This is a genomic window from Lonsdalea britannica, assembly GCF_002111595.1.
In the GTDB taxonomy this organism is placed as follows: domain Bacteria; phylum Pseudomonadota; class Gammaproteobacteria; order Enterobacterales; family Enterobacteriaceae; genus Lonsdalea; species Lonsdalea britannica.
The window spans coordinates 54,697-112,367 of record NZ_LUTN01000014.1; the positions used below are offsets into that span (position 1 = coordinate 54,697).

A 57,671-nucleotide genomic window follows, 5' to 3' on the forward strand; every position below is an offset into this window, starting at 1 on the left:
CCGGTATCAATGCTCGGGAAAATGTTCAGGATTTTACGTTTGCCCGCGTAGTGGCTCAGCGGAATATCAGAAAGGTCTTTTGCCACCAGTGAGAAAGCCTTGGCCTTGCTGCCTACAGCGGGGAATTCGCCGGAAACCGGTAGCGGCTGACCTTGGAAGTGTACATTCTTTGACATCATTGCGTCCTTTATTACAGGTGGTTAACAAGGCGTTCAGTGTAGGGCAACATTATCAACATTGGTATAAAAAAATAAGGCGACTTAATTCGACATAAGTCTCGGTTAAGTCACGCTTTAGCCTCCTTCCCGGTGGAATCACCGACTGACATTACGGCATACGCCTTCGCACGCAGTCCACGCACGATGCGGGCTGGCGCCGCATCGAAGAATGTCTGTTTTTGGCGTCATTCCGATAGGCAAAATTTGATTTCAGGCTATGATAATGCATCGCCCGGAAGGGGGTTTTATGTTGCTTTTTCAGAGGCATCCGTACAGAAAATACCGTCATAGAAGAAAGATTAACCTCAGTGCTTAATGACGGAGGTTTTCAGGATCGTTGGGCCGGTATTTTTTTGCGGCTCGCGCAGCAGCTATTTTAAGGAACGAACACATGATGCCATTTCGCTATTCCGCCCTTTGCGTCGGACTGCTGGCTGCGCTGACAGGCGCCGTCAATGCAGCCCAGGTTCCCGCCGGAACCGTGCTGGACGCCAAACAGGACGTTGTCCGCCATATCAAAGATGAACCCGCCTCTCTGGACCCCATCAAAGCCGTCGGCCTGCCGGAAATCCCGGTCATTCGCGATCTGTTTGAAGGTCTGGTGAATCAGGATGAACACGGTAATCCGGTCCCCGGTGTGGCAGAACGCTGGCAGACCAGCGACAACCGCACGTTCACGTTTATCCTGCGCGAGGACGCACGCTGGTCGAACGGCGACCCGGTGACCGCAAAAGATTTCGTTTACAGCTGGCGTCGTCTGGTAACGCCTGCCAACACCTCATCCTTCAGCTGGTTCGCCAGTCTCGCCGGGATCGTCAACGCAGACGACATTCTGGCAGGTAAATTGCCGCCGGACCAACTGGGCGTCGTCGCAATGGACGACCACACGCTGAAGGTGATGCTGAGTCGACCTGTGCCGTACTTCGTCAACCTGATGGCGAACTTCAGCCTGTTTCCGGTTCATCAGGCTACGGTCGAAAAGTACGGTGCTGACTGGACACGCCCCGGCAATCTGGTGGGCAACGGCGCGTTCAAGCTGGATGAGCGCGTGGTCAATGAAAAGCTGGTGCTGACGCCAAATGCGCACTATTGGGATCATGCTCACACGGTCCTGCGTAAAGTCACCTATCTGCCGATTAGCCAGGAGTCGAACGCGACCAAACGCTATCTGGCCGGCGATATCGATATCACCGAATCGTTTCCTAAAAATCAGTATCAAAAACTGTTGAAGACGCTGCCGGGCGAGGTGTATACGCCCGCTCAGCTGGGCACCTATTACTATGCATTCAACACGCAAAGCGCGCCGACCAGCGATCAACGAGTACGCAAGGCGTTGTCGTATGCGATTGACCGGCAGGTGATTGCTCAGAAGGTCTTGGGGACGGGAGAGAAACCGGCCTACCGTTTGACGCCGGACGTGACCAGCGGATTCACGCCGGAGCAAAGCGAGCTGGAGCAGTATTCGCAGGCTGAACTGGATGCGCAGGCCAAAGCGCTGATGGGCGCGGCAGGTTATGGGCCGGGTAAACCGCTGAAACTGTCTCTGCTGTATAACACGCAGGAAACTAACAAACAGGTGGCTATCGCCGTCGCCTCCATGTGGAAAAAAACGCTGGGAGTTGAGGTCAAGCTGGTCAATCAGGAGTGGAAAACCTACATCGACAATCGCAACAGCGGTCATTTTGACGTTGTCCGCGCCTCCTGGGTGGGTGACTACAACGAAGCGTCGACGTTTTTATCGCTGCTGACCTCGTCGCACAGCGGTAATATCTCGCGCTTCCACAATGCGGAGTACGATCGGCTGATGAAGGACACCGGCGGTCAGACGGACAGTCAGCGGTTGAATCAGGAATACAACCAGGCCGAACGAATACTCACCAATGAAGCGCCCATCGCACCGATTTATCAGTACACCAACGCCCGCTTGATTAAACCCTGGGTGAAGGGCTATCCCATCAATAATCCGGAAGACATGGCTTACAGCCGCATGCTCTATATCACCAAACACTGATCTCATGCACCAGCCGCGGCACCTGTGCGCCGTGGCTGACCGCCACGCTGGCGTTGCCGTTATGGTCAGAAACGCTAAGATAGTGCTCAAAGGGGAGTCAATGGGAGAAACCCGTGGAAACAGACGTGATTAATGGAAACGCATTACAGCGTACAGGCGCCGTATTTTCCTATCAGTTGGATGGGAAAGGCGGCGTCGTTCCCATCAATGATGATGAAATCGTCAACAATACTCAGCCTTGCTGGCTGCATCTGGATTCGACTCATCCTGAAAGCAGCCGCTGGCTGCAAGAAACCCGGCTGTTGCCGGATACGGTGCGCGACGCGCTGTCAGGAGAAAGCGCGCGGCCCCGCGTGAGCCGGCTGGGCGAAGGTACTCTGATTACGCTGCGCAGCATTAATTACAACGGAGACGCGCGGCCGGATGAGCTGGTGGCGCTGCGCATTTACATCACCGATAAACTGATTGTCTCAACACGCCGCCGCAAAGTGGCGGCCATTGATGCCGTCATGAGCGACCTGAAAGAGGGCAATGGCCCCACGGACAGCAGCAGCTGGCTGGTTTCCATCGCTGAGGCGCTGACCGACGATACCAGCGAGTTCATCGACCAGCTCCACGAACGGATCATCGATCTGGAAGATGCGTTGCTGGAGCAGGAGATGCCGGCGCGCGGCGAGCTTTCGCTGATCCGCAAACAGCTGATCGTTCTGCGCCGCTATATGACGCCGCAGCGCGACATTTTCTCTCGTCTGTCGGGAGAAAAGCTGTTCTGGCTACAGGATGATGACCGTCGCCGGATGCTGGAAATCGCCGAACGGTTGGGGAGAGGGTTGGAAGACCTGGACGGCAGCATAGCCCGTACCGCGGTCATCGCGGATGAGATCAACACCCTGATGGCGGAGTCGATGAATCGGCGGACGTACAACATGTCGGTGCTGGCGATGTTGTTTCTGCCGACAACCTTCCTCACCGGCCTGTTTGGCGTCAACCTTGGGGGGATCCCCGGTTCAGGCAGTTCGATTGGATTTATCTCTTTCTGCATGATGCTGGTCTTTATGGTGCTGATGGTTGCCTGGTGGTTAAAGCGAAGTAAATGGATGTGAGGACCGCCGATTTTTCAAGTAGGGAAGCGCGATTTTGCCGTCCGTTGATAAAAAAAACCGCCCAACTTTGAGCAACATCAACATTCCCAAACGGTGTATACAGCAAAATTCCGTTCGCAGGTGAATGCAACGTCAAGCGATGGGCGTTGCGCTCCATATTGTCTTACTTCCTATTTTGAATTACTGCATAGCACACTTAATTCACACCAAGCCGGCAAAGTTATGCCGGCTTTTTTTTCGTCCGTACCACCGCCTTCCGAGCGACAAATAAAAAACGACCGGTACTTAGACCGGCCGTTTCAGATATCTTCTCGCCTTTATTTGACTTCGACGACGTCCAATCGCTGATCGGCGGGAGGCGCTATCTCGTCGTCCTCAGGCTGCCAGCCCAGCGGCTGTAGCGGGATCGTTTCTCGATCAAACGCCAAATCGCCGCCGTCCACCACTTCACTGTTGTGGGTGATGGATTTGAAATCGAACAGCTTTTCGTCGGCTAGATGGGACGGTACGACGTTCTGAATGGCGGTAAACATGGTTTCGATGCGTCCCGGATAGCGTTTATCCCAGTCGCGCAGCAGATCTTTAATCACCTGACGCTGCAAGTTAGGCTGTGAACCGCACAGGTTGCAGGGGATGATGGGGAAGTTTTTCGCCTCGGCGAAACGCTCGATATCCTTTTCCCGACAGTAGGCCAACGGACGGATCACCACGTGTTTGCCGTCGTCGCTCATCAGCTTGGGCGGCATACCTTTGAGCTTGCCGCCGTAGAACATGTTCAGGAACAGGGTCTGCAAAATATCGTCGCGATGGTGTCCGAGCGCAATTTTGGTCGCGCCGAGTTCGGTGGCGGTGCGATACAAAATGCCGCGGCGCAGGCGTGAGCACAGCGAACAGGTTGTTTTACCCTCAGGGATCTTCTCTTTGACGATACCGTAGGTATTCTCTTCCACAATTTTGTACTCGACGCCCAGGGTGTCGAGATACTCCGGCAGCACATGCTCCGGGAATCCCGGCTGTTTCTGGTCCAGATTGACGGCGACCAGCGAAAACTGAATCGGCGCGCTCTGCTGCAGGTTGCGCAATATTTCCAGCATGGTGTAGCTGTCTTTGCCGCCGGAGAGGCACACCATGATGCGGTCGCCGTCTTCGATCATGTTGAACGCGGCGATGGCCTCGCCGACGTTACGGCGCAAGCGCTTCTGGAGTTTATTCAGGTTGTACTGCTGTTTGGGCGTCACCGATTGAATTTCTGACATTTCACTGTGGCTCACGTTCAAGTTTGGGCAGGGTTAGGGCATAAAGCTTATGGCGGGCAAGTTTATCATCAAGCGTCGCCACAATCGCTATCTCATTGCTGTCACCCTGATGGCCTTCACGCCGGTCGGCGATTTTCCCAGCATGTTAACGCGGAGAACGGCCGGTTCTATGTGTTTTTCTCGCCGTTTTTCTCATTTCGAAAAAAACTTTCACGGCTAACGGCTTGCTGGTCTGCTATCACGCAATAAACTGTGGTAAATAGGATTGGGACTAATTGGGTGATGAGGGCGGGACATGAAACTGCGGCAGGGGATGTTGGCGGGATGGGTACTGGTGCTGGTCGGATGCGGCAGCAGCAGTGAAAAAGCGGCGGAAGAGAATACGGTTGTGCCAGCGGAAGCCGTCAGGTTGTCCGCTCAGGAAATGACGGCCTGGCAGGGTAAGGATTCGGCCGCCGCTTCCTGTACGCTGGCTGGGGGTAAAATAGGGCTGGCCCGCCAACTGAACGGCGCCAGCGTGGGCACCTGTCTGCTGACCAACGGACGTCGCTGCGACGCCCAGTCGCTCGAAGATGGCTCCTGCCTGGCCGGTGGATTCCGCTAGCGGATCGGCAGCGACGTTATGTCAGCGCGAACGGGCAGTCTTCGCCCAGGCTAATTTGACGCAGGCTTTGCAGCGTCGTGCCCGCAATGCTGGTCAGCGCTTCCTCCGTCAGGAACGCCTGATGGCCGGTGAACAGCACGTTGTGGCAGGCGGACAGCCGACGGAAAATATCGTCCTGAATGACGTCGTTCGAGTTGTCGCTAAAGAACAGCGCGCGTTCGTTCTCGTACACATCCAGCCCCAGCGCCCCCACTTTTTGCTGTTTGAGGGCTTCAATCGCGGCCTGTGAATCAATCAGCCCGCCCCGGCTGGTATTGATGACCATCACGCCATCCTTCATCTGCGCAAAAGCGGCCTCGTTGAGCAAGTGATGATTTTCCGGCGTAATGGGGCAGTGCAGGGAAATCACGTCCGATTCCGCGTACAGCGTTTTCAGATCGACGTACTCCGCTCCTAGTTCTCTTGCCTGCGGGTTGGGATAAGGATCGAACGCCAGCAGGCGCATACCAAATCCTTTCAGAATGCGTAGCGTCGCCACCCCGATTTTCCCTGTGCCGATAATCCCCGCCGTTCGCCGATGCATATTGAAGCCGATCAGCCTTCCAGTGAGAAATTGGCATCGCGGGTGCGCTGATAAGCGCGGTGAATTCGTCGATTCAGACTCATCATCATGCCGACGGTATGTTCCGCCACGGCTTCGGGCGAGTAGGCGGGTACATAAACTACCGAGATCCCCAGCGCTTTGGCGGCGTCAAGATCGACGTTATTGAAACCGGCGCAGCGCAGAGCCACGATCTTGATGCCAAACCCGGCCAATTCGGTCAGCACTTCGCGCCCACCGTCGTCGTTGACGAAAATACATACGGCATCGAATCCTTCAGCGGTTTTCACCGTTTGCGGACTCAGCATGAAGTCGTAGTACTCCATCTGGTAGCCGTAGTCCTGATTGACCCGATCCAAATATTTACGGTCGTACTGTTTGGTACTGTAGACAGCCAGTTTCATTATCGTTTACCCCGCTATTTCTAGGTTAGGCTAGCATAAAATAGTGAGCGTGCCGGAAAGCCACCGCCTGACGTCTGTTTTGCGTGGTGATAGCGCCCATCGGCATCAGGGGTGTTTTCGAGGAGTGGAGAGACAGCATACCTTTATCCTACGGTCGGCGTGAAGGGTGGTATCTGTCACGTGAGGGGACTATTATGCAGGCCGATGAATGTTCGCTGTTTTTCTCAGCGTGAGTCGTTGAATAGCGGAATGCTGCTACTGTTACAGGTGCGCTCACCCCTGCATGGCGAGGAAGGTATCGCCGTGCTCACCAAGACTGATATGCATAATGATGGCGAATGATTAAACACTTTTTACCTCGTGTCGGCATTGGGCTGGGCGCTATCGCGCTGGTAATACTGCTAGGCGGGTTAACGTTGCCGCTGTGGCTGCCTCGTCTGCTGACCTTCCTGGCGCCGCCGGGCGTCACGGTGACGTTGGATGAACCTCCTGCCTGGCAGCAAGGCGGACTCACCGTGCCGGGCGTTTCCATACACTTACCCCAATGCCAACTGCTGAACGTCGATCATGGCCGCCTGACGAGACAAGACGGCGGCTGGCGCGTTCATATTGCGAACGTGGCGCTGGACGGAAGCTGCCTCGCGCAGTGGCCGCAAAGCGCGGATTCGGCCTCAGAGACGTCAACCAGCCTGTCCGAATGGCAGCGGCGTCTGCCCGCAGGTGAGGTGATCATCGATCGCATCACGCTGACGCCGTGGCTGGATGACGTCAGCGCGCTGCATCTCACTTCCCGAGACGGGAAACAATCACTGAACATCAACAATAGCCGCCTGCAACTGCAGGCCGATCTCGACGGTCGGGCGTTAACGCTGCGCCGCGCGGAACTGACCGCGCTGCCCGATCGGCCGCCACTGTGGATACAAGGCGAGGTGCAGCTGTCAGATTCGCTGACGAGCCTTCCGGAAACGGGACGTTTGCAGATCGGCCGACTGCCGTTTGATTTACCGGAGCCGGTGATAGCGACGCTAAACTGGCAGGATTCGCAGGGCGTGATGAGGCTGGCGAAAGACGCGGACGCCCAACCGCTGCTGAACCTGCCGTGGCGCGTCAGCGCGGACGCCATCACCGTCAGCGAAGGTCGCTGGTCATGGCCATACGGCGCGCAGCCGGTTTCGGGCGGATTATCGTTGACGCTGCACGACTGGCGTCAGATTCACGGGCAGCCCCAGCTCGAAGCGCGGGTAAATATGTTAACGCAGGGCCATAACGGCCGTGCCAATGCGGTGTTGACGTTAGGGCCTGGTTCGCTCGGGCTTAGCGACAGCAATCTGCGTATTCAACTGGCCGGACAGGCCAATCTGGCTAATCTGTCGTTTTCCGCCACGCTGCCGGGCATGTTGCGCGGCGCATTGTTGAACCCCGATCTGGTCTTGCTGCCCGGCTCGCTGCTGCGCGCCTGGGGACAGCCCCAGTCCGGCCTGACGCTGGAGGATGCCCGTTGGCCGCTGGCAGGGATTGTCGTGAATGCGCAGGGCGTGAGCGGACGTTTGCAGGCGATTGTCAAAGCCAACGACGCCTACTGGGGACGTTTCAGTTTGCATATGGACGGCAAGGCGGAACGCTTCTGGCCGGATAACGGCCTCTGGCACTGGCGCTACTGGGGTAAAGGTCAGCTGCCGCCATTGCAGGGTCGGTGGGATATTGCTGGTCGCGGGCGTGGGAAGACGCGCTGCTGGAAGTCAGCACGTTATCCAGCGGGCTGAATCAGCTGCGCTACGGCGCGATGACGGTCGCTAAACCCCGTCTGACGTTAGTGAAACCGCTACGCTGGCAGCGGGATCAGACGCAGGATGCGTTTGACGGCGCGTTTCGGCTAGTCGCCGACCGGGTGGCATTCACCGGTGCCGGCGCGTTACCGCCCGCTGAGCTGAATGTTCAGGTGCAGGGCGAACATCCCAACCATTTCGTATGGCGCGGCGCTTTGCAGGCCAAAGAGATCGGCCCGGTGAAACTGGTCGGTCGCTGGGACGGCGAACGCCTGCGCGGCAGCGGCTGGTGGCCGCCGCAAACGCTGCGCGTATTCCAGTCGCTATTGCCGCCGGATTGGAAAATCAAGCTGCGCCGCGGGCAATTTTATGGACAGGGCGCGTTTTCAGCGGCACGCGGACAGGGCTTTCAGGTGGGCGGACACTGGGTCGTGAAAAACGGCAGCGCCTGGCTCAACGACGGCGAGGTTAGCGGCGTGGACTTTGTTCTACCGTATCGTTACGCCGAGCCGCGTTGGCAGCTGGGTATTTCGCGACCGGTCTCGTTGCGCATCGCCGAACTGAACAGCGGATTTCGGATACAAAATATCCGGGCGGATGTGTTCGGCGCATATCCTTACAGCGATCGACACCCGATGACGCTGGCTGGGGTAGAGATGGAGCTGCTGCGCGGTAAAGTGTCTCTGACGCCGCTGCGTTTCCCACAGCGCGACGCGGCGTTGTTGAGGATGGAAGGGATTGAGACCAGTGAACTCATGACCGCGATCAAAGTGAACAAGGTGGCGTTATCCGGTCGCGTCAGCGGCGTATTGCCGATCAATTTCAATCATCCCACGATGCTGGTGCAGAACGGCCGCGTGACCAACGACGGCGCGTTAACGTTGAGACTGGATAAGGATCTGGCGGATGAAGTGGCGCAGAGCAATATGGTCAGCGCGGCGCTGGTACGCTGGCTGCGCTATCTGGAAGTCGACCACTCTACGGCGACACTACAACTGAACAATCAGGGGGACCTGTTGATGGAGTCCTTTATCAGCGGTCATAATTCGCCGCGAGATGCCCGACAGCAGGTCGATCTGAACTATCGTCATCAGGAGAATCTGTTCCAGCTATGGCGCAGCCTGCGCTGGGGCGACACGATACAGAACGCGCTGGAGCAGCGGTCAACCCAATAAGGAACCACACGATGTATGACAGACGAGCCGTTTTATGGCTGACCGCCATGGTGCTGACAGGCTGTACGCCGCGCATTGAAGTGACCGCTCCGGAAACGCCGATCACCATCAACATGAATGTGACGATCGATCACGATATTCACATCAAAGCCGACAAAGAAGCCACGCAACTGCTGGAAAAGTCGGATACCGACGTCGCGGAACAGATAAAAAAAAGCGCGCCTAACGGCGCGCAGCAAGAGTAAGTACAGCCAAAGAACTAACACGTACGAGGGTAGAGTGCGCTTACGCGTTGGCGAGCTGAGTGAGCTGGGCTTTCGCGTCCTGCAAGGCTTTTTGAGCGACTTCCGGGCCGTAGCCAATGCCTTCGGCAAACACGAATTCGACGTCGGTGATGCCGATAAAGCCCAACATCAGCGTCAGATAAGGCGCGACCAGATCGCTCGGGGTATCTTTATGGATGCCGCCACGGCTGGTCAGCACCAGCGCGCGTTTTCCTTTCACCAGACCTTCCGGACCTTGCTCGGTATAACGGAACGTCACGCCTGCGCGGGCGATGAAATCGAAATAGTTTTTCAGCTGCGTCGAAATGTTGAAGTTGTACATCGGGGCGTTAATCACAACGATGTCGTGAGACTGCAGTTCGTCGACCAGCGTATCGGATAACGTCAGCGCTTCCTGTTGGCGCGGCGTCAGCGGCGTTTCTGAAGGACGAAAAGCCCCGACCAGTTCACCGTCCAGAACGGGGATCGGCTGTGCGGCCAAGTCACGAACGGTGATGGCGTCGCCGGGGTGCGCCGCCTGCCACTCCGCAACAAAATGGTCAGCCATTTGGTTAGACTGGGAGTAGTTCGCCAGAATGCTTGATTTCAGCACTAATACTTTGCTCATTGCCTGTTCCTTGTCTCGGAGAGTCAGTTTGTGGAGTCACCGCGGCGTCAATCGCCGATGAATTTCATCATAAGCAGCCTAATAGAGACGCGATAGCGTAATATTTCGAGAACCTTGTTCGATTTAATTGAACAACGTGACGGGGAGGCAGGTTATAGCCTGCGGCGTCAATGTGATACCATGCCCGCCGCCAAATCCAAGCGTGGCGGCCAGTCTCTTCGCCACGTCTGCCAGACGTATTTAAGGAACCAACCGTGAAATCACAGCTCACCGCATTTTATCCCCACATCAATGCGTTAATGCTGCGCGACCAGCAGCGGCTGCGTCGCCGGGTTCAGGGCGCCCTGAAGGTGAAAAATCCTGAAGCGCAGGCGGCCATCGTCAGCGAAATCGAAGCCGACGTGGCGACGGCCCGCCAGCGGGTGGAGAACCGTCGCGCTTCGCTGCCCGCCATTCGCTATCCCGAAGCCCTGCCGGTCAGCCAGAAAAAAGACGCCATCATGAAGGCGATTCGCGACCATCAGGTGGTGATTGTGGCCGGGGAGACCGGTTCGGGTAAAACGACGCAGCTGCCGAAAATGTGTCTGGAGCTGGGTCGTGGCGTGACGGGCTTGATCGGGCATACCCAGCCGCGTCGCCTGGCGGCGCGTACGGTCGCGGATCGTATCGCCGCCGAACTGGAAATCCCGGTTGGCGGCACGGTGGGTTACAAGGTTCGTTTTAACGATCAGGTCGGCGACAACACGCTGGTCAAGTTGATGACGGATGGGATCCTGCTGGCGGAAATTCAGCAAGATCGGCTGCTGATGCAGTACGACACCATCATTATCGATGAGGCGCATGAACGCAGCCTCAATATCGACTTTATCCTCGGCTATCTGCGCCAGCTGCTGCCTAAACGGCCCGATCTGAAAGTCATCATCACCTCGGCGACGATCGACCCGCAGCGCTTTTCTCGTCACTTTAATCATGCGCCAATCATTGAAGTCTCCGGCCGCACCTTTCCGGTGGATGTGCGTTATCGGCCGGTGGTGGAAGAGGCGGAAGACAGCGACCGCGATCAGCTACAGGCCATTTTTGACGCGGTGGACGAACTGAGTCACGAAGGTCCGGGCGATATCCTGATCTTCCTCAGCGGCGAGCGCGAAATTCGCGATACGGCGGATGCGCTGACGCGACGCGATTTGCCGAATACCGAAATATTGCCGCTGTATGCGCGGCTGTCCCATCAAGAGCAAAACCGCGTCTTTCAGTCGCATCACAGCAGACGTATCGTGCTGTCCACCAACGTGGCCGAAACCTCGCTGACAGTGCCGGGTATTCGTTATGTGATCGATCCCGGCACGGCGCGTATCAGCCGTTATAGCTACCGCACCAAGGTGCAGCGCCTGCCGATTGAGGCGATTTCTCAAGCATCCGCCAACCAGCGTAAAGGGCGCTGCGGACGCGTTGCGGCAGGGGTGTGTATCCGCCTTTATTCGGAGCAGGACTTCCTGTCGCGCCCGGAGTTTACCGATCCGGAAATTCTGCGCACCAACCTGGCTTCCGTGATTTTGCAGATGACCTCGCTCGGTCTGGGCGACATTGCCGCATTTCCATTCGTGGAAGCCCCGGACAGCCGCCATATTCAGGACGGCGTGCGGCTGCTGGAAGAGCTGGGCGCGATACAGACGGCGGACAACGGCCACTATCGCCTTTCTCCGCTGGGTCGACAGCTGGCCCAGCTGCCTATCGATCCCCGATTGGCGCGCATGGTGCTGGAAGCGCAGAAGACGCGCTGCGTACGTGAAGTGATGATCGTGACCGCCGCACTGTCGATTCAGGATCCGCGCGAACGGCCGTTAGACAAAAAGCAGGCATCCGACGAAAAACATCGTCGTTTCGCGGACAAAGACTCCGATTTCATGGCTTTCGTCAACCTGTGGAACTACCTGCAGGAGCAGCAGAAAGCGCTGTCGTCGAGCCAGTTCCGTCGTCAGTGCCGCACCGACTTCCTCAACTATTTGCGCGTGCGCGAATGGCAGGACATCTACACCCAACTGCGTCAGGCGGTGAAAACGCTGGGGCTGCCGGTCAATAGCGAGCCTGCGGACTACCTCAGCCTGCACTGCGCGCTGTTGACCGGACTGCTGTCTCATATCGGTCAAAAAGACGTGGAGAAGACAGAGTTCAGCGGCGCGCGCAATATGCGTTTCTCCATTTTCCCGGCGTCCGGCCTGTTTAAAAAGCCGCCCAAGTGGACGATGGTCGCCGAGTTGGTGGAAACCAGCCGCCTGTGGGGACGCATCGCCGCCCGCATCGAGCCGGAGTGGGTCGAGCCGCTGGCGCAGCATCTGATCAAACGCAGCTACAGCGATCCGCATTGGGAAAAAGCCCAGGGTGCGGTGATCGCGCAGGAAAAAGTGACGTTGTATGGCCTGCCTATCGTTGCCGCGCGTAAGGTCAACTACGGGTCGATCGATCCCGTGGTCTCGCGGGAGTTATTCATCCGCCACGCGCTGGTCGAGGGCGACTGGCGCACCCGCCATGCGTTTTTCCGCGCCAATCTGAAACTGATGGCCGAGGTTGAGGATCTGGAAAACAAATCCCGCCGCCGCGACATTCTGGTGGACGATGAAACGCTGTTCGCTTTCTACGACCAGCGGCTGCCGCACGATGTGGTGTCTTCCCGGCATTTCGACGTGTGGTGGAAAAAAGCGGAGAAGGAAAACCCCGATCTGCTTAACTTCGAAAAAGCCATGCTCATCAAGGAGGGCGCAGGCAGCATCAGCGCACTGGACTATCCGAACTTCTGGCAGCAGGGCAACCTCAAACTGAAGCTGAGCTATCAGTTCGAGCCGGGGGCCGACGCCGACGGCGTGACCGTGCATATTCCGCTGCCGATCCTCAATCAGGTTCAGGATGAAGGCTTCGAATGGCAGATCCCAGGCGTGCGTCGCGATCTGGTGATCGCGCTCATTAAATCGCTGCCGAAGCCGATTCGCCGCAGCTTCGTGCCTGCGCCTAACTACGCCGAAGCCTTCCTGGCTCGGGCTAAACCGCTGGAGCGCGGGCTATTGGAAGCGTTGGAGCGTGAACTGCGTCTGATGACCGGCGTCACCATCCCCCGCGAAGAGTGGCACTGGGAACAGGTGCCTGAGCATCTGCAAATGACGTTCCGCGTGGTGGATGAAAAGAATCGCCCGCTGCGCGAGGGGAAAAGCCTGACCGCGCTGAAGGATCAGCTTAAAGAGAAGGTACAGGAAACGTTGTCCGCCGTGGCGGACGACGGCATCGAGCAGAGCGATTTGCATATCTGGAGCTTCGGCGATTTGCCTGCACGCTATGAACAGAAACGCGGCGGCTACTCGGTCAAAGCCTATCCGGCCTTGGTGGACGAAAAGAACAGCGTGGCGATCCGGCTGTTCGACACGCCGCATCAGCAGCAGCAAACCATGTGGAAAGGACTGCGCCGGTTGCTGTTGCTGAATATCCCGTCGCCGATCAAATACCTGCACGAAAAACTGCCGAACAAGGCGAAGCTGGGGCTGTACTTCAACCCTTACGGCAAAGTGCTGGACCTGATTGACGACTGTATCGCCTGCGGCGTGGACAAACTGATCGCCGAAGCGGGCGGCCCGGTGTGGACGGAAGAGGGCTACGAGCGACTGCACGACAAAGTTCGCGCGGAGCTGAACGACGCGGTGGTCGATATCGCCAGTCAGGTTGAGAAGATCCTCACCGCGGTATTCTCCATCAACAAACGTCTGAAAGGGCGAGTGGACATGGCGATGGCGCTGGGACTGAGCGATATCAAAAGCCAAATGAGCGGTCTGGTGTTCCGTGGCTTCGTCACGGAAAGCGGCTGGCAGCGTCTGCCGGACGTTCTGCGCTATTTGAACGCGATCGAACGGCGGTTGGATAAGCTGGCTCAGGATGTCCACCGCGACCGGGCGCAAATGTTGAAGGTAGAGCAGGTGCGTCAGGCATGGCAACAGTGGCTCAACAAGCTGCCGCCGGAGCGGCAGGAAGATGATGAAGTCAAAGCCATCCGCTGGATGATCGAGGAGCTGCGGGTTAGCTACTTTGCTCAGCAGCTGGGCACGCCTTATCCGATTTCCGATAAGCGCGTGCTACAGGCGATGGAGCAGGTGGCGGAATAACGCGACGACTCACCGGACGCTAAGCGCCAGGCAGGCTTAGCGTCAGGTTTTTGATGCCCTGATAGGCCGTTTTGACCTCCTCTTCCCCGTATTTCAGCTCCAGACGTTTGACCGTGAAATGCCCTTGGCCATATTTTGATAATGCCGGGTGAAGAGGGTATTGATCGTCGCGCCGCTGGCCGCGCCGATCACCGGTACAATCTGCGCCGCCATTTTTTCCGTCAGCGTGACGCCAAACCGCGCGGCGACCGCATCAATCACCTTAGCTAAAATCGACGCGGCATGGCGAGAACTCACCGTACGCGTCGACCCTTTCTTACTGACCAACGCCATTAACTCGCGCGACGCATGGCGAGTGATGTCGGACAGAATAGCGCGAGAGGCGTAATAGCCCGAGTCTGTCGGGTCCAGCGTTTTCTCTCGCCCCCCCAGCGCGAAGACCTCGACACAAGCGCTTTTGACGTCTTCATCCGCCAGTGAAAATCCTTCGCTGCGGGCGATATCGGCGACGGCGCGCATCATGATGGCCGTACTGATGGGCAGTTCCACCAGCAGTCCGGCAATGCCAAAGAATCCAGATACCGCGCCGGACGTGGCGGCGGCGATCCGGTGCAGCCCCTGTGACGGAGCGTGGTGCGGGTCATCTTCCAGCGTATAGAGCGCGGCATCCACCGCTTTGTGCAGCGCGGCTCTGACGCTCTGCTGGATTTTGCGTTGCAGGCTCTGCGGCAGTCTCCCAAGACTCCAGGTCAGCGGCTTTCCAATCACATCGGCAATTTGCAGCGTTAGCGCCGGGGCTTCGAGTAGGGTGACGGCCCGCTGGAGCGCACGCAGATCGTCGGGGTGTTCTATGAGGGTCATGAGCAGCTCGCATAATAGCGGAGAGTGATATAGGTGTAATAAATGATGCTGAAATATGCAACGTGAAGACGGTTGTTATCTGTCACGACTCAAGATAGGCTGGATGTTTTTAAATGCAATTAAAATGCATGAATATTCACTCACCACAGGAGTCATTCTATGATAGTCAGAACCTGGCACGGCTGCGTTCCCATCGAACATGCGGAGGGATTCGCCCGCCACTTGCAGCGCACCGGCGTCGATCATGCGCGAAGTGTTCGCGGTAACTGCGGGGCGGAAGTGCAGCAGCGAAGTCAGGGCGCGTATGAGCATTTCTTTCTGGCGACCTACTGGAATGACCTGTCCGCGATCAAAATGTTCGCGGGCGAAGATTACCCGGAGGCCGTCACCTACCCTGACGACGAACAGTTCGGGTTGATCTCCGATCCTCTGGTGCTTCACCATGAGGTGGTGGCCATCCAACCGCTGTTGCCGTCAATCTGATCACGGAGCCGGCCGTTGGGATAATACATCGAGCGACTGGCGGATGGCTGGGACGGCGACCGCCTGATTATCCGCCCGATCCCGCTCGCTGGCGTCTGGCGCGGAGCTTTGAATCGCCACCAGCGCCCAGCTATCTCCGGTTTTCAGCAACAGCGGCGAACCGCTGTCGCCGGGCAGCGTGTCGCAGCGGTGCGTCAACACCGCCTGATTTTTCCAACCGGTGACGAGGCAATCCTGATGCCGATATAGCGTGTCGGGATGATCTTCAGGATAGCCCGCCTGTGTCACCTTGCGGCCTTCCAGTTTCAACGCCGATTTTAGATCCTGCGCATTCCCTTGCCATAGCGGGAGAGGCGAGATGCCCGGCGGTGTTTTTTCTAGCCGAATCAGTGCATAGTCCAGCGGCGCGGCTGAAGGAGGAACGATCCAACCGTCGCCATCCGCTTTGAGCTGTTTCGCCAACTGCTTATTCACCATCGCTTCCAGCTTGTGCGTTTCATATTTCCATCCCGACGGCGTGGCGTGAAACCGCAGCGCCACCGGCTTGTCGGCGACGCCAGGCGGCGCTAGTACGCAGTGTCCGGCGGTCAGCGCAAGGTGCGGAGATATTAGCGTCGCGGTGCAGAGATTACCGCTGGCGGTTTCGACCTGACCAATGGCCTGCCACGGCCACTGCGCGGTATCCGGTACGGCATCGCGGTCATCATGGTTAAAAAACAGAATGCGTTGCTGCTGAAGGACGTCTTTCGGCGGGGTGGCGTTGACGCCCGTCGATAACAGGGTGAAAGAACAGAGCAGCCAGGCCGATATGCGCATGAAATAATTCGCCTTTAACAAAAAATTTTCTGTTAACAGTATGGTTAAGTTCCCTGATTTTGGAAACGACGTACAAAAATTCTGTGCTGAGCGGGATGACGGTGTTTTCGGCGTTGGCGGACGGGCGGGGTGGAACGCGCTATCGTGGTGTCGAAAACGCTATCGAGCGATCGAACGTTAGAGAAAAAACAGCATGATGATCAACGCGCCGAGAAGCAGAAGCGATAATACAATTTCAAAGGAGTAACGACGTAACATCATCCTGGCTCCATGAAATCGACGCCCGTGAGAGGGGGGGTCGGACAGTTGATAAACGCGCAGTTGACTCAACATGATAAAGCCGCTCTTTCAGGAATCTAATTTTGTATCAGACGGTTATCGTAAAATAGATCCCCGCTCGCGCGGGGATTGAGTCAGGTAATGTCGTGAGACGTATGACTTATGCAGCCGGAGTCGCTACGGCTTTCTTGGCTTTCTTCACGTGTTTTTTAGCGGCCTGAGCTTTCTGCGCAGCCGGTTTTTTCACGTGTTTTTTCTTGGCAGCCTGCGCTTTCTGAGCCGGCGCTACCGCTTTTTTCTTAGCCGCTTTTTTTGTGGACTGTGCTTTCTGCTCAGTTTCTTTCTTCGCCTGTTTTTTCACGTGTTTTTTAGCGTGATCGGCTTTGGTCTGAGTGGTGGTCGTGGTCGTTGTGGTCGGTGCGTTTGCCGCAGGCGCGGTGGTGGTGTCAGCAGCAAAAGCTACAGAGGACAGACCCAGTGTTGCGCCAGCGATCATCACTAATACTTTATTCATCATCAATTCCTCATTGTCCGTTTACGTTTCGAGCCACAGTGGTGGGCCGATGTAAGGAGCATAGGGAATGATGCGCTAGCGGTCTGTGAGTGTTTGGTTTCCGCGTGTAACCGTTTGTACAACGTTGGATGTTAAGCTGTCTGCCGATGCTGCGCTGGTGACGATGGGCCAGAGGAAGGTCATTTTGGCGCCCCCCAATGCGCTGGACTCCGCGCGGATGGTGCCACCGTATGCGCGGACAATCGCGTGGACGATTGCAAGTCCGAGACCGCAACCGCCGCTGCTGTTCTGCATGCCGGCTTCCAGACGCACGAACGGCTCGAAGATGCTCTCACGGTCCTGCGGCGCAATGCCGGGGCCGTCATCCTCTATCTGCAGACAGGCCACGCCGTGATCGAGCGTCAGCCCCACACGAATGCGCTGTTGGCAAAAGCGCAGCGCGTTATTGACCAGATTATTCAGCACTCGTTCCATCAGCCGAAGGTCCAGATAGCCGAAGTGCTGATGGCGGGGCACGTTCAGTTCCAGCGTTTTGTCGGCATGTACCAGTCGAAAATCGGCGATGCGCTGCTCCAGCCACTCGGACAGATCGATCTCTTCAAGATGCAACGTGACCTGCGGGCGGTCGAGCCGGGCGTAGGTCAGCAGTTCGTCGATCAACGATTCCAACTGGCCGATATCGCGATTTATCGCCTCTTGCTCCTCTTCCGGCAGGTTTTCGCTCATCGCCAGGCGGTAACGCAGGCGCACCAGCGGCGTGCGCAGCTCGTGCGCGATGTTGTCGATGAGCTGCTTTTTACTGGCGATGAGCTGATTGAGGTTGTCGGCCATCAGGTTAAACGCCACGCCCAACCGAAACAGACTGGAGGTATTGTCGAAGTGGGTGCGCTCCTCGAGGTGACCGTCACCGAGCCGTTGCGCCGCGGTTTCCAACTGCAACATCGCTTTCCAGTGCGGCCGCATCCACAGGAAGACCGGCAGCGCCAGAGACAGTCCGATAATGACCAACATCAGCAGGTTTAGCATCCGCATCTCATGCAGGAAAAACAGGTAGGGGATCGGACCTACCGCCAGCACATAGTGGCTGCGGGGAATGCGCTGAATGAAGGTGTATTCGTCGTCCAGCGCGATGATTTCGCCCTGCGTCAGACGCTGCTGCGCCTTTGTGCTGAGCTTGTATTTGTTCATCGGCTCAATGTGCATTTTGAACGACAGATTGAGGTCCAACTGGCTGATGGTCTTGTGCCACTCACGCGGCGGCAGGGTGCGCAGTTCGTTGCGGATCAGATAGAGCGAGCTTTTCATCAGGTCGTCCATCGACTGACGTCCCGCACGCTCCGCCGTGGCCTTGTAGACCAACCCGACCAGCAGCGTCATTACCAGAAAGCTGGCGAACAGCAGGAGAAAGAACTGAATGAACAGTTTTTTCATGGCGCGTGGGTCTCCCAGGCGTTGGGCGCGAACAGATAACCCTTGTTGCGAATGGTTTTGATGCGCACTGCTTCCGGCGCCGTGTCGTACAGCTTTTTCCGCAGGCGGGAGATCGCCACATCGATGCTGCGGTCCATACCGTCGTAGCTGACGCCGCGCAGGTTTTTAAGCAGCGCGTCGCGATCCATGATTTGCCCGGCATGGGTCGCCAACTGCCACAGCAGGTCGAAATCGGCCGTCGACAGGGTGATGTCCTCGCCGGCCAGCAGAACCTGCCGGTTGACCGGATCGATGCACAGCAGACCGAAGTTCAGCGACTTGTGTACCTGTACGGCCGCGCTGGCGTCGAGCGTCGGCTGCTGCGGCGTGGCGTATTGCCGAAAATGCAGGCGAAGACGCGCCAGCAGCACGGCGGGCGGAGTCGTTTTCAGGATGTAGTCGTCGGCGCCCATCTCCAGGGCGAGAATATGGTTCATGTCGCTATCGAGCGAGGTCAGCAGCACGATAGGCCCGGAGAAACAGGGGCGTAGCTCCCGACATAGCGTCATGCCGTCCTTGCCCGGGAGCATGATGTCCAACAAGACCAAATCCGGTTTCTGGTGCTCAATCACCGCCAAGGCGGTGTCGCCGCGCGGCTCAATGTGCACATCAATATCGTGTTTGCCCAGATAGGCGGCAATCAGTTTTCCCACTTCGGGATCGTCTTCAACAAAAACAATCTTATACATACCCGCGAGCTCTTTTTATTATTCGGATACAGCATAGCGCGCGTCACCTTTTGTCTCCATGAGTCAAGCGTAAGAGGGTGTTAAAAGCCGCCGGGTGATAGGGAAGGAACGAGCGCAACGAACGGGTTATCGGGAGCAAAACAGAGAGGGGACGTGACAGCGGAGTGGCTTGAGAAAGATACCGGCCAGCCTTGCGGCTGGCTCGGTAATCAGAAGACGGCGATTAGGCGGTCATCGGAAGCGGCGTTGCTTCAAGCGCTTGCTCCAGCGTCGGATAGAACGCCAGGCGGTTTTCTATCGGCACGACGTTGGCGCGGGCCAGCGTTTTCAACGGCTGGAACGGGATGTCGGTAATCACCAGCCGCTTTTCTGGCGGCAGCAGTTCGGTGAAGCGTAAGAGCGCGTTCAGTCCGCCCGCATCCAGCACCGGCACTGCGTCCCATTGCAGGACGATGGTCTGATACTCGTTGCTGCGAACCAACAGCTCGCCAAAGATACGCTCGGCGGCGGCAAAGAATAGCGGGCCGTTGATGCGAATCACCAGACGCTGCCCTTGCACCGTGGCGGGCAGTTCGCTGAGACGTGTCATTTTCGCTATCCGGCGCATGAACAGGATAGAGGCGAGAACGATGCCGACGGTAATCGCAATCACCATATCGAACAGCACCGTCAGGGCCAGACACAGCACCATCACAATGATGTCGTCTTTCGGCGCGTGGCGCATGAGGTCGATGACCTTGCGCGCTTCGCTCATGTTCCAGGCGACCAGCAGCAACAGCGAAGCCATCGCCGCCAGCGGCAGATAAGACAACCACGGCGCGAGCACCAGCAGCGCCAGGATCACCAGCAGCGCATGCACCACGGCGGAAATCGGCGACGTGGCGCCGGCGCGGACGTTGGCGGCAGAACGGGCGATAGCGGCCGTCGCGGTGATGCCGCCGAAGAATGGCGTCACGATATTGCCGATGCCCTGACCGATCAGCTCGGTATTGGAGTTATGTTTACGTCCGGTCATGCCGTCGAGCACCACCGCGCACAGCAGGGACTCAATCGCGCCGAGGATCGCCATGGAGAAGGCGGCGGGCAGCAGGGCGGAGATAGTACTCCAGCTCAGCGGCATGACGCTGCCGTCGCTCCCTGGCATATTCCACGGCAGGACGAACTGAGGCAGGATTGGCGGAATACCGTGTCCCGCGGTGCCGTCAGCCAGTAGGTAGCTAAAACGTGAACCGATGGTGGCGACGTGAATGTCCAGCAGCGACAGCACCCCCATCACCATCGTCCCCGCCAGCAGCGCGGGCAGATGGCCGGGCAGGCGAATGCCAAGTTTGGGCCAAATGACCAGCACGGCCAGCGTGACGATACCGATCAGCGTGTCGCCCAAATGCATGGTCGGCAGTGCGCTGCCAAGCGCCAGCACTTTTCCGATGTAATGCTCCGGCATCACCGGAATGGTCAGACCGAAGAAGTCTTTCACCTGCATGGTGGCGATGGTGATCGCGATACCCGAGGTGAAGCCCAACGTGACGGAAACCGGGATATATTCAATCAACCTCCCCATACGACAGAGTCCGAGGATGAGCAGGAATACCCCGGAGAGCAGCGTCGCGATCAACAGGCCGGAAAGACCGAACTGTTGGGAGACCGGATAAAGAATGACGACGAAGGCCGCCGTGGGGCCGGATACGCTGTAACGCGAACCGCCGCATAATGCGGTGATCAGGCCAGCGACCGCAGCCGTATACAGACCAAATTGAGGAGGAACGCCGCTGGCAATCGCCAATGCCATCGCCAGAGGGATCGCAATAATGCCGACGGTAATACCGGCGACAAAGTCTTGGGAAAAACGTTTGAAGGTATATTTTTCCCGCCAGCAGGCGTCAAGAAACGCGCTGAACGGTTTAATGCCGTTAAATAGGTATGATTTCATCTAAGACTAGGACCAACAAAATGAAAACAGATGGCGGGTCGGCAGGAGGCCCGTCGCGGGTTAAAGTATTACGATACGCCCATTGTTCAACGAAGATCCAGATGTAAATCAATAGAAAAGCATTATGTATTACCTTTCAGTTTCCGATGTAACCTTGAATCGGTGCGAACGCTAACATGTTGAACAACTGTCATAATTTCTGACCGACGCGTGGCTGGAAGGTCGTGAATAGGCCGAAAAACAGCAAGTTGGCCGCCGCTGCTGCGCTTATCCGAGGAAAACAAAGGAAACCGGGAGGGCCGAAGCCAAAAAAGTCAGAAGGAAAAGGGCATCGACCTATCGCGACGATGCCCTTAAAGAAGGGATTACAGCATGATGGTCATGATGTAAGCGGCGAACAGCGCCAGATGCGCGCTTCCGTTAAGGACATTGGTGCGCCCGGTGGAAAACGAAATGTGGCACAGAACCAACACAGTTAACATCACCACGATGTGCGGCATATCCAGCGCGAAATCCAGCGTATTGCCCGTGATCATGGCGATCAGCGTGACGGCGGGGACGGTCAGGGAGATTGTCGCCAGCACGGAACCAAAGAACAGGTTCATCGCGCGTTGCACCTGATTTTTCAGAACGGCTCTGATCGCACCCAGACCTTCCGGCGACAGAATCAGCAGCGCTACGAGGAAACCGGTGAACTGGGACGGCGCGTTCATGCGTTCAAGCAAGGTCTCCAAGAGCTTGGAGTCCATTTTGGTCACGCTAATTACAGCAATCAGGTGGATCACCAGCCATACCGCATGCCACAGGGAACTGTGCGCCGACGGTTTGCCGTGTTGACTATCCCCTTCGCCGTCACTCTCATCTTCGTGATCATAAACGAACAGGCTCTGGTGCGTGCGGGTCTGAATTTTCAGGAATACGCCGTACATTGCTGCCGAGATCAGCGCGATGATCAGCGACTGCGGCACGGAAAAGTTACCTGCCGGTAACGCGGCGGGAAAGACCAACACCAGAACGGCAAGGGGAAAAATCGCCATCAGATACTGCTTGATACCGCCCAGATTGACGTACTGCGTGGCGAATTTCCGTCCACCCAGCAGCAGAGCGAATCCCACCAGACCGCCGGTCACGATCATGATGATGGAATAAAGCGTATCGCGCATCAGATGGGGACCCGCATCGCCCGTCGCCATCAGGGCGGAGATCAGGCTGACTTCCAGAATGACAACGGACAAGCTGAGGATTAGTGAGCCAAAGGGTTCCCCCAGACGGTGGGCCAGCACGTCGGCATGACGCACCACGCTGAAGGCGCTGGAAAGGATCCCGACCAGCGCCAGCGCGTTGATAGCGATGATGCCGCCCAAACTGGTGGTGTCGCCCCACATGACCAACACCAGCAGCGTGAGGAGAGGAAGAACAAGCGTGTATTCATGGTGACGGGTTTTCACCGTCTCGGCGGAAGAAGTCATTCTTGAAGGTTCCTTATTTGTGTCGCGAGCTTGCTGATAGAAATAACGTATAACGTCGTTATGGAATATTCGCCATGCCAAACACCAAGCGCCACTAAAAGCCCTTAACTGCGATTAAATCCATGCACTTTCTGCATAAATATATCCGAATTAATTATTTTTATATTTTTACTTTTATCTCTCTAATAATAAACGAAATTGCTACAATTAGTCACTATTTAATCACTCGCTGCGAGCGATTAATGTGCATTTTAGGGTGGTATTTCAAAACCAACCGGCATAAAAACGTGTAAAAAGCGGATTTAATTGCATTTTCGTTAATAATTGTAGGCAGTACAACAAAGAGACCGCGTAAAGTGGTCAGCGGCGCGAAGTCGAAGTGGCTTCGGCGTTGAGGGTTGTTTCCTAAAAAGAAAACGGAAAATGACCATTTTGCGTCATCATGTTAAACACATTGGTAAGCAAGGTGAACGTTTCCGTCGCGCCGGGAAAATAATCAACGTGCGCGTTGATTGTACGGTTCATGATCGTTCAGAATAGCCGGGTGACGCCATTCAGCAGGAAAGCGTGTAAGGGGTGAGGAAAGAGAACTTGTGTTAACGCGTGATTTTTTACAGAAAGCCGATTGCCGGACGTCGTTCGGCCATATCGAAGAGCATTTATTGCTTACCCCGCAGCAGCGAGCAGACTCTCTGGAAACCACTTTATCCTGCCGTCCCCAGCATGAGGGCGTTTGGATCTTTGGCTACGGTTCTCTGATGTGGAATCCTGCCTTTGATGCGACCGAGAGTTGCCTGGCCACGCTGAAAGGCTGGCAGCGCGCGTTTTGCTTACGTTTGACCGCCGGGCGCGGCACCACGGCTCAGCCGGGGCGAATGTTGGGACTCAAACCGGGAGGAGAAACGACGGGACTTGCCTATCGTCTTCCGGAAGACAGCCTGCGCGAAGAGCTGGCGCTGCTGTGGAAACGGGAAATGCTGACCAGCTGCTATCGTCCCCTGTGGTGTGAATTGGAGTGCGCCGAAGGCGGTTACCTGACGGCGCTGGTTTTTGTCATCAATCCCGACCATCCGCTGCTGGAACAGGATACCTGCATTCAAAGCGTGGCGCCGCTGATCGCGCGTGCACGGGGGCCGCTTGGCACGAACGCGCAATACCTTTTTTCCCTGGAGCGCGAACTACAACATTATGGGATGCCGGACGACAATCTGATTGCGCTGGCGCAAAGAGTCAGAGAGCTTTTGGACGCGTCACCTTCCGGCGAATAATTCACCTCATTTTTCCATATATAATATATAGTTATATCCATATCACTGAATATAATTTCAAACGCTTTTGTCATCTCGCCTACACTCCGGGCCTTATTTTTACTCGGCAAATGAGGGATAGCGTAGTGCGTACAATTCATGGACACCTCCGTGCCGGGTGGCAACGAACCGGAACTGTGCTGAGCAGTCTGCTGGCGCTGGCCATCACGCTGCTGGGGCTCCTGCTTTTCACTTTCTTACTGACTCATCTGGCGCCCATCGATCCGGCGCTGCAAATTGCGGGCGATCGCGCCAGCGAGTCGACCTATCTGCAGGTCCGGCAGCAGTTAGGTCTGGACCAACCGCTATGGGTTCAGTTCTGGCATTACCTGACGGCGCTCGCTCACGGCGATCTGGGCATTTCCCGCAGCACCTCTCAGCCTGTCTTCGATGATTTGATGCGCGCGTTTCCCGCGACGCTCGAGCTGGCGACCTGCGCCATTATCATCGGCTTTGTCTTTGGCGTGACGCTGGCGTTGCTGTCGGTCCTGAAGCCCGGCAGCCTGCTGGATAATGCGGTGCGGATGATCTCGCTGGTGGGGTATTCCGTTCCCATTTTCTGGTTAGGGCTGCTGAGTTTGCTGCTGTTTTATGCGGTTTTGCACTGGGCTGGCGGTCCGGGACGACTTGATGATATCTATCAATACACGCTGGAGCCGCGCACAGGGTTTGTCCTGATCGATACCTGGCTCAGCGGCGATCCGGAGATGTTTCGCAACGCCATTCGTCATCTGTGGCTTCCCGCCTGCGTGCTGGGTCTGCTGTCGATGGCGGGGATAACCCGACTGTTGCGAGCGGCGATGCTGGACGAATGCCATAAAGAGTACGTGTTACTGGCTCGCGCGAAGGGCGCCGGTCAACTGCGCATCTTGCTTTGCCATGTATTGCCCAATATTCGCGGCGTCATGGTCACGGTACTGATGCTGTCGTATGCCAGCCTCCTCGAAGGCGCGGTGCTGACCGAAACGGTCTTCTCATGGCCCGGCGTGGGGCGTTATCTGACGACCGCGCTGTTTGGCGCGGATATTCCCGCCATTCTCGGCTCCACTCTCCTCATCGGCCTGTGCTTTATTCTGATGAATGCGTTGGCCGATGCGCTGATTTACCTCACTGACCCTCGGACACGATGATGCGATTGACTCTCTTTAAGGGCCTGCGTTCGCAGCCGCGCGCCCGACGCACTTTTTGGCCTGCCGTGAACAGCTTGAATATTGGCTGCGTTCTCCTGTCTCTGTTAATCGGGATTGCGTTGCTTGCCCCGTGCTTGCGCCGTATGACCCGAATGCGCAGTTCATCACCCAGCGTTTGCTGCCGCCCTCCGCCGAGCATTGGCTGGGAACGGATGGGTTCGGCCGGGATCTGTTGTCCCGGGTGCTCTATGGCGCGCGGCCCACGCTATTACTGGTTTCGCTGATCCTGATCCTCACCGTGCCGGTCGGTCTGCTGGTCGGCATAAGCGCGGGTTATCTCGGCGGTTGGTTTGAAAAGACGCTTATGCGGCTGACCGATATCGTCCTGTCTCTGCCGGGGCTGGTGATCGCGCTGGCGATGGTGGCGGTGCTGGGGCCGGGGCTGATTAACGGCGCTTTGGCGCTGGCGCTGACCAGCTGGCCCCAGTTTGCCCGTCAGGCCCGCGCAGAGACGCTGGCGCTGCGCCGCAGCGACTATTTGGCCGCCGCCCGTATGCAGGGCATTACCGGCCTGCGGCTGATGAGCGGACATATCTTGCCGCTGTGTTTGCCGGGCGCGGTGGTGCGCGCTGCGCTGAGTCTGGGGGGGATTATCCTTGCCGCCGCCGGACTGGGCTTTCTGGGAATGGGCGTACAACCGCCGACCGCTGAATGGGGTTCAATGGTGTCGGAAGGGAGCAAAGTCATTTTCGATCAATGGTGGGTGGCGGCCGCGCCGGGCGGCGCAATCTTGTTCGCCAGTCTGACGTTTAACCTGCTGGGCGATGGCCTGCGCGACAAACTGGACCCGCGACATGAAAAATAGTGAAACCACGTTGCTGGACGTCAACCAGCTGTCCATTGGATTGGCGGATGACCCGTCAGCGCTGCTGGTGCATCCCTTGTCGTTCCGTCTGGGGCGGGAGCGTGTCGCGCTGGTCGGCGAATCGGGTTCCGGTAAGTCCCTGACCGCCAAAGCTTGATGGGATTGCTGCCGTCCGCGTGCCGAATTCATAGCGGCGATGTCGTTATGAACGGCCAGTCGCTGGCTTCGTTAAGCGAAAGCCAGTGGCGGCAGTGGCGCGGCGACCGGGTGTCGATGGTCTTGCAGGACCCGAAACATGCGCTGAATCCGATGCGCCAGGTGGGTTGGCAGGTGGAAGAGCCGCTGAAGCTGCATACCTCGCTATCCGCGCGCGAACGGCGCGAAAAGGTGTTGGATATGCTTAACGCCGTCGGGTTGGCGGATCCCAAACGATTGTATAAGCAGTATCCGCATCAGCTTTCCGGCGGGATGGGACAGCGTGTCATGCTGGCCATCGCGCTAATTACTGAGCCGGAGTTGCTGATCGCCGATGAGCCGACGTCCGCTTTGGATCATGAACGACGCGATCAGGTGCTATCGCTGATCGATCGGTTGGTGGAAGAACGCAATATGGGGCTGTTGTTGATCAGCCATGATCTCCCGCAGGTGGCGCGTCACTGTGAACGCGTGCTGGTGATGTACAAAGGGCGCTTGCTGGATGCCCTGGCGGCGGAAGCGTTGCCGCAGGCCACTCATCCGTATACCCGCACGTTGTGGAACTGTCAGCCGAGTCGACACACCCGGGGGCAGGTGCTGCCGGTATTAGATCGTGTGTTGCTGGAGTCATTGTCATGAGTCGTCATGCTGTTGTACTACGTCATTTAAGCGTGTCACACCCGCAGGGAGGCCACGCTAATAGGGTCGTTCATGACGTCGATCTGACCATTCCGCGCGGCGAATGTTTTGGGCTGGTTGGTCCGTCCGGCTGCGGCAAATCGTCGTTGCTGTGGGCGCTGGCGGGCCTGAATCTGCACTGGCAGGGGGAGATGACCTTGCTGGATCAGCCGGTGAAACCGCATCAGGCCTTTACGGGAGCACTGCGTCGCCGGGTACAGATGGTCTTTCAGGACCCATTCGCTTCATTGCATCCCCGTCATCGCCTGAGGCGCACGTTGTCCGAGCCGCTTAGACTGCTCGGAGAAACGGATATCGACGGACGGATTGAACGCGCGTTTCAGCGAGTCGACTTGCCGCTAACGCTGCTGGATCGTTATCCGCATCAGCTTTCGGGCGGTCAACGTCAGCGTGTAGCGATCATTCGGGCGCTGCTGCTCCAGCCGGAGCTGTTGCTGCTGGATGAACCGACGTCCGCGCTGGATATGTCGGTGCAGGCTGAAATTCTCAATTTGCTGAATGAGCTGAAATCGGCAGGCGATCTGACCTTGGTGCTGGTCAGCCATGACGGTAACGTGATTGACCATTTATGCGACCGCGCGGCGGCGATGTCGCAGGGGCGTTTGCAGCCGTTCTGACCTGATTAGCGTAAACGGTTATATCAAAGCAGTTTATGCCATTAGCGCAATCACCGGTCTTTTCTCTAGACTCTACCCATCATTCAATTTGTGTCATGGAGACAATATGAAAAAGTGGCTTCCCGTCATGCTGGCGACGGTTTTGCTGGCCAGCCCGTCGCTGCGAGCGGCGACACCGCCGAATACGTTGGTGGTGGCGATCTCCCTTAACGGCATCATTAGCCTGGATCCGGCGGAAAGTTTCGAAACGGTCAGCACCAGTTCGCTGGATGCGCTGTATCAGGCGCTGGTGAAGAGCGATCGCGTTAACCCGACGCAGCTTAATCCCGATCTGGCGACATCCTGGCAGGTCGGTGCTGACGGACACAGTCTGGTTTTCACGCTGGACCCTAAAGCGACTTTCGCCTCCGGCAATCCGGTATTGGCGGATGACGTGATTTATTCATTTACCCGGGCGGTGAAGCTGAATAAAACGCCGGCGTTTATTTTAAACGAGCTGGGCTGGAAAGCGGAAAACATCGACGCGCAGTTTAAAAAGCTCGACGATCATCAGCTGGAAGTCCGCTGGACGGCGGATATCGGCAGCGATCTGGCGCTCCGGTTGCTTTCCTCTGGCGTCGCCTCTGTCGTCGATAGCAAAGTGGTTTCCAGCCATGGCGTGAACGATGATTTCGGCAGCGGCTGGTTGAAAAATCACTCTGCGGGCAGCGGTGCTTATCAGCTTCGCAACTACATTCCGCAGCAGGCGCTGGTGCTGGAAGCCAACACGCATGGCGTGAAGCAGCCAAAATTGAAGCAGGTGATTTTGAAAGATGTGGCCGATCCGGGCGCGCGTCGTCTGCTATTGATTCAGGGCGATGCGGACGTGGCGTACGATCTGGGGGCGGATCAGTTCAGCGCACTGGCGAATCAGCCGGGCGTCAAGATCAGTACGTCGCCGGGCGGCAAGATTTACTATCTCGGATTCAACACGCAGGATAATAAAGCGCCGACGCTGGGCAACCCCGCATTCTGGCAGGCAGCACGCTGGCTGGTGGATTATGAAGGGATCTCGAAGAACCTGCTCAATGGCCAGTTCATCGTGCATCAGAATTTCCTGCCGGAAGGGTTTGATGGCGCGGCGAAAGAGCAACCCTTCAAACTCGACGTTGATAAAGCGAAGAAGATCTTGAGTGACGCCGGAATCAAGCCGGGCACGCGTTTCGCGCTGACCGTCATTAATCAGCCGCCGTACACCGATATCGCTCAGGCGTTGCAGGCCAGTTTTGCCCAAGCCGACATCCATATTGACGTACAGCCAGTGGTGGAAAGCGAGCTGTGGACGAAAATGCGCTCGCGTAATTTCCAGTCGATTTTTGTTTACTGGGGACCGGACTACATCGACCCGAATACCAACGCCAGCACCTTCGCCTATAACGTGCCGAACGGTCCCAAAACACTGGCCTGGCGCGTAGGTTGGGATATTCCGGAACTCAGTCAGCAAACGCAGGCTGCGGCGGCCGAGCGCGATCGCGCGAAGCGCCAGGCGCTGTATCAAACGCTACAGAAGGAGATCCGTGAGCATTCGCCGTTTGTGGTAATGCTGCAAGGTATGCGTCTGGTGGCGGTGCGCGACAATCTGAAAGACGTGAAACAGAGTCTGGCTAACTCCATGTTGTATTACGATGACATTGGCAAGTAGGGCGACAAGCCTTCCCGGCGTATCTTTTCGCCGGGACAGATGTCGTTAACTCGGCGAGCAAGCCGCAAAAGAAAAAACCATCGACTGCAAGGCCGATGGTTTTTTTATGTCGCGAGCAGAAGGTTCTCTCACGATAGTGTGGAACGCGTGGCCTTACCAGCCGACGCCCAGACCCAGTGAGTACAGGGTATCGTTGACGTTGCCCTGAACGCTTTGCGTCCGGTTACGCGCCACCTGCATGCTGACGGAGGACCAGTTGGTGAGCTTATAGCGCAGACCTGCACCGGCTTTGAAGTACAGCTTGGTGGTGTTGTCGAAGGAACGTCCGACTTCGCCCGTGGTGAAGAGCTGTGTTTTCTTACCGGAGAAGTAACGGCTGTAGTCCCATTTCAGACCGCCGGCGAAGAAGTCGTCCTGACCCTCTTCCTGATAGACGAACTGCTGGCTACTCACCAGCGCAGTGACGGAGAAGGCGCCCAGATCGTTATCCCAGAACTGATAACCCGGACCGGTACCGATTGAGCGGCTGATCTTGATCTCTTCCACCCAGTCGCGTTTGTATTGGTAACGGCCCTGCCAGAACCAGTTTTCATCGATGAATTTGTCCAGCGCATATTCACCGCCGACGTTTTTGGTGCTGTCTACGTCGTCTTCTTCGGCCATGTGGTAGCCCGCGTCCAGATTATGACGCCAGGTGCCGTGCAGAAGTTTGGTGCTCAACACCACATCGTGGTTGTTGGTCGTCGTCGAACTTTTCTTGTGCGACAGGCTGGCGTCGATGTTGCCTTTCCAGGAGAGATCCTGCACCAGCGGTTTAGGAACGATCATGGAGTTGATGTCGCTCAGCGCCAGCGTGCCTTCGTTCGCCGTTCCCGCCTGATCGCCGCCATCGCTCAACGGCTTCTGAACCACAATCCCGCGGGTTTCCGCCGGTTTAATGGCCGGGTAGAGCACACCCTCTTCATAACGGTGACCCTGAATGACCATCGCATGGTCGGTCTGGAAGGTTTTGACCTTGTCCCAGGAAACGGACAGCGTATCGGCATAGTCCGTTTTGATGAACAGTTTGCCGCTGTCCAGCAGAGTAATCTGTCCAGTGACTTTGTCACCATTGGTGAGCCAGAGGGTATCGGCGGCGTAACTCGTGGAAACACCCGCGACACTCAGGCCGACGTACAGGCCGAGAGTGGATAGTGCAAATTTGGAATGTGTCATGTTGTGAGATAAACAAATGGTGACTGATGTTGAAAGACGTCCTTGAGACGTTCGGCCGTTAGAACACCGGTTGGAACCGGCGCCGCAAACATTAACAGGAAACGAGTCGTGTCTCTAGGCATAAGTGAGTATCAATTAGAATGTAAATCGTTATAACCGAGGTCATTAATGATTTACCGGTATAACAGTGTGGGAAGCCTGAGCTTCCCACGGCGAAACGATTAAGCTGCGCTGCTCGACTCCGTGAGTCGGCGGCTCAGAAAGCGGTCCGTCAGCGCGTTGCGAATGCGCACCACAACCTGTTCCTGAAATATGACGCACAGCGCCACCGTCGTTAATAGGAAAATGCCGTAACCGGTCATGGAGAGCTGTACCTGGCCGGCCGTCACGACGCACTGAGACCAGTGAGTGAAACAGGTCATGGGATTGGCCCGCACCAGCTGCTCCAGCGTTCGGTAAAGGTTAAATAATGGCACATGCAGCGCAAAAATGGACAACGAGGCGGCACCCAGACGTGGAGACCATGTTCTGATCCACTCGCTGCGGGGATCGCGGGCTTGCGCCGACAGGCAGACTAACAGAACCTGTGAAGGCAGCAAAAGCCCGTTATGCAGCAGGAAGTACCAGTGAGCGCGGCCGCGGGTAAACAGGACGGTGGCGATAATGAAGCAGACCACGATAAAGGCCACCAGCCCATTGCGCTGACGGGCGGTCAGCGCAGGCACCACACCGTCTTTATACTGCCGGAAAATCGCATAGCCGAGGATACCGGCCAGAAACTCCGGTAATCGGAAAATAGGACCGCGTTGGAGAAGACCGGTATACGGCATGCCGTACAGCTTGTGCCAGACCACCCATACCGCAGGCAGTAAATAGAGCACAAAGATGAACGTTAACCATCGGCGCGGATAACGGCTGTTCATCAAGCGTGGCGCCAGCAGCGGGAACAAAAGGTAGAAGAAGAACAGGGTAGACAGCGACCACAACGGCGCATTGAAGGTTAGAAAATAAGGATTCCACGCCTGTAACAATAACAGTTGCAGCACGCTGTTGAACGTCAACTGGGCGTTATCCATGTAGTGGCGCAGCGACGCCGGGTCGACGCCGGGCTGGTTGCTGTCATAGATCACGAAACGCGCGCTGGCGACTTGTCCTTCCGGGGGAATAGCCAGCCACTGCATCAACATGACGACCAGGATCGAGCTCACCAGACCGATGATGTGAATGGGGTAGAGATTGAACAGCCGCTTGGCCATGAAGCGCCGGGCCGGTTCGCGCAGCTGGCCATTTCGAATATACACGTGAGCGAGCAAGAAACCGGACAACACAAAGAAGGTGCTCGTCGCAAAGAATCCCATACTGGTTAACTCATCCAGAAACGGGATGTTGAATCGCTGGGGATAGACGTGCAGCGTGTGGTAAACCATAACGTAACATCCCAGCAGAAAACGGAGCCACTCAAGTCCGATAAACCGCTCTTTACTGACTTTCATCTCTATCCTCCGTGTGCCTGGCTGCTGAGGCCTTAACAGTACAATTACTCAGTTTAGGAAAAGAATGCGGAAATATATCTAGGAATAGGGTGATAAATGCTTTGGATACAACGCTAAGTCACTTTTTATCACCGGTTAAAGCGTTACCGCCAAAGGGATGGACGCAGGACATAGAACCAAAATGCGAGAACGCTATTAACCAATAAAAAGGTATTCTGGTCTAGCCGTTTTTTTGTGATTTGATGTTACTTTGCCGCCGTCTGGGGCGGCGTGAAGCCGGCTGAAAACCGAGTATGGTCAACAAACCAGCAGTCAGATGCGTTAGACGTTGCAACGTGGAATTTTGGCTATACTTAACCTCGGTTTTGATTCGAGATGGGTCATCAACAATCAAACTGCGATCCATTTTAATGGGCAAACAGGTCAGTCACTAACGAGATGAGGTAGGTATGGGCATTCTTTCATGGATTATCTTCGGGTTGATCGCGGGTATCCTCGCCAAGTGGATCATGCCGGGGAATGATGGCGGCGGTTTCTTCATGACGATACTGCTGGGCATCATTGGCGCCGTCGTCGGCGGATATATCAGTACCTTCTTCGGCTATGGCCGTGTAGATGGTTTCAACTTCGGTAGTTTCATCGTCGCCGTCATCGGTTCCCTGGTGGTGCTGTGGATTTATCGTAAGATTCGCAGTTAGCCCATTGCACGGGTTGTCCGCATCTCATCGGTGCGGACATGAATATATTCTCTTTCTCCCTCTCTTATTTCCCACCACGCCTTTTTTCATTACCCTCATTTACTTTTGTTACTTAAATTTATTATTTTTTTTTACTAGAATAATCCGCGCAGCGGTAAACTCCCCGTCACTCAACGCTATCACGGGGATCCTCGTGGTCTTCCAGTCTGTTTTGATGCCCTTCGGGATTCGAAAGAAATTATCATTTCTTTAACAATCTCGTGCCGATAATTGACTCCCATCATAATAACCCCTTCAATCGCTCTAGGATCGGTAGGTTTAAGTTGTTTTAAATCAATTTAACTCGCGTATCTCGGTGATAGGATTGCCGTCAGTTAACATTTAAAATCAATGGATATGGTGAAACCTCATGAGTAGCGCATTTTATATTCCGGCAGTAAACCTGATGGGAGAAGGCTCTTTACAGCAAGCCGCTAAACAGATTCAGGCGCAGGGCTTCAAACGAGCGCTGATTGTGACCGACAGCGTATTGAACAAAATTGGCGTCGTGGCCTCTGTTCAGACTCTGCTGGATGAGCATCAGGTTTTCAGCGCTGTTTATGACGGCGTGCAGCCTAACCCGACGGTCAAAAACGTGGACGAAGGGCTGCAATTGCTGAAGTCCAATGACTGCGACTGTATCGTTTCTCTGGGCGGCGGCTCTTCACATGACTGTGCGAAAGGCATTGCGTTGCTGGCGACCAACGGCGGCCAGATTGCCGATTACGAAGGCGTTGATAAATCACATCGTCCGCAGCTGGCGCTGTTTGGCATCAACACCACGGCGGGTACGGCTTCTGAAATGACACGTTTCTGCATCATCACCGATGAAGTTCGCCACGTGAAAATGGCAATTGTCGATCAGAACGTCACCCCGCTGATGTCCATTAACGATCCTGCTCTGATGGTGGGTATGCCGGCTTCTCTGACGGCGGCGACAGGTATGGATGCCTTGACGCATGCGATCGAAGCTTACGTTTCTACGGCGGCGGACCCGATCACCGACGCGGTCGCCATCAAAGCGATTGAGCTGATTCGTGAGCATTTGAGCAATGCGGTCCACGACGGTAAAAATATGGAAGCGCGTGAGCAAATGGCGTACGCGCAGTTCATGGCGGGGATGGCGTTCAACAACGCATCTCTGGGCTATGTACATGCAATGGCTCACCAGTTGGGTGGCTTCTATAACCTGCCGCACGGTGTTTGCAACGCCGTGCTGCTGCCGCATGTTGTACGCTATAACGCCGCTGTTGCCGCCGCTCGCCTGAAAGACGTGGCGAAAGCCTGGGTGTTGACGTCGCTAACCTGAGCGACGCCGATGCGGCCGAAGCGGCGATTGCCGCTATCGTCGCACTGTCTCGCGACATTGGCATCCCAACCGGTCTGAAAGAGCTGGGCGTAAAAGAAGAAGACTTCAACACGCTGGCGGACAATGCGCTGAAAGATGCCTGCAGCCTGACCAACCCGAGACAAGGAACGCACGCTGAAATCGTTTCCGTCTTTGCGGCCGCGATGTAATTCAGGTTTCAAGTAACCGAAAGGGCGGCGAAAGCCGCCTTTTTTTATGGTGAAGAAACGTGGGCGAAACGATTGCGGGCCGAGAGCCCGGCTCACGACATCGCCTGAAAGCGGTTTTCAATGGCAACCTGACGGCACGTTTGTCGCGATGGACACGGAGCGCTGGCGCGAAACAGGACAGCGGCCATTTTCGCACCAGTCTGACCGCCTTACATCAAGGCGGTTGTTGGGACGGGAATGGCGGACATTAATGTGTCGTGATCACATCCAATGCACGCAGATTTTCCGGCATCCAGGACAGTTTCACACCGGTCCCGACTTTCCAGGAAGGGTCCACATCGCTCGCCGGCAGTTTGACCATAAACTGGGATTGTCCTGCGACGTCCGTCATCATCCGCACGTGGTCGCCGAGATAGATAAACTGACTGATCCGAGCATTCACCTGTTGAGCACCGGGCTGCAGGGGGTCGGCGTTGATTTTGACCCGTTCCGGACGGATGCAGACCGAAATGGTTTTACCTGGGGAACTGGGGCGTACCTTCAGCGCTTTCAGTACGGTGCCATCACCCACCGTCACGTTGTAATAGTCGCCGTCACTGCCTGACTGCGTTCCGATCAGGGTATTGTTCTCACCGATAAATTGCGCCACGAAAGCATTTTGCGGCCGTTCGTAGATATCGCTTGGGCTGTCCATTTGCTGGATGATGCCGTCATTGAATACCGCCACCCGGTCTGACATCGTCATGGCTTCGCTCTGATCGTGGGTCACGTAAACGACCGTCAGGTCCAACGCGCGATGCAGCTCTTTGATCTCCAACTGCATATGTTCACGCAGCTGTTTATCGAGCGCCCCCAGTGGTTCGTCCATCAGCACCAAGCGCGGCTCAAACACCAGCGCGCGCGCCAGCGCCACACGCTGCTGTTGTCCGCCGGACATCTGCGCCGGATAACGATCGGCGAGGCTGGTCAGTTTTACACGGTCCAGCACGCGGTCGACTTTTTCTTTGATATCGCTGCGATTCAGACGACGAATGGAGAGCGGAAACGCCAGATTTTCCGCCACGGTCATATGCGGAAACAGCGCGTAGTTTTGGAATACCATACCGATCCCACGTTGATGTGCAGGCTGATTATGCAGCGGAATATCGCGCAGCAATATTTCGCCCTGCGTCGGGGTTTCAAATCCAGCCAGCATCATCAAACTGGTGGTTTTACCTGAACCTGACGGGCCGAGCATCGTCAAGAATTCGCCTTCCTGAATATCCAGGTTCAGGTTTTTGACTACCAGCCGATCGCCATCATAGGTCTTTTGAATATTTTTGAAGCTGACAAAGTTTTTCATTAAGCCACTCTCTCACTGTGTCTGTATTCCACTGTCCATGCATAAATCATGCCTGCATGAAAAATATGGGGTGATATGGCGAGATCGTCGCGGTGAACATGTTACCGATAGGCGCTGCGCGGGACGGTTATCTTAGGGTTACCACGCGCAAAATAAGTGAGCGAAGTATCTCCATTCACCGATGAATGACTGGGCAGGTTGAACAGTTTTTCGACTGACTCAGCGGCCTATTGAAAAAAGTGATGCCTCATAATGGTGAGGGCGATCGTGGGCGAAGGCACCAAAATAGTGCCCCGACGATGGCCGTTAAGTCGGCGTTGAGGGCGTGCGCATCTCCTTCATACAGTTCACGATAACGGAGAACGCTTGCGCCATGTCCTCCTCTTTGACGCAGGCGTATCCCAGCAGCAGCCCGCGCTGTGGGCGAGGGCGGAGATAGTAGCTGGAGAGGGGTTTCACCATCACGCCGCGTTGGATTATGCGACTACTGAGCAGCACGTCGTCGGTCGCGTCGGGCAGCCGTAAAATCAGGTGCAGGCCCGCGTTGCTGTTATAGCCCAGATAGTCCTCGCCCAGATGCTCGACGATCAGCTCGCTGAGCAACGTACGCCGTCGGCCATACAGCAGACGCATCCGGCGAATATGGGCGGCATAGTGGCCCTCGCGCAGAAACTGGCTCAGGGTAAGCTGCGTCAGCATGTGGCCGCCGCGATATAGCTCGTCGTGACCGGTTTTCAGCTCTCGCGCCAGATGCATCGGTAGGACCATGTAGCTCACTCGCAAACCCGGATAGAGCGTCTTGCTAAACGTGCCGATATAAATCACAGGTGGCTGATTCTTTAATCCCTGTAGCGCCGGGATTGGGCTGCCGGAAAAGCGAAATTCGCTGTCGTAATCATCTTCGATAACCCAGCTGCCATGCTCTTGCGCCAGCGCGAGCAAGCGCTGACGGCGCGCCAGGCTCATCACTGCGCCCAGGGGATACTGATGCGATGGCGTGACACAGATAAGGCGCGGAATAGACTGGGGCGAGATGGTTTCTGGCGGCACCATGCCTTGCTCATCCACCTCGACAGGCGCAATGCGCAGCCCGTTGATGGTCAGCACATTGCGCATTCCCCAGTAGCAAGGTTCCTCCAGCCAGGCTAAATCCCCCGGATTGCAGAGCATTTTCGCCAGCAAATCCATCGCCTGATGCGTGCCTTCCGTAATCAGAATTTGCTCAGGACGGCACTCAACCGAACGCGCGACGCGCAGGTAGTCGACCAGCGCCTGTTGAAGTTCAGGGCTGCCGCCTTTGGGGGAATAGGAGAGCTGTTCCGGCTTCATTCGACGGGTGATACGCGTTTGCAGCCGCCGCCATAAATCATGGGGAAAACAGGTGATATCCGGGATCCCCGGCATGAATGCCCCCCACTGACGGGCCGAGGCGCCGGTATAACCGAGCAAATTCATACCGCGTCGCGACAGCTCTTGCAAGGCAGGCCGCACGGCGCTTTCGCTATTATCTCGCAGTGGGGGAACGGCGACGGACGGCAATTGTTCGGTGACGTAGGTGCCGCTGCCGGTACGCGTCTCGATATAGCCTTCCGCCAACAGCTGTTCGTACGCGGCGATCACCGTATTGCGTGACAACGACAGCTGCTGCGCCAAATCCCGCGATGATGGCAGACGACAGCCGGGCGCAATGGCGCCTTCGAGAATCGCCAGCCGAATGGCATCGTTCAGCCGTTTGTTCAGTGTCCCTTCCTGCTGGTTTTCCAGCCCCTGCAAGAGCAGGTCTGTCAGTAGCGAGCGCAAATTGGATCCCTCAAATTTTATAAACTGGCACTGGATTATAGAACCATGCAGGAGGTAAATAGCAACAACAGACGTCAATCGTCAGCCGCAAGCAATGCGTAAGTTCATCGAATCGGAGCAAACAAAATGAAAAATAGCGAACTCAATCAACGTCGTTTGGCGGCTACACCGCGTGGTGTCGGCGTCATGTGTGATTTTTTTGCGGCCAAGGCGGAAAATGCGACGTTGTGGGATGTAGAAGGTAATGAATACACTGATTTTTCTGCGGGGATTGCCGTTCTCAATACGGGGCATCGTCACCCCAAACTGCTGGCGGCGGTACGCGAGCAGCTGGAATGTTTCACGCATACCGCTTATCAAATTGTGCCTTACGGCAGCTACGTCACTCTCGCAGAGCGCATCAACGAACTGGCGCCTATCGACGGCCCGGCTAAAACCACTTTTTTCACTACCGGTGCGGAAGCCGTTGAAAATGCGGTGAAAATTGCGCGTGCGCACACCAAGCGCCCGGGTGTTATCGCTTTTGGCGCCGCTTTTCATGGCCGTACGCTGCTGACGATGACGCTGACCGGCAAAGTGGCCCCTTACTCAACGGGTTTCGGGCCGTTCCCCGGATCCATTTTCCATGCGTTGTATCCCAATGAACATCAGGCATTAGCGTCGAACAGGCGATGGAAAGCATCGACCGCTTGCTGCACACGGACATTGCCGCCGATCAGGTCGCAGCCATCATTCTTGAACCGATTCAGGGTGAAGGCGGCTTCAACGTAGCGCCGCCAGAATTCATCAGTGCGCTGCGCCAGCTGTGCGACCAGCATGGCATGTTACTGATCGCCGATGAAGTGCAAAGCGGCTTCGCGCGAACCGGCAAAGTGTTTGCGATGGAATATTACCAGGACAAAGCGGACCTGATTACGATGGCGAAAAGTCTGGGCGGCGGCTTCCCGATCTCCGGCGTCGTGGGGCGTGCTGAGGTGATGGATGCCCCTGGCCCGGGCGGTCTGGGCGGGACTTACGCGGGGAATCCGCTCGCTGTCGCTTCCGCGCTGGCGGTGTTGGACGTTATCGAAGAAGAGCAACTGTGCCAGCGTGCGCAGAAGCTGGGCGCTACACTGGTAGAGACGCTGGAACAGGCGAAATCGCACTGCCCGGCAATCGTGGATATTCGTGCTCGCGGTTCAATGGTTGCAGTGGAATTTAATGACCCACAGACGGGCAAACCGAGCGCGGAAATCACCAAAAAATATCAGAAAGCGGCGCTGGATCAGGGGCTGCTGCTGTTGACCTGCGGCGTGCACGGCAACGTCATCCGGTTCTTGTATCCGCTGACCATTCCCGATGCCCAGTTCAACCAGGCGCTGACGCTCCTGTCCCGCGTTCTGACTCAGTAAAGGTGGCTTCATGCAATTAAAAAATAAAGCGTTGTTTCGTCAGTCATGCCTTATAAATGGCCAATGGCAGGACAGCCTGAGCGGTGAAACACTCAGCGTCAACAATCCGGCAACCGGTGAGACGTTGGGCACCATCCCGCTTGTGACGGCGGAACAGACTCAGCAGGCGATTGACGCGGCGGACACTGCGCTGTCGTCATGGCGTCAACGCACGGGCAAAGAGCGTGCTGCCGTACTGCTCGAATGGGCGCGTCTGATTCGTGAGAATCAGGCCGATCTGGCGGCATTGTTAACGGCCGAGCAGGGGAAATCCCTGGCGGAGGCGTCCGGTGAAATCGGTTATGCCAATACGTTTATCGAGTGGTTCGCGGAAGAGGCTAAACGCGTTGAGGGCAGTGTTCTCCAGTCTCCGCAGGCCAATCAGCGCCTGCTGGTGCTGAAACAGCCCATCGGCGTCACGGCGGCTATCACGCCGTGGAACTTCCCGGCCGCCATGATTACCCGTAAAGCCGCGCCCGCGCTGGCGGCAGGTTGCACCATGATCGTCAAACCGGCCGAACAGACGCCGTTTACCGCCTTGGCGCTGGGTGAGCTGGCCCTTCAGGCTGGTATTCCCGCGGGCGTCTTGCAGGTGATCACCGGCGAAGCGCCAGCGGTAGGCAAAGTGCTGTGCGACAGCCCGGTGGTGCGCAAGCTGAGTTTCACCGGTTCGACAGAAGTCGGCCGCATTCTGATGGCGCAAAGCGCGCCGACGGTGAAAAAGCTGTCTCTGGAACTGGGCGGCAACGCGCCGGTCATCGTGTTTGACGACGCCGATATCGACGTCGCGGTGAAAGGCATTATGGCCTCCAAATTCCGCAACAGCGGCCAGACCTGCGTTTGCGCTAACCGAATCTATGTACAGCGCGGGATTTATCCTGCGTTGGCGGCGCGGTTGGTCGAGGAAGTGAAAAAACTCAAGGTCGGCGACGGTACTGAGCCGGGCGTCACGCAGGGGCCGCTGATTGATGAACAGGCCATCGACAAAGTGCGTCAGCACATCGATGACGCGTTGACGAAAGGCGCTACGCTGCTGCTGGGCGGCAAGTCGCACGAGCTGGGCGGCACATTCTTCACCCCGACGGTGATTGGCGATGTTACGCGCGATATGCGGTTTGCACGCGAAGAGACGTTCGGTCCTGTCGCTCCGCTGTTCCCGTTCACGGACGAAGCGGAAGCCATCGCGATGGCGAACGATACTGAGTTTGGGCTGGCGGCGTATGTCTTCACGCGTGACGCGGTTCGTCAGTGGCGTGTGCCTGAAGCGATTGAGTACGGCATGGTCGGCATTAACACCGGCTTATCTCCAACGAAGTCGCACCGTTCGGCGGCGTCAAGCAGTCCGGACTGGGTCGCGAAGGGTCGCGCTTTGGCATCGAAGAGTATCTCGAGATGAAATACCTCTGCGTGGATCTTACGCCTTCAGCCTGATGACGCACTGACACGGCGATCCCGTGTCATCTCCTCGTAACATCGTGGTGCATTCGAACTGTTCGAGTGCACCATGCTAAAGCAAATTATCCCCCTCATTTTCCCCTGTAAAAACGTGCGTGCTGCACATATTCGCGTTATGTCCTTATTCCACCGTGTGCCGTCTCATTTCCCTGTTTTCACGCCTAAAGTGGCACGAAATATGCTTTTACAAAGAGGGGATTATTCATCACAGCAATGACTGTTCTCACAACTCTAAAGTGCCGCCGTTTGGCAATGCGTTCACACTTTTACCAGGAGCCAGATTATGTTGAAAAAATTTGCTTTATCCGCGCTGATTGTCGCAATGAGCTCTCAGGCCTGGGCCGAAAACCTGACCGTGATTTCCTTTGGTGGCACCAATAAGGACGCGCAGGATAAAGCGTTCTACAAACCGTTTATGGCCGCGGGCAAGGGGACGATCGAATCCGGCGAATATAACGGCGAAATGGCGCGCTGCGTGCCATGGTGGAAACCGGCCAGATCAGCTGGGACATTGTCGAAGTCGAAGGCCCGGAGCTGCTGCGCGGCTGTAACGAAGGGCTTCTGGAGCCGCTGGACTGGAAAAAACTGGGCGATCCATCTCAGTTCGTCAAAGGATCTGTTTCCGAATGTGGCGCCGGGATCTTCGTGTGGTCGACGGTGCTGACCTACAATGCCAACAAATTGAAACAGGCGCCGACCAGTTGGGCCGATTTCTGGGATGTACAGAAATTCCCCGGCAAACGCGCCTTACGCAAAAGTGCCAAGTTTACGCTGGAAATCGCCCTGCTGGCCGACGGCGTGAAGCGTGAAGATCTGTACAAAGTGCTGGCAACGCCCGCCGGCGTGGATCGCGCGTTCAAGAAACTCGGTCAAATCAAATCTAACATCCAGTGGTGGGAGTCCGGCGCCCAGCCGTTGCAGTGGCTGGTTTCCGGCGATGTCGTGATGACGTCCGCCTACAATGGCCGAGTGGCGGTCGCACAGAAAGAAAAGCCGGGCATCAATATCGTCTGGAAAGACAGCATTTACGATCTGGACAGCTGGGCCATCGTTAAAGGCTCCAAGCACAAGGCGCTGGCGGAACAGTTTATCGCCTTTGCCAACCAGCCGGAAAACCAGAAGGTCTTTGCGGAAAACATCGCCTATGGTCCTACCAATATCAAAACCAACGAACTGCTGCCTGCCGCCATCCGTACCAACTTGCCGACAGCGCCGGAAAACCTGGAACAGTCTTTGGCAGTGGATACCGAATTTTGGATCGATCACGGGGAAGAGTTGGAACAGCGCTTTAATTCTTGGGCTGCCCAGCAGTAATCCCGTGACGGTCTGAAAGAGTAAGGAGAAAATCGATGACCCAGAGCGAAAGGGTGGCCGCCGCGCCACCGGCCGATCACCTGGAAAACGCCAGCCTGAAACAGCAGCTGCGTCATGCCCAGTCGCGTTATAAAAAACGTTCACTGCTGCTGATCGCGCCGCTGTTCCTGTTTATTTTGGCCAGCTTTCTGTTTCCCATTTTTTCGATTCTGGGCAAAAGCGTATCCAATCCTGAACTGCGTACCAATATGCCCACCACAGTGGCCGCGATGCAGCAGTGGTCGGGCAATGAAGTGCCCGATGAGGAAGTGTTCAAAGCGTTGGTCACCGATCTCCGCCAGGCTCGCAGCGGCGGGCAGGTGGCGGCGATCACCAAACGTTTGGGGTATGAAGATGGTCAGTACCGCACCTTAATCAACCGCACGCTGCGCAAAATGCCGCCTGCGGACTCTGACTCGGTACGTGAACAACTGATCGCCGATCAGCCGCTGTGGGGTGATCTGAACACCTGGAAAACCCTCCAGCGCGCTTCTCGTCCGTTTACCAGCTATTACCTGCTGGCGGTGTTTGACCATCGGGTCGATTCGCAGACGGGCGAAATTACGGCACAGCCGCCGGAACAGTCCCTGTATGTCGATGTGCTGTTGCGCACGCTGAAAATGGCTGGCGTGGTGACACTGTTATGCGTGGGGCTGGGCTATCCGCTGTCGTACTGGCTGGCTAAGCAGCCGTCTAATCGCGCTAATTTGCTGATGATCCTCGTGCTTTTGCCATTCTGGACTTCATTGATCGTCCGCACGGCGAGCTGGATTGTGCTGTTGCAGTCCGGCGGGCTTATCAACCGCTCGCTGCTGGCGTTGAATATCATCGACCATCCGCTGGTGTTGGTGTTCAACCGCGTCGGGGTTTACATCTCGATGACGCATATCCTGATGCCGTTTTTCGTCTTGCCGCTCTATGCGGTGATGAAGGGGATTTCGCCCAACTACGTTCGCGCCGCCATTTCGCTAGGCGCGCATCCGTTTATCGCTTTCTGGCGCGTTTATGTACCGCAGACCTATGCGGGCGTGACCGCCGGCGCGCTGCTGGTCTTTATGATGGCGATAGGCTACTACATCACGCCCGCGCTGTTGGGCGGGCCAGGGGATCAGATGTTGAGCTACTTCGTGGCGTTCTTCACCAATACCACCATGAACTGGGGGATGGCGGCGGCGCTGGGAACGCAACTGCTAGTGATCGTGACCTTGTTGTATGTGGTCTATATCCGTGTGACTCGCACCAACGCTGAAATTGCCGCGCAATAACTGGAGGACAGGGAAATGAGACAACAAGGCGCGCTGGTTATCCGTTTATGGAATGCGTTCTTTAATTTTTACGGCGCTGCGATGCTGCTGTTCCTGATTGTACCGGTGCTGGTGATTGTGCCGCTGTCGTTCAATGCGGGATCGTTTCTGAGCTATCCGCTGGCTGGTTTTTCGCTGCGCTGGTATCGCGAGTTTTTCCACTCCAGCGAGTGGCTCAGCTCTCTCGGCAACAGCCTGCTGATCGCGCCGCTGGCGACGTTGTTGGCGACCGTGCTGGGCGTCCTCGCGGCGGTCGGGCTGGTGCGCGGTGAATTTCGCGGCAAATCGCTGGTCATGGCGGTATTGATCTCGCCGATGATTGCGCCGGTGGTGATCGTCGCCGTCGGGATGTTTTTCTTCTTCGCCAAACTCTCGTTGCTTAACAGCTACTTAGGATTGGTGCTGGCGCATGCGATGCTGGGTGTGCCGTTCGTGGTCATTACCGTCACGGCCGTATTGAAAAACTACGATCAAAACCTCACCCGCGCCGCAGCGAGTTTAGGAGCGCCGCCGCTGTTGGCGTTCCGCAAGGTGACGCTGCCGCTGATTGCGCCCGGGGTGTTTTCCGGCGCGTTGTTTGCCTTCGCGACGTCATTCGATGAAGTGATCGTCACACTGTTTTTGGCGAGCCCGCGCCAGCGCACGTTGCCGCTCCAGATGTTCGCCGGGATCCGTGAAAACCTGGACCCGACTATCGCCGCGGCCGCGTCGATGATGGTGGGAGCCGCGCTGCTGTTACTCATTGTGATGGAAGTGCTAAGACGCCGTGGGGAAAAACTCCGTGGCGCACAGCATTGATCATGCCTGACCGCGCATCCACAACGGAATGGAGTTAGCTCAGGTCGCGGTATGCAGGCGACATAAAAAATAAAACCCGAGCGTAATGCCCGGGGCTTTATTTTTTGAGCACGGTCTATTCGGTCGGTGGAACTTGGGGCGGGTAGTCAATGCCGCCGTTAGGGGGCTGACAGCGCAGCAGTCGTGCGATGGCAAGCTTCCAACCAGCGATGGTGCCGAACCGTCTGATAGAGATAAGTGCGTAGGCAGAGCAAGATGGGTGGAAACGGCATCGATCTCTGACCTTGGCGGGTGCAAACCTCCGATACAACAGGATCAGCCTTAGACTCAAGCCACGTAGCTTCATCAGCGCTCTTTTCTGAACGTGATGACATAATGGTTTACGACACCGATCTTACTCGGCCCGAAGCAACCAGGCCGTTCTTCGATGCCAATGGTATCGACTCTCTGAAACTCCCATCCGTCCTGTGCATAGTCGTTAACCACATCTTCGAGATACTGAGCGGCGATGCCTTGCTTGTTGTCTTTGGCTTTTACCGAGATGTTTGGAGGGATCTGAACCATTTTGTATTGAAACATCGTTATCATCCTTAATGTTTAATTTTATTAACACTATCATTGGGTTTGTGAAAAAAGAAGCGAATGCTTATACATAAAAGTGCTAAAAAAACATGCAGTTGAATTTTTATTTTCAAGAGTAAGTTAAGTCGGATGATGGGAGTGATGTGTTTGGCTAATGTATTTTGGCTATCTGCTGGCAGTTGATGTTCGCACCAGCAACTATTGAGCATAGGCCAATAGGTTTCGCGTTTGATAGAGCGGCAGGCTCAGCGTCTGCCGCTCTATTGCCGTCAGGCATCCGGGGTGGTGACGTAGTCCGAATTCGGGGCGTCGTCGTTGTGAATGATGGACTCAAAGCTGCGCAGACGTTTGTAAATCGACATCAGCTCCACGATGGTGGTCCAGGAGTTGATTAGATACTGGAACGAGCCGCGCACCTGATCGAACACGTTGCTGATCTGCGACATCAGACCTAACGTCAGGGTCCCTGCGACGATGGACGGCAGCAAAAGGACCAGCCCGAAGATGTTGTCCACCTGGAGATATAGCACACGGACAATGTTGAAGTAGGTGTAGTGGAAATAGAGCCGGAAGTAGTTTTTTCGCACGTTGGTAAACAGCTCGCGTACGGTCGGCGGCGTTGCACGGTCGGCATTGTCTTCGCCATAGACGAGTTCTTTACGATAGGCCGCCTCGACACGCTGATTATTAAACTCAAGCCCCGGCAGCTTAATCCCAATCACCGCCAGCAGGCCGGTTCCGGCCAACGACCACACGAGGGCGGCGATCAACAGCGCATACGGCAGATGGCCGATAAGCGGCAGCTCGGTGACGTGGGAGGAAAGAGTAACTAACACCGGCAGGAAGGCGATCAGCGTCATGACCGACTGAATCAGATTCACCCCCAGACTTTCGATGGTAGAGGCAAAACGCATACTGTCTTCCTGAATACGCTGGGAGGCCCCTTCGATATGGCGCAGTCGCGGCCAGTGCATCATGTAGTAGTCGTTCATCGCCGTGCGCCAGCGAAAGACGTAATGGCTGACGAAAAACATATTCAGGACGCCGACGATCACCGCACACAGCGCGATGCCGAGAAAGACCGTCAGCTCTTGATAAAACGACTCGATCGCCACGGCATGCGGGGTGCCCAGCGCTTTTTGGATCAGATCGTAAAACGGCACATACCAGGCATTGACCGCGACGCCGACCTCGACCGAAAAGTATGTCACGAAGACGATCAGGCTGAACCCAAAATCGACCAGCGCTGCCAGCGGTGCGGGCTAAAAATAAACCAGCAGGCGGCAAACAGCCCGACGGAGAGCGCGTAGTAGCCGTAAAACCACAGAAACTCCCGACTCACGAAACGGGCCGCGCTGTGCGGCAGCGGATGCGCGGCCAGATTCAGCAGGTCGGCGCCCAGCGGACGCGCAAACGCGTACCAAATGACGATGCAGATCAACGTCCAGATCGCGGCGGAAGAGAAGAACAGTTTGGGATGAGGAAAAAACGATTTGAACATAGAGGTTGTCTTACCTATTACACGCCGAAGCGCAGAGTCTTTTGCCTGTCGATCAGACCGTCGTGGCCGTTGCCGGGGAGGCGATTCTGCGCTGAGTTCAATGAATTACCATGCTTTGAGTAATACCAGATAGTGAACGGATGTGCAGGATTATATTGAAACTATTTCTAAATTTTTACCGAATTAAGCGGCATGACCTCGCGCTGGGCGGACGATGATGTTCGTCCTGTTGGCGGGCGAAGGCTACCTTATGGGCGCGTTATCCCAATCGGTCACCTCTTCTGGATTGGCCGTGTCTTGCTCCAGCTGCCGCAGCATCCGATAAACCTGGGCAACGGCCTGCAGGGTATCTCTTGGAATGTAATGGCCTTCCGGCTGGCGATACAGCGTACGGGCGAGCCAGACGAAGCGAATCACCGGAATCTTGGCCTGATGCGCGCGGGCGATAAGCTGACGCGCCTCCGCCTCTTCGCCTTTGCACAGGATACGCGGCAGCGGGGTCTGTCCGGGGCGGTAAAACAAGGCCACCGCGTAGTGGGTGGGGTTGACCAGCAGTAAATCGGCGTCTTCGACCTTGCCAGCCGGACGCGGTTTGGCGGGGGCATTGAGTATGTCGCGCGCCATCGATTTACGCTGTCCTTTCATATGCGGATCGCCCTCGGCATCCTTGTGCTCGTTGCGAAGATCTTCATGACTCATCCTTTGCTGTTTCATGAAGAAGTATTTCTGTAGACCGAAGTCGAGCACGGCCAGCGCCAGCAGCGCCGCCAGCGTCGTGCGCGCCACGCGCTGGAGCACCGCCGCGACGCCGTGCCAGAAACCGTCCAGGTTGCCGTAAGCCAGTTCGACCAACCACTCTAACTGCGGAACCACCACGCGGTAGAAAATAATGCCGATGGTGACGGTCTTCAAAACGTTGGTCAGCATCTCCGTCAGCTTACGCGTAGAAAACATCTGCTTGATCTGATTGACGGGATTTAGCCGATTAAAATCCAATTTGAGCGCTTCAGGCGCGAATAACGGGCCGTATTGAAGCCAGGCGCCGACGATTCGCATCAGTATGGCGACCGCGATGGTCAACAGACAGAGCGTCGCCAGCAGGCTCAGCGCCTCGCCGACGATCTCGTTGACCGCATGCCCAAACGGATCGGTGAGGCGCTTTAACGGCAGCTGCATCAGCATTTCGAGCTTTTCCATGCCGTTGTTCACCAGCGCCAGGATCATTTCCAGCAGCGCCGCGCTGATCAGCAGTTTGGGAATGTCCTGACTTTGGCCGACTTCGCCTTTGCGCCGCGCATCACGCAGTTTTTTCGGCGTCGGTTTTTCGGTTTTTTCGCTCATGCGTCAGCCTCGGAGAGTCCGTCAGGAAAGTGCGGGGAAAAACTGCGGCAAAACGTGCTTCAGGTCCGGCAGCGCCTGAATCCGGCCCTCCGCAAGATATTGCAGCACCGGCAGATACACGATAAAGAACGCCATTCCGGCGAGGCATTTTGCGGGTACGGACAGCACGTAGACCTGCAACTGCGGGCTATACAGGCTCAGCATCGCGATGCTGAATTCCAGCAGCAATAACAGCGCCACCAGCGGCCCGGCGAAAATCACCATATGCGTGAAGGTGTCGGCCAGTAGCCCAAGATAGGCGTGGAAGCCGCTTTCGCTGAGCGGCGGCAGCCAGACCAGCGCGGGCCACAGGCGATAACTGTCCCAGATCAGTTGCGTCAGCCCGGAAAGTCCCAGCGTCAGCAGCAGCATCAGCGTTAATAGCTGCTTCATCATATGGCCGAGGGGCGTGGCGTCGCTGCCCAGCGCGGGGTTGAGTTGTCCGCCGATCAAGGCGCCGCGCTGGTTATCGAATAATGCCCCTACGGATTCGAACAGCCAGAAAGGCATCGCCAACACGCAGCCTACTAGCAGACCGACCGCCAGCTCCTTGAGTAACAGGGCTGGTAGCAGCGGCCAACTGAGCGTCGTGTTTTGCATCTGCTGTTGGATGGCGGAGGCCGGCACCAGCGCCAGGGCCAACACAATGGCATTTCTAAGCAGGCCTTTGACCAGCGTGAACGAAAACAGCGGCACCAGAAACAGGCAGGGATAAAGTCTGGCCATGCCGAGCGTCAGGGCAAAAATGAAGTCGTACAGGCGTTCGAGAGTATCAAGGGTCAGCATTATGGCCTCATGCGCGAATCTGTTCGATCATGTTGAAAGCCAACAGGGTCAGCTGGATCAGCTCGACGCCGATCCAGCGACCGGTCATGGCCAGCACCAGCCCGACCGCCACCAGCTTGATGGCGAAAGGCAGCGTCTGGTCCTGTAGCTGCATGACGGCCTGGAGTAGCGAAATCAGGACGCCCACGATCACGGCGACGACCAGCGGCGGCGCGGACAGCATCACGACCAGCACCATGGCCTGTCGAAACAAATTCAAAATTTCCACATTGGCCTCACAGGTAGCTATAAAACAGGCCGTCGAGCAGCCGGGTCCAGCCGCTGACCAGCACGAACAGCAGCAGTTTGAGCGGCAGCGACAACGTGGTCGGCGCAACCATCTGCATCCCCAATGCCAGCAACACGTTAGAGACAATCAGGTCAATCACAATGAACGGGATATAAATCAGGAAACCGATTTTGAATCCCGCCTGCAACTCCGAGAGTACAAACGCCGGGATCACCAGCAAAATATTGTCCGGCGTCACTTTGTCGGACAGGGCGGCGGGCCACATGCGCAGGCTATTCTCATGCAGGTGGGTGAGAATATCGGGATCGGTATTGCGGGACATAAACTTTTGCAGGGGTTCGATACCGTGCGTCGCTGTGGTTTCCAGCGTGCCGAGGTCGCTCATATCCAGCGGCGTATCCTGAACGCGTTGTTTGATATCAGCGAAAACCGGCGCCATGACGAACAGGGTAGCGGCGAGGGCGATGCCATACAGCGCCATGTTCGGCGGCACCTGCTGTACTCCGATGGCGTTGCGGGTAATCAGCAACACGGTGGCGATTTTCAAAAAGCAGGTACAGACCACCATCATTAACGGAATGAGCGATAGCGCCCCCAACAGCAGGGCGAACATGACGGGATCGAATGCGCCCGCCGTCATGACTGCGGCTCTCGAACCGGCTGCAACGCGCCGAGTCGTTGGGTGATCTGCAGGGCCAGACGTCCCGCGACCTCCACCAGCTCTCCCCGGGCCAGCGGCACCTCGCCGTGATACAGCATCGCTTCGCCCGGCAGCGCCTGCTGAACGGGAATCACGCTGCCGCAGGACAACTGCTGGAGTGCCTTAAGCGTCAGGGAAAGATGCCCGCAGCGGACCGTCAGCGTCAGAGGCAGCTCGGGCAGCGGCGCGTCATAAGACGTTGCGGTCGGCGTTATTTCGTCGACAAAGGCCATTTCATGCGTGGGTGAGGCATCGAAAGCGTCATTCACCGGACACTCCTTTTGTTCAGCGATAAGAAAGTGGGTCGGCGTCAGGCCATCCCATTGGAACTGGCCCTGAAACCGTCGCCCGCCGAGCGAAATGAACCCCTCGCCGTGCGGGGAAAAACTACAAATAGGTGGATAGATCAGGTCACCCGGTTCCAATGTGTCGATTTCTTTCGGTGACAATGTCACTTTGGCCAGCGTTAACGGCATGGCTATTGGCAGCGTCGACGGCAAGGGTGGTGTGGAGGAAAACCACCCCGGCTGACGAAGCCATAACAGCAGCTCGTCAGCGCCGATACGCAGCAGACTCCGGGCGCGTCGCGCGTCAACCTGAACGTCCAGCCACAGCGAAACGGCGTCTGTGGCAATGTCGTCATTGAACGGCGTCAGCGGCCCCAGCAACGTATAAAGCGGGGGGCTGAGGCCATCATTAAACAGCGCCCAGAACCACGCGGTCGCCGTCGGGTCTTCCTCCTGCGTCGGCAATAGCGCCGGGCAGTCGGACATCAGCGACAGCACGGGCTCGGGGTCGCTGAGCGAGAAGCCACCTGCTGCACTTTGCCAGCCATGGTGGGGCGCTGCGGGTGCCTGCGGTGGCGCCAGCGTCAAACGCAGCTCTCCTTGGCGACCGTCGTTGAAGTGGAACGCGAAGCGGCAACTTTCCGCCAACTGCTGAGACAATCGCGCCTGCAACGGCGTCAGCGAGCGCAATTTGACGGGGACTGGCGACATCGAGGTCTTCATGGCTCCTCCTGAACTTCAAATTCAAGCCGAATCGGGCAGTCGAGCGCCGTAGACAGCGCGCGTCGGCAGTTTTCTCGCTGGCGGCTAACTTGCGGGTAAGCCGAACGTTGAAATCGCAACATGACCTCCCAGCCAAGGGGCGGCAACGTGCTTATCCGGACATCGACATCGCCCAACTGCGGCAGTTGCAGGCTGAAAGAGAACGGACTGTGAGCGGTAAGATCGTGACGCGCGGCCAGCTCAGCATGCAGCGTTGCAGTGAGTGACGTTGTCACGCATTCGGCGTGCGAAGGTGATAAATAACCCGTTGAACCTGCGGATGGGACGTCGGCCTCTGCGGCGGTCACATCGGGCGTGTAGAAATCCAAAGGCGGTGCAGACAGCAAAAGTTCGAAGTCCGAAAGACGGTCAGACGTCTCTGCGCCGGAGGGGGCGTTGAGTCCCCGCGAGCGCGACAGCGACTTTTCCGCCGGGGGTAAGGAGGCCTCGCGCGATGCGGACGAGACGGTGGCGGGCGGGAGAGAGGCGCTCATGATGGCTCCTGATTCAGCGTCAGTATAAATTCCAGTTTTTCGACGGCTTTTTGGCGCTGGCGCAGCCGTGCGCGTTTGTCGGTGACCTGCTGCCGTTGCTGCTGGCAAAGCGCCTCGCCGTGTTCACACTGCTGTTGCTGTTGTCGCAGGCGGCCAATCTGTCTCTGCGTTCGCTCGCGCTGCTGTTGCAAACTGTCCAGCGACAGCGCCTGTTCTTGCTGGCGCTGGCGAAAATCCTGTTGCTGTTGCCGGTAATAAACCTGCTGCGTCTCTTTTTCCTGGCGCAGCAGGCCGAGTTCGGCTTCCTGTTGCGCCAGCGACTGCGTGGCTTCCCGCAACTGTGATTCGGCGCGGCGCAGGCGCTGACGACGGATAGGCAGCAGTTGCTGGAGCGTGGCGTTTAGTGAAGGCATGGCGCGCCTCCGGTCGTCGGCGATAGCGTATTAGACGTTGGCATAGCGGCTGACCTCGTTGAGCCGAGCGGTAATTTCCGCGAAGGTCTGCGGTTCGCGCATCGGCTGTTGCAGGAAGGCGTTGATGTGCGCATGGGCGGTGACCGCCGCATCCGTCAGGGCATCGTGTCCCGGCTGGTATTCCCCGAGCCGAATCAGCATATCCACCTGCTGATAGGCGGCCATCAGCCGACGCAGCCCTCCGGCGTCGCTGAGGTGCGCGGTGGTCGCTACACTGCTCATGGTGCGGCTGAGACTCATCAAGACATCGATCGCGGGATAGTGATTACGCTCCGCCAACCGTCGTGATAACACGATGTGGCCGTCGATGAGCGATCTCACCTCATCCGCGACCGGATCGTTCATGGAGTCCTGTTCGATCAGCACCGAGTACAGCGCGGTGATCGCGCCCTGACGGGTTTGTCCGGCGCGCTCGACCAGCCGCGGCAGCAGGGTGTAAACCGACGGCGGCAAGCCGCCCCGGCCCTGAGGTTCGCCGAGCGCCAGCCCGATTTCACGCTGTGCGCGGGCAAAGCGGGTCAGCGAGTCGACGATCAGCAGCACCTGCTTGCCTTCGGCCCGGAAGGCTTCTGCAATCGCGGTGGCCGTGAAGGCGGCGCGAGCGCGCTCCATGCTGCTGCGATCCGAGGTCGAGCACACCAGCACGGTGCGTCGGCGCAGCGCATCGTCCAGTTCGTGGTCAAGAAATTCGCGCAGTTCGCGGCCGCGTTCGCCGATCAAACCGAAGACGATGACGTCGCAGGGCGTGTTGCGGGCCAGCTCGGCGAGCAGCGTGGTTTTACCGCAGCCTGCGCCGGCAAAAATCCCGACGCGCTGGCCGCGACCGATGGTCAGCAGACCGTCGATGGCGCGCAGTCCCGTCGGCAGCGGTTCGCTGATGCAAGGGCGCTCGGTCGGCGGCGGTGCATCGCCGATCACGGGAATGGGATGGGGACAATTCGTGCCGGGTTCGACGAACGCTGAATGACTCTCCGGCGTGAGCGGTCTGCCGAAACCGTCTAATACGCTGCCCAACAGATCGTCGGATACCTGTACGCAATGCGGCTGATAGAGCGGCGTCACTACCGCGCCTTGCGCGATGCCGTCCAGCGCTCCCAACGCCGAGAGAAACACGTGTTGCGGACTGAAGCCGACGACTTCGGCCAGCACCTGCGTCCGATCGTCACGTTCGATGCGGCACAAATCGCCGATTCGGGCCTGCGGCAGGTAGATTCCAGCAGGATGCCGCTGATCCCCGTAATGCGTCCCCGCAGCCGAACCGGCGCGTAGTCGGCCAGATGCCGCCGCTGCGCGGTCAGCCAGCGCTCTAGCAGCGGATAGCGCCCCGATTCGTCGATCGATAGCATTGCCATTACCAGTTCACCTTAATCTGCTGTTTGCCGTTGAACTCAATCTGATGGTTATCGATGCCAACCAGCCGAAGTCCCTCCACCTCGTCGCCGACGAACAGACGCCGACCGTCGGCTGTGACGATGTTGGCCTGTGCTCCACTGGTCACCTGAATGATGCGGAACGGCAATGTATCGCCCTTAACGCGGGTATGATTTTCGATTGGCTGAGTGACACGGTAACGTTGCTGAAACCGGACCAGCATCCGGTTAATCATCGGCAGCTGGTCCGCCGCCAGCGCGCCGCTGAGGATGATGCGATCCGGCTGCTGAACGACCTGCACGTTGCCCAAATCACGATCATTCAGCATCGTTTGCAGCGTAGCGGCGGATTGCGCCGGGGACGTTATCGGGATGCGCGTATCGGACGGCGGCGCTGACGGCATCGCGACGCTGTCCTGCATCAGCCAACTGCCGGTGAGCATCACCAATAGTCCGATGAGCAGCAGATAGCTGCATTTCGCCCATAGCGGCAGGCGGGCTTTGGGCTCAGCACTGGGCGTTTCGGCGGGGGCCTCGACCGGCGGCGTTGGCGGCGGCGCGTTCATTGGCTCCGGTAGGGGGATGGATGCGTTCACCTCCGCCTCCTCCTGCCACGGTGTCTCCGCGCTGACCACGCACAACCAGATGGCGCCCGCGGCGAACGGCGTTCCCGGCAACAGAGTGAGCGACGTCTCAACCGGATGGCCCTCGCTGTCGCTCACCGTGCCTTCCCGCGCGGAGAGGATCCAGGTCTCCCCCTGTTTTTCCAACAGACAGTGATCGTCGCGAATACCGGGGTCATACAGCACCATATCCGCATCGTCGGCGGCGCCGATATGACACGTGAGTCCGTTTAACGGCAGGGCGGCTCCCCGATGCAGCCCGGTCAGGACGCGCAGTTCAAACATGGTTCTTCTGCCTTCTTATGTATGAGCGGTGGCGGTCATATCATGCAGGTCGATACGGCCCACCACGTTGATAGACAGGTATGACTCCAGCTCGGTGAATGAAAGCACCGGCAGAGGGTGAAATTCGTCCTGTACCAGCGCACGAAGCGGGCTGCGTAAATCCTGCGCCACCAGCAGCAGGGACGACAGCGGCTCGGTCGGCGGAAAGCAGTCCCGCAATTGAGTCAGCAGCACGGCGGCATCGTGCTGCGCCAACGCGAAAAACGTGTCGTTCTGGGTTTGGCGCAGGGCGTCGCGCAGTAGCTCCTCCGTCTCTGGCGTCAATAACCAGACGGACAGGCAGTCGTCCCGGCTGTATTGGTGACAGATTTGCGCTTTTAATTGCAGACGAACGTAATCCGTCAGCGCGTTAACGTCGCGTTCATGCTGGCCGACCTCGATCAGCGCTTCCGCTATCGGGCGCACCGCGCGCAACGGTATACGTTCTCCAGCCAGCTTTTGCAGCACGCTGGCGAAACGGGAGAGCGGCATAATGCGCTGCAGCTCCTGCGCCAGTTCAGGCTGTTCGCTTTCGAGCCAGCCGAGAATGGACTTGGTCTCCTGCAAGCCGATGAATTGAGCCGCGCTCCGATGGATGGCGTTTTCCATCCGCGCCAGAATCAGCGCTTCTTCTGTCTGGCGAGCCAACGTTTCTTGTCGCAACAGGGGATGATCGGCGGGCAGCCACAACCAGTGCGCTTCATCGCGGGCGGGCTGGCCTGCGGACAACTCAGCATGATCAAAGGATTCCTGCGGCACGTCCTGACGAGCGACCGCCTGATGGGCTGTCCCGAAGGTGGCGCGCAGCAGGGGGATTTCATACACGCAGAATTGAAACTCGTCCTGTGCGATGTCCGGGGTGAATTCAATGTCGAACGAGGGCAGCGTAAAGCCGAACTGATACACCAGCCGATTGCGCAGCCGACGAATATCCTGCACCAGCAGCGCGGCATGCTGAGCGTTGCGGCACTCGGCGTGGAAACGCAGCAGGTAGGCGCGCGTGGGGTTGAAGCGGCGCAGATCCTGATAGCCGTTCTGCTCTGCCGGCAGGTTGTCCGCCGCCAGCGCATGGCATTCAGCCAGTCCGAGCTGCTTGACCCGCCACAGCTGAAACAGTCCGCTAGATAGGGAGAGCAGGCTGATGAGCAGGAAGACCATCGTCGGCATACCCGGCAGTAGCGCAAAGCCGAACATGCCGATGGCGGAGATAATCCAGGCCTTTGGCTGGCTAGTCAGCTGCTCGGCGATCTCGCGGCCGATATTGTTATCCACTTTTTGGCCGTCGGCGGAAACGCGCGTGATGATCATCCCGGCGGTCAGGGAGATCAACAGCGCCGGGATCTGCGCGATCAGGCCGTCGCCGATGGTCAGCACCGAGTAAACGTGCATGGCGTCGCCCGCCGCCATATGGTGCTGCATGACCCCAATGGCGAAGCCGCCGATCATGTTAATGAATACGATGACCAGACTGGCGATGGCGTCGCCTTTGACGAACTTCATCGCGCCGTCCATCGCCCCAAACAGCTGGCTTTCTTTGGTGAGATTTTCGCGCCGCTGGCGGGCCTGTTGAGCGTCAATCAACCCGGCGCGCAGGTCGCTGTCGATGGACATCTGTTTGCCCGGCATCGCATCCAGCGTAAAACGAGCCGCCACTTCGGCGACGCGTTCTGATCCTTTGGTGATCACCAGAAAGTTCACCACCGTCAGGATCAGGAAGATCACCAGACCGACCGCCAGATTGCCGCCCACTACAAAGTTGCCGAAGGCCTCTACCACGTGACCCGCATCCTGTTGCAGCAGAATCTGCCGGGTCGTCGAAATAGACAGGGCCAGCCGGAACATGGTGGTCAATAGCAGCACGGCGGGAAAGGTCGAAAAGGCCAATGGCTTGGGCAGATACATCGCCAGAACGATCAGCAGCGAAGAGATGCAGATGTTGAAGGCGATCAGCACGTCAATCAGCCCTGTCGGCAGAGGAATGATCATCATGAAGACGATGGCCATCACAATGACCGCGCCCACGATTTCTGAACGTTGCATCGCGCTGATGGCAATGCGATTGAGCCAGGCGATCAGCAAAGTCATTGGCTTACTCCTTGCGCGGCGCGGCGGCCTGTTCGGCCGCTTCTTGCCGGGACAGATCGCCGATCAGACCGCGGATGAGATGCAGCGCAGTGTGGCGATGTTTGCTATCCCGCCATAACGTCTGCGGCAGGGTGCCGACCAGCCGCAGCAGGCCGTTGAAAAACAGCAACTGGCGCTGTGCATGTTGTCCGGCGACTTCCCGCCCCAGATTGTGTAAATCGCGGACATAGGCCCCATTGGCGCTGAGGCCGATCAGCCGTCGCGTCAGTTCCACCGGGCCGAGCGTTGCGGCCGGGAAGCGATGGGCGTCTTGCTCCAGCAACTGCTGGCAGGACGACAGCGTATGGCTTAGCTGGCGCGCATCGTTGAGATGCTTCAACATCTGGCTCAGCGCGGTCTTCGAAATGGAGGAGGCCAGTGAGGCGATGTCGTCGGCGAGCGCCCGTTGCAGGGTGCGCAGACCGGCTGCGAAGTGCTGGGCGTCAAAGCGTTCCAACAGGCGTCCAGCAGGGAACTTGGCGACTGCTGATGAACGATGCGCTCGTAATAAAGCTCGCGCAGGATCTGTTTCTGCTGCGGATCGGTGCTAAACAGGGAGATCGCCGCGGCCGTATTCAGCCCGGCGCGCACCTCGGGACCTTTTTCCTGATGCAACCGTTCCAGATTGTCTCGTGCGGCCTGTTCTAGCCCAGGATCGCGCTGTTCCCGGGCCTGCGCCAGTACATGACGCAAGACGATATCGCCGCGCGCGGCATCTCCGCCCGCCGCCTGTATCAATGCCTCGACCGACGCTGGGGGCGTTTGCAGCATGAGCCCTGCATTCTCCGCACCTGTTGATCCAGCGTCGGTTGTCGGGGATTTTCCAGGAGCTGGAACAGCTCGGTCAGCTTCTCTATCCGCTCGATATTCGCTTCCATGCGGCTTTGCGTCTGGGTGATTTGCCGACGATTCAGCGATTTGCTCTTGCTTTCCATCTGTTCGCCGAAAGCGGCCGACACTTCCTCCATGCTGTCGTGAAGCGCTTTGTCATGAGAGCCTTCGGCGCTGGGGATTGGGCGGGTGAGGCGGTTGACGCCTGTTCGTCTGCGGGGCGCTCAGGGGTGTCGTCGCATTGGCAATCATCGATGAGAGAGGGGGGATGGCAACCATATTCTGTCCTGCCTGAATCCATCTTTTTATTAAAGGTATGCGGTTATGTGGCGTTAAGAGGAATCGGGTTCCCGCTCAGTGGCCTTATCGTTTTTTTATCCGTAAAAAGGCGGTCCAGCGATGACAGTTTGATTGCAATCGTTTGCATTTCAGTCGATTCACTTTGGCAAAACGTGGCACGAAAATGCCGTTTATGAAAATTTAAATAGAGTAAAAACAGTATATTGAGTCGGATTTGTTCGCTGGCATACGCCTTGCTATCTCCTTTGCGCCAATCACGGCAAACCCAAGGAGAACCAGCAAATGGAAACAATCGTATTGTCATCGGAAAAGGACTGCTCGTTTGAATCACATCCTGAGGCTGTAGACTGGGAGCTGGTCTTTCGGCAGCATGGCAAACGCCTGCAGAATTTCATTCGTAAACGCGTGGCCAACAAAGAGGATGTCGAAGACTTGCAGCAAATGACCTATCTGGAGGTGTTGAGAAATCGCGAAAAATTCGCCGGCGCATCGCGCCCGGAAACGTGGGTCTTCGGCATTGCGCTTAACCTTGTCCGCAACCACTACAAGCATGCAAAATCCCACGCTTGCGAAGTCAGCGAGGACGAATTGGCAACGCTTTCCTGCGACAGCGATCCCAGCCGAATCATCGAATGGGGCCACGCCCTGCATCGTGTGCTGGTGGCGAGTACGCATTTACCGGATGACACCCGCCGTATGTTGGTGATGCTGATTGACGCCGATGCCAGCTATCAGGATATTGCCGCACGATTAGGTATGCCGATCGGTACAGTGCGATCGCGCCTTTCCCGTGCCAGAGGCTTCCTCCGCCAGGCTGTCGACGCCTGAGCCTATCTTTGACCTCGCGGCAAAAGAGAACAACTTGTCATTCAGTTTGATTACCCGGTTACAGGTCATGTCGTCAGGAGATGACGGTAACTTCGTACTGCCCGTGGCGCCAGTCAGGGTCCGGGCAGGTCTGCGACAGCATGGAGATGGCTATGTTATACCCCCCAAGGTCCCCTCAATCCCTTCGTTCCGAGGAGGTCCCGCCGATGGAACTGGTCTCGTTCGCGTTCAGCCGCCTTAAAGACGCGATCTATATCGTCAATGAGCACAACCAGTTTTGTTATGCCAATGCCGAAGCCTGCCGGGTGTTGCATTACACCCCGCAGGAGTTCCAAACGCTGTACATCCGGGATATTGATCCTTGCAGAAGCGCGGAGTTGATTCGCCACAGCTGGC

Annotated in this window: 40 protein-coding genes and 11 pseudogenes (2 of these 51 only partly in view); 22 read left to right on the top strand and 29 right to left on the bottom strand. The window is 57.0% G+C overall.

Annotated elements, in window-relative coordinates:
• Positions 1-176 carry the start of a thiol peroxidase gene (gene tpx, locus AU509_RS12485; RefSeq protein WP_094118500.1) on the bottom strand. The gene continues 328 nt to the left of window position 1, outside the view, so only the first 176 of its 504 coding nucleotides appear in the window; the start codon lies at positions 174-176; its stop codon lies off the left edge, out of view.
• Positions 177-612: 436 nt separating this feature from the next.
• Between tpx and AU509_RS12490 the strand changes: the two genes are divergently transcribed.
• Positions 613-2,229 (top strand): peptide ABC transporter substrate-binding protein, encoded by a 1,617-nt coding sequence (locus AU509_RS12490; protein ID WP_094118521.1) that lies wholly within the window; start codon positions 613-615, stop codon positions 2,227-2,229.
• 113 nt (positions 2,230-2,342) lie between these two features.
• Complete coding sequence (gene zntB / locus AU509_RS12495) at positions 2,343-3,332, top strand: zinc transporter ZntB (protein WP_085651861.1); 990 nt, start codon at positions 2,343-2,345, stop codon at positions 3,330-3,332.
• 317 nt (positions 3,333-3,649) lie between these two features.
• On the opposite strand, the gene ttcA is transcribed toward zntB, so the two are convergent.
• A complete protein-coding gene (ttcA, locus tag AU509_RS12500; RefSeq protein ID WP_094118501.1) occupies positions 3,650-4,588 on the bottom strand; it encodes a tRNA 2-thiocytidine(32) synthetase TtcA in 939 nt (312 codons plus the stop codon).
• Positions 4,589-4,883: 295 nt separating this feature from the next.
• On the opposite strand from ttcA, the gene AU509_RS12505 reads away from it, so the two are divergent.
• Entirely contained in the window at positions 4,884-5,192 is a 309-nt protein-coding gene (locus AU509_RS12505; protein WP_085651859.1) for a putative hemolysin, read from the top strand.
• Positions 5,193-5,208: 16 nt separating this feature from the next.
• On the opposite strand, the pseudogene AU509_RS12510 reads toward AU509_RS12505, so the two are convergent.
• A pseudogene (locus tag AU509_RS12510) lies at positions 5,209-6,197 on the bottom strand (2-hydroxyacid dehydrogenase).
• Positions 6,198-6,535: 338 nt separating this feature from the next.
• On the opposite strand from AU509_RS12510, the pseudogene AU509_RS19140 reads away from it, so the two are divergent.
• Both AU509_RS19140 and AU509_RS12520 read left to right on the top strand, forming a co-directional pair.
• Positions 6,536-9,138, top strand: a pseudogene (locus AU509_RS19140) (YdbH family protein).
• Positions 9,139-9,149: 11 nt separating this feature from the next.
• A complete protein-coding gene (locus tag AU509_RS12520) occupies positions 9,150-9,383 on the top strand; it encodes a YnbE family lipoprotein (RefSeq protein WP_085651856.1) in 234 nt (77 codons plus the stop codon).
• Between the two features lie 40 nt (positions 9,384-9,423).
• Here AU509_RS12520 and AU509_RS12525 read toward each other — a convergent pair whose 3' ends face one another.
• Positions 9,424-10,029 (bottom strand): FMN-dependent NADH-azoreductase, encoded by a 606-nt coding sequence (locus tag AU509_RS12525; RefSeq protein WP_085651855.1) that lies wholly within the window; start codon positions 10,027-10,029, stop codon positions 9,424-9,426.
• Positions 10,030-10,283: 254 nt separating this feature from the next.
• Between AU509_RS12525 and hrpA the strand changes: the two genes are divergently transcribed.
• A complete protein-coding gene (gene hrpA / locus AU509_RS12530) occupies positions 10,284-14,171 on the top strand; it encodes an ATP-dependent RNA helicase HrpA (protein WP_094118502.1) in 3,888 nt (1,295 codons plus the stop codon).
• A gap of 93 nt (positions 14,172-14,264) precedes the next feature.
• On the opposite strand, the gene AU509_RS12535 is transcribed toward hrpA, so the two are convergent.
• Entirely contained in the window at positions 14,265-15,032 is a 768-nt protein-coding gene (locus AU509_RS12535; RefSeq protein ID WP_254901575.1) for an EcsC family protein, read from the bottom strand.
• Positions 15,033-15,191: 159 nt separating this feature from the next.
• Between AU509_RS12535 and AU509_RS12540 the strand changes: the two genes are divergently transcribed.
• Complete coding sequence (locus AU509_RS12540; RefSeq protein ID WP_085651852.1) at positions 15,192-15,515, top strand: hypothetical protein; 324 nt, start codon at positions 15,192-15,194, stop codon at positions 15,513-15,515.
• Here the strand turns inward: AU509_RS12540 and AU509_RS12545 are convergent, their stop codons facing one another.
• From AU509_RS12545 to chaA, 6 genes are all read right to left on the bottom strand, one after another.
• Positions 15,516-16,331, bottom strand: a complete 816-nt coding sequence (locus tag AU509_RS12545; RefSeq protein ID WP_094118503.1) for a trypsin-like serine peptidase — start codon at positions 16,329-16,331, stop codon at positions 15,516-15,518.
• Between the two features lie 439 nt (positions 16,332-16,770).
• Positions 16,771-17,124: an acid resistance repetitive basic protein Asr gene (gene asr, locus AU509_RS12550; RefSeq protein ID WP_085651872.1), complete on the bottom strand. Its 354-nt coding sequence runs from the start codon at positions 17,122-17,124 to the stop codon at positions 16,771-16,773.
• 75 nt (positions 17,125-17,199) lie between these two features.
• Positions 17,200-18,555 carry a two-component system sensor histidine kinase RstB gene (rstB, locus tag AU509_RS12555; RefSeq protein ID WP_085651850.1) on the bottom strand — a complete coding sequence of 452 codons (1,356 nt, stop codon included), beginning with the start codon at positions 18,553-18,555 and terminating at the stop codon, positions 17,200-17,202.
• Positions 18,552-19,283 carry a two-component system response regulator RstA gene (rstA, locus tag AU509_RS12560; RefSeq protein ID WP_085651849.1) on the bottom strand — a complete coding sequence of 244 codons (732 nt, stop codon included), beginning with the start codon at positions 19,281-19,283 and terminating at the stop codon, positions 18,552-18,554. The genes rstB and rstA overlap by 4 nt, the downstream gene beginning before the upstream one ends.
• A gap of 223 nt (positions 19,284-19,506) precedes the next feature.
• The gene (gene dauA / locus AU509_RS12565) at positions 19,507-21,213 is read right to left on the bottom strand and encodes a C4-dicarboxylic acid transporter DauA (RefSeq protein ID WP_094118504.1); all 1,707 of its coding nucleotides are present in this window, start codon (positions 21,211-21,213) and stop codon (positions 19,507-19,509) included.
• Positions 21,214-21,578: 365 nt separating this feature from the next.
• Positions 21,579-22,682 carry a sodium-potassium/proton antiporter ChaA gene (gene chaA, locus AU509_RS12570; RefSeq protein WP_094118505.1) on the bottom strand — a complete coding sequence of 368 codons (1,104 nt, stop codon included), beginning with the start codon at positions 22,680-22,682 and terminating at the stop codon, positions 21,579-21,581.
• Positions 22,683-23,275: 593 nt separating this feature from the next.
• Between chaA and AU509_RS12575 the strand changes: the two genes are divergently transcribed.
• The 6 genes and pseudogenes from AU509_RS12575 (at position 23,276) to AU509_RS12600 (ending at position 29,176) form a co-directional block, all read left to right on the top strand.
• Complete coding sequence (locus tag AU509_RS12575) at positions 23,276-23,950, top strand: gamma-glutamylcyclotransferase (protein WP_085651846.1); 675 nt, start codon at positions 23,276-23,278, stop codon at positions 23,948-23,950.
• 134 nt (positions 23,951-24,084) lie between these two features.
• Complete coding sequence (locus AU509_RS12580) at positions 24,085-25,119, top strand: ABC transporter permease (protein WP_409359766.1); 1,035 nt, start codon at positions 24,085-24,087, stop codon at positions 25,117-25,119.
• Positions 25,119-25,984: pseudogene (locus AU509_RS12585) on the top strand (ABC transporter permease). Before AU509_RS12580 ends, AU509_RS12585 begins: the two are co-directional and overlap by 1 nt.
• Positions 25,944-26,818: pseudogene (locus tag AU509_RS12590) on the top strand (ABC transporter ATP-binding protein). The pseudogenes AU509_RS12585 and AU509_RS12590 overlap by 41 nt, the downstream one beginning before the upstream one ends.
• Positions 26,815-27,495 (top strand): ABC transporter ATP-binding protein, encoded by a 681-nt coding sequence (locus AU509_RS12595; protein ID WP_094118507.1) that lies wholly within the window; start codon positions 26,815-26,817, stop codon positions 27,493-27,495. Before AU509_RS12590 ends, AU509_RS12595 begins: the two are co-directional and overlap by 4 nt.
• 106 nt (positions 27,496-27,601) lie before the next feature.
• Positions 27,602-29,176 carry an ABC transporter substrate-binding protein gene (locus AU509_RS12600; RefSeq protein ID WP_094118508.1) on the top strand — a complete coding sequence of 525 codons (1,575 nt, stop codon included), beginning with the start codon at positions 27,602-27,604 and terminating at the stop codon, positions 29,174-29,176.
• Between the two features lie 153 nt (positions 29,177-29,329).
• Here AU509_RS12600 and AU509_RS12605 read toward each other — a convergent pair whose 3' ends face one another.
• Complete coding sequence (locus tag AU509_RS12605; RefSeq protein WP_094118509.1) at positions 29,330-30,391, bottom strand: DUF481 domain-containing protein; 1,062 nt, start codon at positions 30,389-30,391, stop codon at positions 29,330-29,332.
• 221 nt (positions 30,392-30,612) lie between these two features.
• Entirely contained in the window at positions 30,613-31,884 is a 1,272-nt protein-coding gene (locus AU509_RS12610) for an acyltransferase family protein (RefSeq protein ID WP_094118510.1), read from the bottom strand.
• A gap of 449 nt (positions 31,885-32,333) precedes the next feature.
• Between AU509_RS12610 and AU509_RS12615 the strand changes: the two genes are divergently transcribed.
• Positions 32,334-32,582, top strand: coding sequence for a GlsB/YeaQ/YmgE family stress response membrane protein (locus tag AU509_RS12615; protein WP_085651838.1), 249 nt, complete (start codon positions 32,334-32,336; stop codon positions 32,580-32,582).
• A gap of 409 nt (positions 32,583-32,991) precedes the next feature.
• Positions 32,992-34,139, top strand: a pseudogene (gene yiaY / locus AU509_RS12620) (L-threonine dehydrogenase).
• Between the two features lie 247 nt (positions 34,140-34,386).
• On the opposite strand, the gene AU509_RS12630 reads toward yiaY, so the two are convergent.
• Both AU509_RS12630 and pdxR read right to left on the bottom strand, forming a co-directional pair.
• Positions 34,387-35,481 (bottom strand): ABC transporter ATP-binding protein, encoded by a 1,095-nt coding sequence (locus tag AU509_RS12630; protein WP_094118511.1) that lies wholly within the window; start codon positions 35,479-35,481, stop codon positions 34,387-34,389.
• A 306-nt stretch (positions 35,482-35,787) separates the two neighbouring features.
• Complete coding sequence (gene pdxR, locus AU509_RS12635; RefSeq protein WP_085651834.1) at positions 35,788-37,281, bottom strand: MocR-like pyridoxine biosynthesis transcription factor PdxR; 1,494 nt, start codon at positions 37,279-37,281, stop codon at positions 35,788-35,790.
• Between the two features lie 186 nt (positions 37,282-37,467).
• Between pdxR and AU509_RS12640 the strand changes: the two are divergent.
• The 5 genes and pseudogenes from AU509_RS12640 (at position 37,468) to AU509_RS12660 (ending at position 43,621) form a co-directional block, all read left to right on the top strand.
• Positions 37,468-38,672, top strand: a pseudogene (locus AU509_RS12640) (4-aminobutyrate--2-oxoglutarate transaminase).
• Positions 38,673-38,682: 10 nt separating this feature from the next.
• Positions 38,683-40,142: pseudogene (locus AU509_RS12645) on the top strand (NAD-dependent succinate-semialdehyde dehydrogenase).
• A 307-nt stretch (positions 40,143-40,449) separates the two neighbouring features.
• Positions 40,450-41,480: pseudogene (locus AU509_RS12650) on the top strand (ABC transporter substrate-binding protein).
• 35 nt (positions 41,481-41,515) lie between these two features.
• Positions 41,516-42,784, top strand: a complete 1,269-nt coding sequence (locus AU509_RS12655) for an ABC transporter permease (protein ID WP_094118512.1) — start codon at positions 41,516-41,518, stop codon at positions 42,782-42,784.
• Positions 42,785-42,799: 15 nt separating this feature from the next.
• On the top strand, positions 42,800-43,621 hold the full coding sequence (locus tag AU509_RS12660; protein ID WP_085651829.1) for an ABC transporter permease: 822 nt from the start codon (positions 42,800-42,802) through the stop codon (positions 43,619-43,621).
• A gap of 115 nt (positions 43,622-43,736) precedes the next feature.
• Here the strand turns inward: AU509_RS12660 and yidD are convergent, their stop codons facing one another.
• The 14 genes and pseudogenes from yidD to sctW all read right to left on the bottom strand — a co-directional run.
• On the bottom strand, positions 43,737-43,967 hold the full coding sequence (yidD, locus tag AU509_RS19115; protein WP_094118513.1) for a membrane protein insertion efficiency factor YidD: 231 nt from the start codon (positions 43,965-43,967) through the stop codon (positions 43,737-43,739).
• The gene (locus tag AU509_RS12670) at positions 43,967-44,200 is read right to left on the bottom strand and encodes a DUF4177 domain-containing protein (RefSeq protein ID WP_085651827.1); all 234 of its coding nucleotides are present in this window, start codon (positions 44,198-44,200) and stop codon (positions 43,967-43,969) included. Before AU509_RS12670 ends, yidD begins: the two co-directional genes overlap by 1 nt.
• 272 nt (positions 44,201-44,472) lie before the next feature.
• A pseudogene (gene sbmA / locus AU509_RS12675) lies at positions 44,473-45,704 on the bottom strand (peptide antibiotic transporter SbmA).
• Positions 45,705-45,947: 243 nt separating this feature from the next.
• Positions 45,948-47,045 (bottom strand): type III secretion system export apparatus subunit SctU, encoded by a 1,098-nt coding sequence (sctU, locus tag AU509_RS12680; protein ID WP_085653531.1) that lies wholly within the window; start codon positions 47,043-47,045, stop codon positions 45,948-45,950.
• A 21-nt stretch (positions 47,046-47,066) separates the two neighbouring features.
• Positions 47,067-47,870, bottom strand: a complete 804-nt coding sequence (sctT, locus tag AU509_RS12685) for a type III secretion system export apparatus subunit SctT (RefSeq protein ID WP_085653532.1) — start codon at positions 47,868-47,870, stop codon at positions 47,067-47,069.
• A 7-nt stretch (positions 47,871-47,877) separates the two neighbouring features.
• Entirely contained in the window at positions 47,878-48,138 is a 261-nt protein-coding gene (gene sctS, locus AU509_RS12690; protein WP_094118514.1) for a type III secretion system export apparatus subunit SctS, read from the bottom strand.
• A gap of 7 nt (positions 48,139-48,145) precedes the next feature.
• Positions 48,146-48,799, bottom strand: coding sequence for a type III secretion system export apparatus subunit SctR (sctR, locus tag AU509_RS12695; protein ID WP_094118515.1), 654 nt, complete (start codon positions 48,797-48,799; stop codon positions 48,146-48,148).
• Complete coding sequence (locus tag AU509_RS12700) at positions 48,796-49,869, bottom strand: FliM/FliN family flagellar motor switch protein (protein ID WP_094118516.1); 1,074 nt, start codon at positions 49,867-49,869, stop codon at positions 48,796-48,798. Before AU509_RS12700 ends, sctR begins: the two co-directional genes overlap by 4 nt.
• Complete coding sequence (locus AU509_RS12705; protein WP_085653536.1) at positions 49,866-50,402, bottom strand: type III secretion system HrpP C-terminal domain-containing protein; 537 nt, start codon at positions 50,400-50,402, stop codon at positions 49,866-49,868. The genes AU509_RS12700 and AU509_RS12705 overlap by 4 nt, the downstream gene beginning before the upstream one ends.
• The gene (locus AU509_RS12710) at positions 50,399-50,815 is read right to left on the bottom strand and encodes a hypothetical protein (protein ID WP_085653537.1); all 417 of its coding nucleotides are present in this window, start codon (positions 50,813-50,815) and stop codon (positions 50,399-50,401) included. The genes AU509_RS12705 and AU509_RS12710 overlap by 4 nt, the downstream gene beginning before the upstream one ends.
• Positions 50,816-50,845: 30 nt before the next feature.
• Positions 50,846-52,227, bottom strand: a pseudogene (sctN, locus tag AU509_RS12715) (type III secretion system ATPase SctN).
• Positions 52,227-53,153: an FHA domain-containing protein gene (locus AU509_RS12720; protein ID WP_085653539.1), complete on the bottom strand. Its 927-nt coding sequence runs from the start codon at positions 53,151-53,153 to the stop codon at positions 52,227-52,229. Before AU509_RS12720 ends, sctN begins: the two are co-directional and overlap by 1 nt.
• Before the next feature lie 15 nt (positions 53,154-53,168).
• Entirely contained in the window at positions 53,169-55,277 is a 2,109-nt protein-coding gene (gene sctV / locus AU509_RS12725) for a type III secretion system export apparatus subunit SctV (protein ID WP_085653540.1), read from the bottom strand.
• 4 nt (positions 55,278-55,281) lie between these two features.
• Positions 55,282-56,323 (bottom strand): annotated as a pseudogene (gene sctW, locus AU509_RS19120) (type III secretion system gatekeeper subunit SctW); the annotation flags it as partial.
• A 406-nt stretch (positions 56,324-56,729) separates the two neighbouring features.
• Here sctW and AU509_RS12735 point away from each other — a divergent pair.
• The gene (locus AU509_RS12735) at positions 56,730-57,275 is read left to right on the top strand and encodes an RNA polymerase sigma factor (RefSeq protein ID WP_085653542.1); all 546 of its coding nucleotides are present in this window, start codon (positions 56,730-56,732) and stop codon (positions 57,273-57,275) included.
• Positions 57,276-57,427: 152 nt separating this feature from the next.
• Positions 57,428-57,671 carry the beginning of a PAS domain-containing sensor histidine kinase gene (locus tag AU509_RS12740; RefSeq protein WP_094118517.1) on the top strand. Its footprint extends 1,229 nt past the window's final position, so the window shows 244 of its 1,473 coding nt (coding positions 1-244); it begins with the start codon at positions 57,428-57,430; the stop codon falls past the right edge of the window.

What these genes read in the sequence shown, in the direction of transcription:
- sctT (WP_085653532.1), bottom strand. Translation starts at nt 47,870, where the DNA reads ATGCTGACCCTTGATACTCTCGAACGCCTGTACGACTTCATTTTTGCC.
- AU509_RS12615 (WP_085651838.1), top strand. Translation starts at nt 32,334, where the DNA reads ATGGGCATTCTTTCATGGATTATCTTCGGGTTGATCGCGGGTATCCTC.
- AU509_RS12655 (WP_094118512.1), top strand. Translation starts at nt 41,516, where the DNA reads ATGACCCAGAGCGAAAGGGTGGCCGCCGCGCCACCGGCCGATCACCTG.
- yidD (WP_094118513.1), bottom strand. Translation starts at nt 43,967, where the DNA reads ATGAAGCTACGTGGCTTGAGTCTAAGGCTGATCCTGTTGTATCGGAGG.
- AU509_RS12490 (WP_094118521.1), top strand. Translation starts at nt 613, where the DNA reads ATGCCATTTCGCTATTCCGCCCTTTGCGTCGGACTGCTGGCTGCGCTG.
- AU509_RS12525 (WP_085651855.1), bottom strand. Translation starts at nt 10,029, where the DNA reads ATGAGCAAAGTATTAGTGCTGAAATCAAGCATTCTGGCGAACTACTCC.
- AU509_RS12710 (WP_085653537.1), bottom strand. Translation starts at nt 50,815, where the DNA reads ATGCCTTCACTAAACGCCACGCTCCAGCAACTGCTGCCTATCCGTCGT.
- AU509_RS12705 (WP_085653536.1), bottom strand. Translation starts at nt 50,402, where the DNA reads ATGAGCGCCTCTCTCCCGCCCGCCACCGTCTCGTCCGCATCGCGCGAG.
- rstB (WP_085651850.1), bottom strand. Translation starts at nt 18,555, where the DNA reads ATGAAAAAACTGTTCATTCAGTTCTTTCTCCTGCTGTTCGCCAGCTTT.
- AU509_RS12610 (WP_094118510.1), bottom strand. Translation starts at nt 31,884, where the DNA reads ATGAAAGTCAGTAAAGAGCGGTTTATCGGACTTGAGTGGCTCCGTTTT.
- rstA (WP_085651849.1), bottom strand. Translation starts at nt 19,283, where the DNA reads ATGTATAAGATTGTTTTTGTTGAAGACGATCCCGAAGTGGGAAAACTG.
- AU509_RS12595 (WP_094118507.1), top strand. Translation starts at nt 26,815, where the DNA reads ATGAGTCGTCATGCTGTTGTACTACGTCATTTAAGCGTGTCACACCCG.
- chaA (WP_094118505.1), bottom strand. Translation starts at nt 22,682, where the DNA reads ATGACTTCTTCCGCCGAGACGGTGAAAACCCGTCACCATGAATACACG.
- sctV (WP_085653540.1), bottom strand. Translation starts at nt 55,277, where the DNA reads ATGACTTTGCTGATCGCCTGGCTCAATCGCATTGCCATCAGCGCGATG.
- AU509_RS12545 (WP_094118503.1), bottom strand. Translation starts at nt 16,331, where the DNA reads ATGCGCATATCGGCCTGGCTGCTCTGTTCTTTCACCCTGTTATCGACG.
- dauA (WP_094118504.1), bottom strand. Translation starts at nt 21,213, where the DNA reads ATGAAATCATACCTATTTAACGGCATTAAACCGTTCAGCGCGTTTCTT.
- AU509_RS12720 (WP_085653539.1), bottom strand. Translation starts at nt 53,153, where the DNA reads ATGTTTGAACTGCGCGTCCTGACCGGGCTGCATCGGGGAGCCGCCCTG.
- AU509_RS12540 (WP_085651852.1), top strand. Translation starts at nt 15,192, where the DNA reads ATGATAGTCAGAACCTGGCACGGCTGCGTTCCCATCGAACATGCGGAG.
- AU509_RS12520 (WP_085651856.1), top strand. Translation starts at nt 9,150, where the DNA reads ATGTATGACAGACGAGCCGTTTTATGGCTGACCGCCATGGTGCTGACA.
- sctR (WP_094118515.1), bottom strand. Translation starts at nt 48,799, where the DNA reads ATGACGGCGGGCGCATTCGATCCCGTCATGTTCGCCCTGCTGTTGGGG.
- AU509_RS12535 (WP_254901575.1), bottom strand. Translation starts at nt 15,032, where the DNA reads ATGACCCTCATAGAACACCCCGACGATCTGCGTGCGCTCCAGCGGGCC.
- AU509_RS12735 (WP_085653542.1), top strand. Translation starts at nt 56,730, where the DNA reads ATGGAAACAATCGTATTGTCATCGGAAAAGGACTGCTCGTTTGAATCA.
- AU509_RS12670 (WP_085651827.1), bottom strand. Translation starts at nt 44,200, where the DNA reads ATGTTTCAATACAAAATGGTTCAGATCCCTCCAAACATCTCGGTAAAA.
- AU509_RS12660 (WP_085651829.1), top strand. Translation starts at nt 42,800, where the DNA reads ATGAGACAACAAGGCGCGCTGGTTATCCGTTTATGGAATGCGTTCTTT.
- AU509_RS12505 (WP_085651859.1), top strand. Translation starts at nt 4,884, where the DNA reads ATGAAACTGCGGCAGGGGATGTTGGCGGGATGGGTACTGGTGCTGGTC.
- asr (WP_085651872.1), bottom strand. Translation starts at nt 17,124, where the DNA reads ATGAATAAAGTATTAGTGATGATCGCTGGCGCAACACTGGGTCTGTCC.
- AU509_RS12605 (WP_094118509.1), bottom strand. Translation starts at nt 30,391, where the DNA reads ATGACACATTCCAAATTTGCACTATCCACTCTCGGCCTGTACGTCGGC.
- AU509_RS12600 (WP_094118508.1), top strand. Translation starts at nt 27,602, where the DNA reads ATGAAAAAGTGGCTTCCCGTCATGCTGGCGACGGTTTTGCTGGCCAGC.
- ttcA (WP_094118501.1), bottom strand. Translation starts at nt 4,588, where the DNA reads ATGTCAGAAATTCAATCGGTGACGCCCAAACAGCAGTACAACCTGAAT.
- AU509_RS12700 (WP_094118516.1), bottom strand. Translation starts at nt 49,869, where the DNA reads ATGAAGACCTCGATGTCGCCAGTCCCCGTCAAATTGCGCTCGCTGACG.
- AU509_RS12630 (WP_094118511.1), bottom strand. Translation starts at nt 35,481, where the DNA reads ATGAAAAACTTTGTCAGCTTCAAAAATATTCAAAAGACCTATGATGGC.
- sctU (WP_085653531.1), bottom strand. Translation starts at nt 47,045, where the DNA reads ATGAGCGAAAAAACCGAAAAACCGACGCCGAAAAAACTGCGTGATGCG.